At 36.4% G+C, this 57421-nt stretch carries 62 protein-coding genes and 2 pseudogenes (1 of these 64 cut by a window edge); 22 read left to right on the top strand and 42 right to left on the bottom strand.

What is annotated here, in order from left to right; all coding sequences use genetic code 11:
• The 4 genes from DNJ77_RS06830 to DNJ77_RS06810 form a co-directional block, all read right to left on the bottom strand.
• A protein-coding gene (locus tag DNJ77_RS06830) for a hypothetical protein (RefSeq protein ID WP_116964253.1) crosses the window boundary here: on the bottom strand, positions 1 to 86 show its start. The gene continues 178 nt to the left of window position 1, outside the view; 86 of the gene's 264 nt are visible here — the first part of the coding sequence; the start codon lies at positions 84 to 86; its stop codon lies beyond the left edge, outside the window.
• Positions 87 to 297: 211 nt separating this feature from the next.
• Positions 298 to 1779, bottom strand: a complete 1482-nt coding sequence (locus tag DNJ77_RS06825) for a YfjI family protein (protein ID WP_116964252.1) — start codon at positions 1777 to 1779, stop codon at positions 298 to 300.
• A gap of 298 nt (positions 1780 to 2077) precedes the next feature.
• Entirely contained in the window at positions 2078 to 2380 is a 303-nt protein-coding gene (locus DNJ77_RS06815; RefSeq protein ID WP_116964250.1) for a helix-turn-helix domain-containing protein, read from the bottom strand.
• Positions 2381 to 2388: 8 nt separating this feature from the next.
• Positions 2389 to 2604 (bottom strand): DUF378 domain-containing protein, encoded by a 216-nt coding sequence (locus DNJ77_RS06810; RefSeq protein ID WP_116964249.1) that lies wholly within the window; start codon positions 2602 to 2604, stop codon positions 2389 to 2391.
• Positions 2605 to 2889: 285 nt separating this feature from the next.
• Here DNJ77_RS06810 and DNJ77_RS09945 point away from each other — a divergent pair, with 285 nt between their 5' ends.
• The 3 genes from DNJ77_RS09945 to DNJ77_RS06800 are packed head-to-tail and all read left to right on the top strand — an operon-like array spanning position 2890 to position 4070.
• Positions 2890 to 3054, top strand: a complete 165-nt coding sequence (locus tag DNJ77_RS09945; protein ID WP_157966631.1) for a hypothetical protein — start codon at positions 2890 to 2892, stop codon at positions 3052 to 3054.
• A gap of 16 nt (positions 3055 to 3070) precedes the next feature.
• Positions 3071 to 3721, top strand: a complete 651-nt coding sequence (locus DNJ77_RS06805; RefSeq protein WP_157966630.1) for an AlbA family DNA-binding domain-containing protein — start codon at positions 3071 to 3073, stop codon at positions 3719 to 3721.
• Between the two features lie 13 nt (positions 3722 to 3734).
• Positions 3735 to 4070: a RecX family transcriptional regulator gene (locus tag DNJ77_RS06800; RefSeq protein ID WP_116964247.1), complete on the top strand. Its 336-nt coding sequence runs from the start codon at positions 3735 to 3737 to the stop codon at positions 4068 to 4070.
• A 58-nt stretch (positions 4071 to 4128) separates the two neighbouring features.
• Here DNJ77_RS06800 and DNJ77_RS06795 read toward each other — a convergent pair whose 3' ends face one another.
• Positions 4129 to 4371 (bottom strand): hypothetical protein, encoded by a 243-nt coding sequence (locus DNJ77_RS06795; protein ID WP_116964246.1) that lies wholly within the window; start codon positions 4369 to 4371, stop codon positions 4129 to 4131.
• A 293-nt stretch (positions 4372 to 4664) separates the two neighbouring features.
• On the opposite strand from DNJ77_RS06795, the gene DNJ77_RS06790 reads away from it, so the two are divergent.
• Positions 4665 to 5018, top strand: coding sequence for a hypothetical protein (locus DNJ77_RS06790; RefSeq protein WP_116964245.1), 354 nt, complete (start codon positions 4665 to 4667; stop codon positions 5016 to 5018).
• Positions 5019 to 5036: 18 nt separating this feature from the next.
• Here the strand turns inward: DNJ77_RS06790 and DNJ77_RS06785 are convergent, their stop codons facing one another.
• Complete coding sequence (locus tag DNJ77_RS06785; protein ID WP_116964244.1) at positions 5037 to 5282, bottom strand: hypothetical protein; 246 nt, start codon at positions 5280 to 5282, stop codon at positions 5037 to 5039.
• Between the two features lie 116 nt (positions 5283 to 5398).
• Between DNJ77_RS06785 and DNJ77_RS06780 the strand changes: the two genes are divergently transcribed.
• The 5 genes from DNJ77_RS06780 (at position 5399) to DNJ77_RS06760 (ending at position 8618) form a co-directional block, all read left to right on the top strand.
• Complete coding sequence (locus tag DNJ77_RS06780; RefSeq protein ID WP_157966629.1) at positions 5399 to 5770, top strand: type II toxin-antitoxin system RelE/ParE family toxin; 372 nt, start codon at positions 5399 to 5401, stop codon at positions 5768 to 5770.
• Positions 5767 to 6072: a helix-turn-helix domain-containing protein gene (locus DNJ77_RS06775; protein ID WP_116964242.1), complete on the top strand. Its 306-nt coding sequence runs from the start codon at positions 5767 to 5769 to the stop codon at positions 6070 to 6072. The genes DNJ77_RS06780 and DNJ77_RS06775 overlap by 4 nt, the downstream gene beginning before the upstream one ends.
• A gap of 225 nt (positions 6073 to 6297) precedes the next feature.
• Positions 6298 to 7251 (top strand): ArdC family protein, encoded by a 954-nt coding sequence (locus DNJ77_RS06770; RefSeq protein WP_116964241.1) that lies wholly within the window; start codon positions 6298 to 6300, stop codon positions 7249 to 7251.
• Between the two features lie 582 nt (positions 7252 to 7833).
• A complete protein-coding gene (locus DNJ77_RS06765; RefSeq protein ID WP_116964240.1) occupies positions 7834 to 8298 on the top strand; it encodes a hypothetical protein in 465 nt (154 codons plus the stop codon).
• The gene (locus tag DNJ77_RS06760; protein WP_116964239.1) at positions 8289 to 8618 is read left to right on the top strand and encodes a hypothetical protein; all 330 of its coding nucleotides are present in this window, start codon (positions 8289 to 8291) and stop codon (positions 8616 to 8618) included. Before DNJ77_RS06765 ends, DNJ77_RS06760 begins: the two co-directional genes overlap by 10 nt.
• A gap of 82 nt (positions 8619 to 8700) precedes the next feature.
• Here DNJ77_RS06760 and mobF read toward each other — a convergent pair whose 3' ends face one another.
• The 7 genes from mobF to DNJ77_RS06725 form a co-directional block, all read right to left on the bottom strand.
• Positions 8701 to 15234, bottom strand: coding sequence for a MobF family relaxase (mobF, locus tag DNJ77_RS06755; RefSeq protein WP_116964238.1), 6534 nt, complete (start codon positions 15232 to 15234; stop codon positions 8701 to 8703).
• A 412-nt stretch (positions 15235 to 15646) separates the two neighbouring features.
• Positions 15647 to 15910 (bottom strand): hypothetical protein, encoded by a 264-nt coding sequence (locus DNJ77_RS06750; protein WP_116964237.1) that lies wholly within the window; start codon positions 15908 to 15910, stop codon positions 15647 to 15649.
• 921 nt (positions 15911 to 16831) lie between these two features.
• The gene (locus DNJ77_RS06745) at positions 16832 to 17761 is read right to left on the bottom strand and encodes an Rpn family recombination-promoting nuclease/putative transposase (RefSeq protein ID WP_116964236.1); all 930 of its coding nucleotides are present in this window, start codon (positions 17759 to 17761) and stop codon (positions 16832 to 16834) included.
• A 4-nt stretch (positions 17762 to 17765) separates the two neighbouring features.
• Entirely contained in the window at positions 17766 to 18602 is an 837-nt protein-coding gene (locus DNJ77_RS06740) for a DUF7986 domain-containing protein (RefSeq protein WP_116964235.1), read from the bottom strand.
• Between the two features lie 110 nt (positions 18603 to 18712).
• Positions 18713 to 18913 (bottom strand): HU family DNA-binding protein, encoded by a 201-nt coding sequence (locus tag DNJ77_RS06735; protein WP_116964234.1) that lies wholly within the window; start codon positions 18911 to 18913, stop codon positions 18713 to 18715.
• Between the two features lie 132 nt (positions 18914 to 19045).
• The gene (gene traD / locus DNJ77_RS06730; protein WP_116964233.1) at positions 19046 to 21052 is read right to left on the bottom strand and encodes a type IV conjugative transfer system coupling protein TraD; all 2007 of its coding nucleotides are present in this window, start codon (positions 21050 to 21052) and stop codon (positions 19046 to 19048) included.
• 6 nt (positions 21053 to 21058) lie between these two features.
• On the bottom strand, positions 21059 to 21817 hold the full coding sequence (locus DNJ77_RS06725) for a complement resistance protein TraT (RefSeq protein WP_116964232.1): 759 nt from the start codon (positions 21815 to 21817) through the stop codon (positions 21059 to 21061).
• 140 nt (positions 21818 to 21957) lie between these two features.
• On the opposite strand from DNJ77_RS06725, the gene DNJ77_RS06720 reads away from it, so the two are divergent.
• A complete protein-coding gene (locus DNJ77_RS06720) occupies positions 21958 to 22371 on the top strand; it encodes a hypothetical protein (protein WP_116964231.1) in 414 nt (137 codons plus the stop codon).
• Positions 22372 to 22373: 2 nt separating this feature from the next.
• Here the strand turns inward: DNJ77_RS06720 and DNJ77_RS06715 are convergent, their stop codons facing one another.
• The 9 genes from DNJ77_RS06715 to traW form a co-directional block, all read right to left on the bottom strand.
• The gene (locus DNJ77_RS06715) at positions 22374 to 25274 is read right to left on the bottom strand and encodes a conjugal transfer protein TraG N-terminal domain-containing protein (RefSeq protein WP_116964230.1); all 2901 of its coding nucleotides are present in this window, start codon (positions 25272 to 25274) and stop codon (positions 22374 to 22376) included.
• Between the two features lie 27 nt (positions 25275 to 25301).
• Entirely contained in the window at positions 25302 to 26798 is a 1497-nt protein-coding gene (locus DNJ77_RS06710; protein WP_157966628.1) for a conjugal transfer protein TraH, read from the bottom strand.
• A complete protein-coding gene (traF, locus tag DNJ77_RS06705) occupies positions 26782 to 27519 on the bottom strand; it encodes a conjugal transfer protein TraF (RefSeq protein WP_116964228.1) in 738 nt (245 codons plus the stop codon). Before traF (DNJ77_RS06705) ends, DNJ77_RS06710 begins: the two co-directional genes overlap by 17 nt.
• Entirely contained in the window at positions 27519 to 28379 is an 861-nt protein-coding gene (gene traF / locus DNJ77_RS06700; protein WP_157966627.1) for a type-F conjugative transfer system pilin assembly protein TraF, read from the bottom strand. Before traF (DNJ77_RS06700) ends, traF (DNJ77_RS06705) begins: the two co-directional genes overlap by 1 nt.
• 1 nt (position 28380) lies before the next feature.
• Positions 28381 to 30276, bottom strand: a complete 1896-nt coding sequence (locus DNJ77_RS06695) for a conjugal transfer protein TraN (protein ID WP_116964226.1) — start codon at positions 30274 to 30276, stop codon at positions 28381 to 28383.
• Positions 30277 to 30368: 92 nt separating this feature from the next.
• Positions 30369 to 31172: a type-F conjugative transfer system pilin assembly protein TrbC gene (gene trbC / locus DNJ77_RS06690; protein WP_157966626.1), complete on the bottom strand. Its 804-nt coding sequence runs from the start codon at positions 31170 to 31172 to the stop codon at positions 30369 to 30371.
• A gap of 2 nt (positions 31173 to 31174) precedes the next feature.
• Complete coding sequence (locus DNJ77_RS06685) at positions 31175 to 31426, bottom strand: hypothetical protein (RefSeq protein WP_116964224.1); 252 nt, start codon at positions 31424 to 31426, stop codon at positions 31175 to 31177.
• A 22-nt stretch (positions 31427 to 31448) separates the two neighbouring features.
• Positions 31449 to 32513, bottom strand: coding sequence for a conjugal transfer pilus assembly protein TraU (gene traU, locus DNJ77_RS06680; protein WP_239986769.1), 1065 nt, complete (start codon positions 32511 to 32513; stop codon positions 31449 to 31451).
• A gap of 56 nt (positions 32514 to 32569) precedes the next feature.
• Entirely contained in the window at positions 32570 to 33370 is an 801-nt protein-coding gene (traW, locus tag DNJ77_RS06675) for a type-F conjugative transfer system protein TraW (protein ID WP_116964223.1), read from the bottom strand.
• Positions 33371 to 33390: 20 nt separating this feature from the next.
• Between traW and DNJ77_RS09940 the strand changes: the two genes are divergently transcribed.
• Positions 33391 to 33621 carry a hypothetical protein gene (locus DNJ77_RS09940; RefSeq protein WP_157966625.1) on the top strand — a complete coding sequence of 77 codons (231 nt, stop codon included), beginning with the start codon at positions 33391 to 33393 and terminating at the stop codon, positions 33619 to 33621.
• Here DNJ77_RS09940 and DNJ77_RS06670 read toward each other — a convergent pair.
• The 14 genes from DNJ77_RS06670 to DNJ77_RS06605 all read right to left on the bottom strand — a co-directional run bounded on the left by DNJ77_RS06670 (position 33572) and on the right by DNJ77_RS06605 (position 44510).
• Positions 33572 to 34087 carry a hypothetical protein gene (locus tag DNJ77_RS06670; protein WP_157966624.1) on the bottom strand — a complete coding sequence of 172 codons (516 nt, stop codon included), beginning with the start codon at positions 34085 to 34087 and terminating at the stop codon, positions 33572 to 33574. The two genes, DNJ77_RS09940 and DNJ77_RS06670, sit on opposite strands and share 50 nt — an antisense overlap.
• Positions 34088 to 34095: 8 nt before the next feature.
• Positions 34096 to 34452 carry a TrbI F-type domain-containing protein gene (locus DNJ77_RS06665; protein ID WP_116964221.1) on the bottom strand — a complete coding sequence of 119 codons (357 nt, stop codon included), beginning with the start codon at positions 34450 to 34452 and terminating at the stop codon, positions 34096 to 34098.
• Positions 34453 to 34558: 106 nt separating this feature from the next.
• The gene (locus DNJ77_RS06660) at positions 34559 to 37321 is read right to left on the bottom strand and encodes a TraC family protein (protein ID WP_116964220.1); all 2763 of its coding nucleotides are present in this window, start codon (positions 37319 to 37321) and stop codon (positions 34559 to 34561) included.
• 2 nt (positions 37322 to 37323) lie between these two features.
• Positions 37324 to 37818, bottom strand: coding sequence for a type IV conjugative transfer system lipoprotein TraV (gene traV, locus DNJ77_RS06655; protein ID WP_116964219.1), 495 nt, complete (start codon positions 37816 to 37818; stop codon positions 37324 to 37326).
• A 1-nt stretch (position 37819) separates the two neighbouring features.
• Entirely contained in the window at positions 37820 to 39544 is a 1725-nt protein-coding gene (locus DNJ77_RS06650; RefSeq protein WP_116964218.1) for a TrbI/VirB10 family protein, read from the bottom strand.
• Between the two features lie 83 nt (positions 39545 to 39627).
• The gene (gene traK / locus DNJ77_RS06645) at positions 39628 to 40413 is read right to left on the bottom strand and encodes a type-F conjugative transfer system secretin TraK (protein ID WP_116964217.1); all 786 of its coding nucleotides are present in this window, start codon (positions 40411 to 40413) and stop codon (positions 39628 to 39630) included.
• A 22-nt stretch (positions 40414 to 40435) separates the two neighbouring features.
• Positions 40436 to 41017: a type IV conjugative transfer system protein TraE gene (gene traE, locus DNJ77_RS06640; RefSeq protein WP_116964216.1), complete on the bottom strand. Its 582-nt coding sequence runs from the start codon at positions 41015 to 41017 to the stop codon at positions 40436 to 40438.
• Between the two features lie 95 nt (positions 41018 to 41112).
• On the bottom strand, positions 41113 to 41421 hold the full coding sequence (gene traL / locus DNJ77_RS06635) for a type IV conjugative transfer system protein TraL (RefSeq protein ID WP_116964215.1): 309 nt from the start codon (positions 41419 to 41421) through the stop codon (positions 41113 to 41115).
• Positions 41422 to 41446: 25 nt separating this feature from the next.
• Entirely contained in the window at positions 41447 to 41821 is a 375-nt protein-coding gene (locus DNJ77_RS06630) for a hypothetical protein (RefSeq protein WP_116964214.1), read from the bottom strand.
• Between the two features lie 98 nt (positions 41822 to 41919).
• Positions 41920 to 42228: a hypothetical protein gene (locus DNJ77_RS06625; protein ID WP_116964213.1), complete on the bottom strand. Its 309-nt coding sequence runs from the start codon at positions 42226 to 42228 to the stop codon at positions 41920 to 41922.
• Positions 42218 to 42934, bottom strand: coding sequence for a porin family protein (locus tag DNJ77_RS06620; RefSeq protein ID WP_116964212.1), 717 nt, complete (start codon positions 42932 to 42934; stop codon positions 42218 to 42220). The genes DNJ77_RS06625 and DNJ77_RS06620 overlap by 11 nt, the downstream gene beginning before the upstream one ends.
• A gap of 105 nt (positions 42935 to 43039) precedes the next feature.
• Positions 43040 to 43288, bottom strand: a complete 249-nt coding sequence (locus DNJ77_RS06615; RefSeq protein WP_116964211.1) for a hypothetical protein — start codon at positions 43286 to 43288, stop codon at positions 43040 to 43042.
• A gap of 399 nt (positions 43289 to 43687) precedes the next feature.
• Positions 43688 to 44071 (bottom strand): hypothetical protein, encoded by a 384-nt coding sequence (locus tag DNJ77_RS06610; protein WP_275667773.1) that lies wholly within the window; start codon positions 44069 to 44071, stop codon positions 43688 to 43690.
• A gap of 256 nt (positions 44072 to 44327) precedes the next feature.
• Positions 44328 to 44510 carry a hypothetical protein gene (locus DNJ77_RS06605; protein WP_116964209.1) on the bottom strand — a complete coding sequence of 61 codons (183 nt, stop codon included), beginning with the start codon at positions 44508 to 44510 and terminating at the stop codon, positions 44328 to 44330.
• Positions 44511 to 44986: 476 nt separating this feature from the next.
• Here DNJ77_RS06605 and DNJ77_RS06600 point away from each other — a divergent pair, with 476 nt between their 5' ends.
• Complete coding sequence (locus DNJ77_RS06600; protein WP_116964208.1) at positions 44987 to 45490, top strand: helix-turn-helix domain-containing protein; 504 nt, start codon at positions 44987 to 44989, stop codon at positions 45488 to 45490.
• A gap of 32 nt (positions 45491 to 45522) precedes the next feature.
• Here DNJ77_RS06600 and DNJ77_RS06595 read toward each other — a convergent pair whose 3' ends face one another.
• The 5 genes and pseudogenes from DNJ77_RS06595 to DNJ77_RS06575 all read right to left on the bottom strand — a co-directional run bounded on the left by DNJ77_RS06595 (position 45523) and on the right by DNJ77_RS06575 (position 51146).
• Positions 45523 to 47889 carry an NB-ARC domain-containing protein gene (locus tag DNJ77_RS06595; protein WP_116964207.1) on the bottom strand — a complete coding sequence of 789 codons (2367 nt, stop codon included), beginning with the start codon at positions 47887 to 47889 and terminating at the stop codon, positions 45523 to 45525.
• Positions 47886 to 49169, bottom strand: coding sequence for a hypothetical protein (locus DNJ77_RS06590; RefSeq protein WP_116964206.1), 1284 nt, complete (start codon positions 49167 to 49169; stop codon positions 47886 to 47888). The genes DNJ77_RS06595 and DNJ77_RS06590 overlap by 4 nt, the downstream gene beginning before the upstream one ends.
• A 231-nt stretch (positions 49170 to 49400) precedes the next feature.
• Positions 49401 to 49913, bottom strand: a pseudogene (locus tag DNJ77_RS06585) (GNAT family N-acetyltransferase); the annotation flags it as partial.
• Between the two features lie 31 nt (positions 49914 to 49944).
• Positions 49945 to 50745 carry a hypothetical protein gene (locus tag DNJ77_RS06580; RefSeq protein WP_116964204.1) on the bottom strand — a complete coding sequence of 267 codons (801 nt, stop codon included), beginning with the start codon at positions 50743 to 50745 and terminating at the stop codon, positions 49945 to 49947.
• A 5-nt stretch (positions 50746 to 50750) separates the two neighbouring features.
• The gene (locus DNJ77_RS06575) at positions 50751 to 51146 is read right to left on the bottom strand and encodes a hypothetical protein (RefSeq protein ID WP_116964203.1); all 396 of its coding nucleotides are present in this window, start codon (positions 51144 to 51146) and stop codon (positions 50751 to 50753) included.
• A 551-nt stretch (positions 51147 to 51697) separates the two neighbouring features.
• Here DNJ77_RS06575 and DNJ77_RS06570 point away from each other — a divergent pair.
• From DNJ77_RS06570 to DNJ77_RS10185, 10 genes are all read left to right on the top strand, one after another.
• The gene (locus DNJ77_RS06570) at positions 51698 to 53233 is read left to right on the top strand and encodes a replication initiation protein (RefSeq protein ID WP_116964202.1); all 1536 of its coding nucleotides are present in this window, start codon (positions 51698 to 51700) and stop codon (positions 53231 to 53233) included.
• Between the two features lie 95 nt (positions 53234 to 53328).
• A complete protein-coding gene (locus DNJ77_RS06565) occupies positions 53329 to 53958 on the top strand; it encodes a ParA family protein (protein WP_116964201.1) in 630 nt (209 codons plus the stop codon).
• 33 nt (positions 53959 to 53991) lie between these two features.
• A complete protein-coding gene (locus tag DNJ77_RS06560) occupies positions 53992 to 54888 on the top strand; it encodes a ParB/RepB/Spo0J family partition protein (RefSeq protein ID WP_116964200.1) in 897 nt (298 codons plus the stop codon).
• Positions 54889 to 54892: 4 nt separating this feature from the next.
• The gene (locus DNJ77_RS06555; protein WP_116964199.1) at positions 54893 to 55105 is read left to right on the top strand and encodes a hypothetical protein; all 213 of its coding nucleotides are present in this window, start codon (positions 54893 to 54895) and stop codon (positions 55103 to 55105) included.
• 137 nt (positions 55106 to 55242) lie between these two features.
• Positions 55243 to 55446 (top strand): DUF2281 domain-containing protein, encoded by a 204-nt coding sequence (locus DNJ77_RS06550; protein ID WP_116964198.1) that lies wholly within the window; start codon positions 55243 to 55245, stop codon positions 55444 to 55446.
• Complete coding sequence (locus tag DNJ77_RS06545; protein ID WP_204723372.1) at positions 55415 to 55789, top strand: type II toxin-antitoxin system PemK/MazF family toxin; 375 nt, start codon at positions 55415 to 55417, stop codon at positions 55787 to 55789. The genes DNJ77_RS06550 and DNJ77_RS06545 overlap by 32 nt, the downstream gene beginning before the upstream one ends.
• The gene (locus DNJ77_RS06540; protein WP_116964196.1) at positions 55786 to 56388 is read left to right on the top strand and encodes a recombinase family protein; all 603 of its coding nucleotides are present in this window, start codon (positions 55786 to 55788) and stop codon (positions 56386 to 56388) included. The genes DNJ77_RS06545 and DNJ77_RS06540 overlap by 4 nt, the downstream gene beginning before the upstream one ends.
• A gap of 193 nt (positions 56389 to 56581) precedes the next feature.
• Positions 56582 to 56815, top strand: a complete 234-nt coding sequence (locus DNJ77_RS06535) for a DUF4160 domain-containing protein (protein ID WP_116964195.1) — start codon at positions 56582 to 56584, stop codon at positions 56813 to 56815.
• A gap of 10 nt (positions 56816 to 56825) precedes the next feature.
• The gene (locus DNJ77_RS06530) at positions 56826 to 57125 is read left to right on the top strand and encodes a DUF2442 domain-containing protein (protein WP_116964194.1); all 300 of its coding nucleotides are present in this window, start codon (positions 56826 to 56828) and stop codon (positions 57123 to 57125) included.
• On the top strand, positions 57126 to 57314 hold the full coding sequence (locus tag DNJ77_RS10185; protein WP_116964193.1) for a recombinase family protein: 189 nt from the start codon (positions 57126 to 57128) through the stop codon (positions 57312 to 57314).
• Here the strand turns inward: DNJ77_RS10185 and DNJ77_RS10000 are convergent.
• Positions 57301 to 57421: pseudogene (locus tag DNJ77_RS10000) on the bottom strand (IS481 family transposase); the annotation flags it as partial. The gene DNJ77_RS10185 and the pseudogene DNJ77_RS10000 sit on opposite strands and share 14 nt — an antisense overlap.

Genomic DNA, 57421 nt, shown 5'->3' with positions numbered 1-57421 from the left:
TATTCGATATAGCCATAACCAATCCACCCTATGTGGCGTTTAGGTGTATATTTCTTATTACGCTTTTTCTTTTGCTTTGCTGCCATGCTTAACGGCTATTCATTATGATTGTTGCATTTCTACTATTAAGAAGTGGGTAAGTCAAACTAAAATCACGAATCAATTTAAGATGGTTGCATAATGACCTTGATTGTGGCATTGTCAAAGTGATTTGAACTATTGTCATGATCTTATTTGATAATTATAGGATTATAAAACTATAGAATTATAAGGTTTATATTGTTATTGTCACAATTGTCAAACTGTCACAGAGGTTTTGAATAGCGTTGGGTGAAAGATGATCTTTGTGCGCTTAGCATCTGGCGTTGAAATAAGGTAATTCGACTTCTCAAGTAGCTTAATTGCTTGATCTCGTCTGCTTTTGTCACGGACGGGTGTGACACGTAAAATCTCGCGTGAAGTGGTTTCAACAATATTCTTTGAGATGATGGCGTCAATTATTAACTTGGCATCGTGCTCAACCTGTGTCAGTTTGGTTTCTCCAAAGATGCGTTTAGCTTCATTTAAATGCCATTCGATAATCTGATAAGCAGACTCGATGTGTTCAGCAGATATTTCAGTGCCTTGTTTACCTGTAAATAAATGGAATAGGGCAGCTAGCCTTGCAATATTCTCACTGGCTTTAGATGCCAAGTCATGGATTGATTGCCAGTGGTATTCGTTGGCGATAGCGGTTTCAATATAATTAAAGTATTTCACCCATGCTTCTTTAGCTGTTTTGCTAAAGATAAGCGTTGGAATGTATCCAAAACCGTATTTATCAACTGGCTGAGTGTTGCTCAGACAGGTTTTAATGCGCCTGTGAAATTTATCAAGATGTTCAGTGACGTTCTTGAATGGCTCTTTGTAATATCGATTGCCCATTGTTGAAGTAGGGTAAGCTAATAAGGTTCGTGCAAGAAAACCACTGTTTCTATTAATGCCATCACCTTTTTTGAGCATTTGTTCTAACAATAGTGGTTGCATCATTAGGTTCAGTGTAAACCGCCGATCTTTGATGAATAGATCACCGGTTGTTTTACGATGTACGGCTATGGGTTGCGCATCCCATAGCCGGTTTAGTAAGGCAACAAACTTTGTGTTGTCTTTTTGCATACTTGGGCTTGATAAGGAAATGCCTGCCTCGTCTGACCAAATACTTGTGCTTGGATATTCCTTTGCTAAGTTTTCGCTTAAAGCTTCTGCGGTGATGTCCTCATATTTAAGTTTAGGCAATAAAGGTATTTCTGGTTCTTCAAGCATTACTTGATCATAGTAACCATCATATTGATCTGTTTCATAACCTTGAGTAGCTAAACGTCTAATCATCATTAGCAATCCTTTGCGCTTGATTGACCAAGTAGTGTATTCATTTTTGATGCGCGTATATTCTGGCATCATGGTTTTCGTTGTCTTATTTTGCCAATCCTCAACACCTTTGCTAAAGACTTTATCAGCCGCCGTTTTACGCTCACCACTGGATGCAACCGTAATAAAGTACATGGAGACAGGGCTGGTCAGCACATCATCACGTGCAACATTGGCTAGCCCTTGGCAGCTTAGTGAGACATTAGACAGGGCGCTATTAGCTAATAATGGAATGGGTTGCTGCCCGTACTCGGCATAAGACTGGATAGCATCTTTGATAATATCAGGTAAAGCATCAAGCGGATAATCAGCTTGCTTTGCTGATATATGCGATAATGGGATGGGTGTTTTCCAATTATTTTTTCTAGTCATTGAAAATTAGCGGTATTATTTTGGCTTAAAACATCATAGCACAAAGCTGTATCGCCTGCATTTTAAAAGTCTTGCGGTGAATGATGGATAAACCAATACCCATGTTTCAATCGGGTAGTGATAATTTTTTTATACGCTTTACAGTATTGTAAAAACGAATCTAACTTGATCGTTTTTGACTGATGGCGATGGCTGTTTTTTCCGCCAAAATAGCAAATTAAAACTATGTCGCCTAATAAATCCTGATTAACGATTATCTCATAAAACTTGGTTTCTGTTTCCAAGCGCTGCATGATTTTCACCAAGCTTTATACAGTACATTTGAGCAGCTAAGGGATTTGATTTTGATGTCATCAAGTAATTGCTCAATGGCTGCTTTTTTAACGGGTGAGTTTAGCGCTTTAAGACTGCTTTCATTGTATAGCGAGACATTGCATCGTCTGCACCATTTTCTAACCGTATTCTGCTTGTAACCAAAAAGCTCACCAACTTCTGTGTAGGTCAAGCCTTGATTGGCGCATTGTGTTAAAAAATCCGCAATTGTCTGCCCTGTTGTGTTTTCAACTGCGGCGCAAAAGTTATCAGTAAATTGATTTCCCACAATGTTGATTAGTCCTTGTTGCAAGATGATTTTGGGCAGCATTTCTTGAGCATGGGAATGCAAATTAAAGCCGCAATACCTACGATAATGTAGATGATGTTTTCAACAAAGCCCAGTTTGCCAAAAATGGCATGGACGAGATTGAAATTGAACAAACCAACGAGCAGCCAGTTTAAGCCACCGATGATAATTAATATAAGTGCGATAGGGCTTAGGTATTTCATATAATGTTACTCCTTTGGTTATATATGTTTTACCAATGACTAAAGTAGTGTAATACCTCAAAATAAGCAAGTTTATCAGTGCGCAGTGAAAATTTATTGATGTCACAAGGAGTGAGCGTTTGATAAGCTTGTAATTATCTGTAGAATTTGAGCAAAGCATATCAGCCGTAGAAAAACAGTGATGCTAAGCAATAAATTCACAGAACAAACCAGAGAATTTTTATTATTGGTCGCTTGTATGCATATCTATATCGGAAGCTGGAACATAAAAGGTTAATGGTATTTATGGATAGTTTTATTTTAGTTGTAAATGATGATTTTGATAGTGATATTGAAGCGAGTTTTATCGAATTAAAATACATGGAAAATAGAATTCAAAATGACACTGTTTTGAACAGCTCAAAAATTTGTCTTTGTGTTCCGGAGCTTCAACTTGATACTAAGTCTTAAAGGCTATATTGGAATTGTGCAGAGCCACTATAGCGATAGGAAGGGTGAGATAGTTGTCAAAATAAGCATATTTCATAAAATTGACAATCTCCTTGAGGATGATTTTTCCAAGGCTGGAGAGTCTGATATATTAAACAACCTTAGCTTTGAATTTAGTAAAGATAAAAAATACTGCTTATCCTTAAATACCCATCATATTTTAGAAATAAAAGGGACTGCTTTACTAAACGTATTAATAAAACATTCTAAACTAGAGCTAAAACCAGAAGATGCAGACAAGATAGAGTTGCAAGCAACACCTAAATATATTGAAGTACGTAAAGATATAATCCCGTTAATTGAATCTAAAAGAGAAAGTGAACGCCATGATTTTAAGCGTGAATGGTATTCTAAGGATTCAAAAAAACAGGGTGACTTGTTTAAGGATATTATATCATTAGCCAACACGCTCAATGAAAGTGAACGCCGCTACATAATCATTGGGATTGATAACAATGGGGAATTTTGCAAGTCTGAAGATATAAAAGTTAATCGAATAGATACGGCTAACCTAACTAATATATTAAGTAATGCGCAGGTGAAATTTGCATTTAATCAGATACCAGAAGCCGAGGTAATTAAGGAAGAGAGAAGGCAGAACAGGATAAAAAGAATAATAAAGATGTAAAAGGGATGCCACAATGACTCTAGACAACGCCAATATAACCAACGATATGCTATTAGAAAACAAAGCAAGGCGTATCATTGAAAGTAACCAAGATATATCAACAGGTGCATTGATTGATAAGCTCAAAAAGAAAGCGATACCACAAAGCATGATTGACAAGTTAGTTGTCGTTGACGAAGTACAGCAGTTTAACAATGTTCTACGCAGAATCAGTGCTAAGTATCCTTTGATTAAAGGCAAAACCGATTATGGCAAGAAGCAAAAGCTTTTAAAATATTTGCTGAATAAAGGGTTTGAATATCAGCTAGTACAGAAAGGCATTGATGCGTATTTTAGTGATGGGCAATAGATTTAAATTTCTGATTTTCCGTTTTTTAACCACGATCGTGGTCGTAAAACAGGAAATTTTAGGCTTTAGCGCTGGCGAGTTTGTCTGCAAGATTGTCCAGTAGTTTTGCAAAGTAGAAAAAGTTGGTATATTTCTGACAGTAGGCATTTAGTTGCTCTGGTTTAGTATTTTTCATAGTTTCTCTAAAAATTAGCATCTCATCAATCATTTCGGTTAAAAGTATCATGTCATCGGTGTTTTTAGCACGGAGGGCTTTAACTTTGGCGTCAATAGCCATGATTTTCTTTTCGTCATTACGCATGGTAATTGTGTTACTCAATATTGTTTTGCACGAATATTAGCTTTTAATGCGGTTATGGTCAATTGGGCAGTTTATGTGTTTTATAAAGGTTATACACCTGAGCAAGAGAATACCAAATAAAATTAATAAAAACGCCTCGTTTCAACCGCTCAAGCGCATAGATTAATCATAGTCAATGTTTGTTAATTTGCACAATATGGAATAAATGGGTTATCAAAAACTTTCTCGACCACAAAGCGAAAAAATAAAAATAATAAAAACAACCAAAAGCAAGCTACAAAAGGAGCACAACCATGAATGATAAAAACTATTACGTAAACACAATCATACAGCAATTATTTACAGGCGGAAGAACCTTGGTTTGGAGTTGGGGTGCGCATGACTTTAAGCGCCTAGATGAAACGACACTGATGTTTAAAGTCAATGCAAGGCATTTAGATGGTTATGTATATATCCGTTACTGTTTTGGCAGTGACACCTATGAAGTGTTGTTTAGTGAATACCCGCCGAAGTTTACGACATCTAATGAATGCCGGTATGAGATACTGGAGCATGCAACGATTAAGAAGCTAGAAAATGTTTACTGTGATGATATGACGTATCGCATTGATAACGAAATCGAACGCATCCCTGAGTATCGCTATTAAGTGAGTTATTAGACTGCATTATGCAGTCGCTTCTTCCTTAACCGCTGCTGTTTTCTTCACTTTATTTCTACGCTTAAAATCTTTATCAGATTCGAGTGCAATTTTAATGGATTCCTCAATTAAAAAATCAATATCGTTTTCGCCATCAAGCGATTGATTCCAATCCAGATACTCTAGCATTTTAAAGTAAGTTTCCTCGGTGATTCTAACTTTTTTAGGTAGCGTCATATAACTGGGTGCAGATGGTTTTGTAATGCTTGGCATGTTATTTACTTCCTTATGTTTATATCATTATTTTTAATTTTTTGCTTTATTGTTTTATTGACATGGTAAGCCAGTGTATTATAATACTATGTAACATACAGCCAACTATTTTAAGCATGAAAAATTATAAAATAAAAAAGTTTGCAAGTGAATCAAAACATATTAGCGATGCAGATTTAAAAGAAACATTAAATTACTTTGCTTCACTAGATGACTTGGGTAAGCAAAGATATGCATTAGGTGGCAGCTTATATAAGCTTAGAGTAGCGACAGACAATAAAGGCAAAAGCGGCAGCAGTCGAACCATTATTGTTTTTAGTGATGGCGTTGTATGTTACTGGGTGCATTGCTTTAAAAAGAATGAAAAAGAAAACTTCACAAAGCGCGAGCTTGTGGACTTTAAAAAGTTGTCTAGCATATTACTGTCATTAAGTGATAGTGATGTGCAAACGTTAATCGCAGATAAAAAACTATTTAAGGTGATATGATGAGCAGCATAAGAGAAACCATAAACGACTTGTCAAATGATCTATACACCAGTGGTATTATTGACAAAACAACCCTGCGCGAATTAACCGAAGTTGAAACGCCAACAGTATACGAATATACAGGCGATGATATAAAAGCAATTAGAGAACGTCAAAACGTCAGCCAAGCGGTATTTGCTAAATTTCTTAATATCAGTCCAGCAATGGTTAAAAGTCTTGAGCAGGGCACGCGACAAGCTAAGGGTGCTATCTTAAAACTAATTAATCTCGTTGATGAGAATGGCTTAAAATATTTATCATAATTTTTTTATCTCAATCCCTTTAAAGTTCTTTCCTGAAATCTCAAAAAATAAACAACGCCGACAAAAAGGAATCACGCTTACAGCGTGATAGCCTAGTAATATTTTCTTTTTTAACAAGCCAAAATTCAAATGCAAGGGCTACGCAAGTGCCTGCGGCACCCTTGCATTTAATTTTTTAAGGCTTGTTGCAAAAGGTGTTATCAACACAACAATGGAGATAATACGATGACTACAACAAAAGTAAAAAAATATAGCACTTTAAAAACTTCAAAAACAGTAAAAACAACATATCAGGATTATGTTTTGTCTATTGCTCAAAAGATTAAAGAAAATATCAAAAAAGGCGCAGACGTTTGGGTAGATAATTTTGATCGCTCAGGAAGTCAGTTATTGCCTGTTAATAGTCAATCAAAACTATATAACGGCGTTAACGTTTTGCAATTATTATTTTCGCAACTTGAAAATAAATACAAGTCTAATCAATGGTTTACTTTCAAACAAATAAATGAACTTGGTGGGAGTGTGCGTAAAGGTGAAAAATCGGAAGAAGTCTTTTTCTTTACAACTTACAAAAAGGAAGGTGACGCGAAAACTGATTATGAATATAAAAACAATGGTCATTTAGTTAAAGTTAAAGCGGGTGATAAATACAAATATACTGCTATATGCCCTAAAATGTACCGCGTTTTTAATTTAACGCAAACAACCTTAAAAGATGTTGATCAGGAAATAAAAACTGATAGTGGTATCGAAAGCTTGATTAATGCACACAATCCAAAAATTGTTCATCATGACATTGGTCAAGCTTATTACTCACCAGAGTTAGACGAAATAAGGCTGCCAAGCCCAAAATATTTTAGAACTGAGGCAGACTATCAGGCAACGCTTTTGCATGAGTTAGCGCATTGGACATTGCATCCAAGCAGATTAAATCGAGAAATAAATTTTTCATGCAAAAAGTCTTATGCAAAAGAAGAGTTAATTGCTGAGATCAGCAGCACCATTTTATTAAAGCATTTTGGTATTAATGGCGAGATAAAAAATCATGAAAAATATATTGAAAGTTGGCTTTCACTTTTAACAGATGATGATTATATGGAAGCTGTTAAATGTTGCGTAAAAGTTTTTAGTTTTCTTTTGAATATTAATGTAAATGATCAATATGAAAAAGTTACATAGAAAAATAATATTTTTTTAAAAAATCAAACCGATTTTATCTTGTTTTTATTGTCCTTTAATTTTATTCCATCTTTTTAAAAGGTATAGGCTTAAAATGTCAATTTCCATTCAAACGGCATAGGATTGTCTGCTCAATTTTCATACGCACACTGTACGATAACGATTATCATAATCATTACATTAAATCCAAGGTATCCTCGACACGACCTCCCTGACCCTGCCACACACCACGCAATCGAGTGTTGCCTAAAAAGGCTTATTCAAAGTCTTGTAAATAAAGGCTTTTGGCTTTTTTTAGCGAATATAAAATCATTAAAAATACTCCTGATTATCTTGTAGCAAAAAATAATACATAGAGAAGCCTTTATTTATAAGCATCTCTTGGCATCAGAGTAAAGTATTTATATGTAAAAACTACATTGTAGTACAAGGGATATACTCATTAGCCTGATTGTAGCACAATTTAATACAGAGACTAGCCTTATAAAACCGTTATAAGTAGTAAAATGTGATACAAATAGCTAGCAAGTCCACTTTATATGCGCTACAATGCACTACATAAAAATCAAGCAAAAACGCCTTATGGAATCAAAACAATACCCAACCTCATTAAGGTTATCTGAAACCGAAGAAAAGTATCTAACCAAATTGGCATATGACAACGCATTATTAAAAAGTAACAATGAGCCATCATTGGGTTTGGCAATTAAGCATTTAATTCGCGAAAAAATATTGGAAAAAAAGGAAGAAAAACAAGGTAAAAACGTTGTTATTTCTGATGACATTAATCATTTAGTAAAGTTAACAGAGCAAATAAATATTATGATACCTCACCTTGTTCATGCAGCACAAATAAGCACGAAATGTCTTTTAGGCAAGATAAATGATACCGAGATTGCCAAGAAAATATTCGCCATTTCTCTAGATGAAACAGTGAAAAAATGTGGACAGATTCAAGGTGAAGAATATAAAAATATTTATGTTTCAAATGATAGAAATAACATGAAAACTATTCCAATTGAAGAGGATAAAAACCAATGGAAATGAAATTAGATATAGGCGCTAATGTCTATGAAGAATTAGAAAAACATGCCAAAAGCAGTAGTAAATCAACGGCTAACTTTGCGCTTGATATGCTTGATTTAGGATTAAGAGTGCATAAATCATCGCTAGATAAGTCATCAGATGATCTTGCAGTAGATGATAGTGTGAAATATGCCATTGAAACCAACGAAGTGGTTAAAGAGATTATACGCTGTGTCTTTGATAAAACTAAAACAACAGGTAAATTCTTTGATGCCGATACATTGATAACGATGATTGAAAACAAAACATCAGCTTATTTGAAAGGGAAAAGTGGGAAATAAAGGGAGATTAAAGTAAAGACAAATATTATTACTTTGGATTTTTATAGTGAAATATAGTAAAATATAGAAAATGTAGTGATAGCTATCGCTCAATTTCCTTATTAACTGATTGTGATTTTAGCGTTTCCTGATGTTTTGCATTAGGTGTTTTATCTATCTTATTTATTTTATCTACTTTATCTATTTTGCCAACGATATTTTCAATCTGGTCATGTCGAATTTGATTTTGTAATTGACTATCAAGACGTTTCTTTGCATCCATTATTCGTTGATCTGATAGCAGTGTATCTTTATAAATATTCGATTTATTAATAGTCTCATTTATTAATAAGCCCTTATCGTGACATGAGTTTAAATGATTTAAACTAGGATGTTGCATAATTGATTTTTCATATTCATTTTTTATTGACTTAATGTGCTTACTCATCTCGTCATTGATGTGATTTAATTTTATTTCAATATACTTATTCGTTATTTTACTAAAGTCTTTTTCTGTTATTAGCTGATTTACTTGTCTGCTAAGTTCAGCATATCCTTGTTGATTTAATACATCATTAAAGTCAAATTTATCTCTATCTGGTAATATAAAACGTACCTCTTTTCCGTAACTTTTGAAGTGGTTAGCTAACGCATTTATTTGTTCACAGTTTCTTTTTATAGATTTAATATGATCTGATAATTTCTGCTCATTATTAAATGTATCTTTCCCTTTAAAATCATTATCAAGGCAAATAACTATCTTATCAGCAAGCTTATCTGTATTTATATTTGCAAAATTTGACTTCCCTAAAACGGCTAAAACGTGTGCATTTTTATGAATATTAAGAATGGATAATCCTGTTTCAACACCCTCGGCAAGATAGGTGACAGACTTATCGGCTTTGGTGTTTAAATCCACAGCAAAGCCATCCATTTTACCATAAGTTTGTTTGGTGATTTTAACGTCTTTATTTTTGCTGCCATCTTGATTTAATCGAATTACTTGCACATGGTGAAGCGCATCTTTATCATCTTTAGCAACTGATAAAATAGCAGGGGTATAGATTCTATTACCAGTTGTTTTGTCGATGCCAGAGATCGAATTTACAAAACGAATATCTGCATTTTCATAGCATGATAATCCTCTACATTCTGCTAGATACTTTTCACCAAGTGTGCCTTTAATGGGTACAGACTGCTGATATAACCTATCACCTAATGCTTTCATTTGCTCTTGTTTCTCTTTTCTCTCTTGTCGTTTTTCATCTTCAAGATTGATTTGCTCAGTAGGCTTAGGTTTAACTTCAATATACTGCATATCTGGCGTGTAATTGACAAACTTTTTGGCATAGTCCAAGACATCCTTGAAGTCACTAAAATTCAGCTCATGTTTGATGAGATCAAAGGGATTGCCACCCTTGCCAGTTTCATGTGAGAACCATTGTGCCTTTTCTAAATTCACCGTTAAACTGCCATTTTTACCAAACCGTAACTGGGTTTGATTTGAGAGTGCTTTGTTAGGTTCACCCAATAAGCTTATCGCTAACTCCTCCATTCTCTGGCGTAAAAGTGGCTTAATATCATCAGCTAAAACTGGTTTTTCTATTTTTTCTTTAGCAGTATACCCTGTTTTATCTCGTGTTTTAGCAATAGGTATGCCCTTTCCATCGACACTTACATTAGTATTGCTGATTTGATGTTGCTTATTGTAGGCACCTTTTGTTATTTTAATTGTTTTAATTGTTTCATTTTTTTCAATTTCTTTTTGTTGATGGCTTTGATGCAGCATCTCATAAGCGGATAGTTTATCAGCTTGCAGTTGCCGTCTAGCATCTTCTAAGCCATTGAGGAGCTTTACTTTGTTCGCTGTGTATATCGTTGCTTGCATGCTTGCGCGTGTTAGCTGAATATACATCGAACGATAATTTTCATCGGCTAACCCAATAAAATATTTGGACGTAGCGCCTTGGGCACTATAGGTTGTATTGGTATAAGCGTAATCCCAAAGCTGATCTTTTTTATCCGTAAGATGAATGGTGAGGTTATGAGTATGCGTGTTATTTTCATTATGCTTATTATTCTGTGCATTCGTGTGATGTAAATAAGTTAAATAAGCCTTACCATCTTCAATGGCACTGACTTTATACTCAGCACCACCGACCCAACCACGCTTAGGGTCACTTTGGCGTAGTCGGATGCGATCACCAACACCAAGTTGTACTTCTAGTTCTTTATAAACACTCATATCGGCTTTTAAGGCAATACTGGCAGGATTGATACTGTAGTTATTGCCATCACCGATGTTTATCACATTGAGTTTATTTTGGCTTTCATCAATACCAATCACTTGCATGTAATCCCCTTTTTTGGCAACTGAGTAACCTCTTTCAAAGCGTAGTATGTCACCAACCTCATAGTTTTTAGCATGTAACATATCTGCTTGATCAATGTTTTTTGACATTAAACGAGTTGCATTGACTTCATTTTTAATGTGATCATCATTAATGAGTCCTTGGCGAATACGTTGATCTATCTCATGGCGATCTTTATGCGTTGAAGCAACCACAATGGTATTTTCGCGCTGTTCTGGTATGCGTGTTAATACATCCTTAGCAATTACATCATATAGATTAGTTAACGAGGGTTTGCCATTGTCATCTAGTAATACTTTGCCTTGACCATCCTTTGCGGCACCAACTTCAATAAAAGAAATTGGCTCGCTACTGTAAAAATCCTTACGCTGAATATGATCAAAAGGATTAATACTTTCAAGATTGATTAATGCTTTAGCCGGTTGTTTATCTGCTGCTAATACAGCCGACATTTTTAATTGTGGGTTAGGGTTTTGGCGCACAATTTCATTCATTGAGGCATATTTTAAGCCGTTATTCATGCTTAACTCTTGCGGTTTCCCGCTTTCAATCGCCACCTGTTGCTTAATATCGCCTGAGAAGATGCCTCTGGCATTGAGACTAACAATTTTCTTTTGAATATCATGATAAATCCGATTACCCAACATCGATGATTCATCAATAATAAACAGGGTTTTGCTGTTATCTATCTTGTTCGTATCGTGTCCATCATGTGTTGTATTTGTTTTATTAATAAAACTATGTGCAGTAATCACCGGAATCCCCGCTTTTTCAAAGCGACTACCAGTCACTTCTTTATTGATAGACTCATCAAGCATTTGCACTGCCTTATGTGTTGGCGCAATACCAATGATATTGAATCCTGCCTTTTCAGCATGTTGTTTCAACTCTTTCATCATCGTGGTTTTTCCTGTACCGGCAAGCCCTTGCACCCCAATAAAACGATCATTGGTGGTTAAGGCTAAGCTCACCGCATCTTTTTGTCCTTGGGTGAAACTTATCTCCTGGCTCAAAGTAGGTACTTTGTCGTAAATAGGTGCAACACTGGCGTGATTGTCTTTAACCGTTTGAATAATATTTTTCTCTAACTGATAGGCATAAGCTGTTGTGACTGTTTGTCCTGTAACCAACAAATCACCTTGCTTGGATTTATCAGCAATGATTTTTTCAATATCCTCAAGCGATACCGAGCCAAGGGCATATTTCATCGACTCTTTGAGTAAGTCATTCAGTTGAAAGCCTGCCTCACGCTCAGCCAGTTTCGCAATACCATAAGAAACGGCCGTATCTGCTTTGGTTTTGTCATCACCAGATAAGGCTTTAGCCACCACCTCTAAGTCTTTTCTGATGGCTTCTTCTGTTCGTACAATCGGGTTGTAGCTTTGTGCTTTGCCACTGGCGACATCTAATGCCAACCATGAAACTTGCTGTGCGTTTAAAGCTTGGGTGCTTTTTTCTGGATTATCGGTAAAAAGGGTGACTTTTTTCGCAAACTCAGCAATCTCACCAATGTTATTTTGATTGACCTGATAACTTGAAAGCGCAGTTAAAACACTATCAGTATCCTTGCTTAACTGATGTGGTTTAATGACATAGCCATGCTCAATGAAACTTCTTTGCAGCTTTTCATTGGCTACAAAAATGGTTTTATTGTCGTGCTGAATATGGATACCATTTTCAGCAATGGACTGCACTTTAAAGGTGCTGTTTTTATCAATTTTAACTGTTTTGACGGTTTCAACTTTGCTATCCTTATTACTTTCACCGCTTTGACCACTTTTATCACTTTTACTACTGTTATCTATTGAATCCGCCTGATAATCCAGATAAAGATTACGGGTGGCTCGTAGGGTTTCACCGACAGCAATTGCCATTGTTTTGCTTTTATTGGCTTCAAAATTAACTTTAAAGCTGCCATCAGCATGAAATAAATCTTCTTTTTTCAGTGACAATTGTATTGACTCACCGTGACGATTCGTTAAGTGTAAAGCTTGATTGTCGCGATCTATACCCGTCACAAGATAACTTTGCTGTTTGTGCTTTTCGCCATTTTTTTCACCTTTTTCACTTCTTTTACTTTTTCCATTTTCTTCAGCTTGGGCAAACGGATTCAGTGTCACGCTATCACCAAGTTGATAGCATTGCGTTTTGGTTTTTTCAATGTCACTTAAGCGACTGGTTGATAGTGTTTGGTAGTGATTTTCCTGTAAGGAAAGCTCGCCATTTTCTTTCAAGTGATCACGAATCTCACCAGTGATTTCTGCTTGTGCTTTATTGGTAAAAGCCACAATCGGCGTATTTTTTTTAGCTTCATTATCTAAACCAACATAATGATATGCTAAAGCTTTGTGTGCTTCACTGAAGCTTGCCACTTCTACTAGCGTGTTCTTGGAAATGCTTTGTGATCTTAACTGATTAACACCAGACTCTTTTAATAGCTTCATTGGATTGCCCGCACTAAAGCCAAGGGTTGATTCGGTATTATTTAAAAAGGCAATCTTAGCTTTCCCTTTTTCGGCTAATGTATTTAAGCGTTCAACGTCTTTAATGCCAAGTTTTTGGCTATCCGCGACAATAATTAAGTCCTGCTTATGGCTTAATTGAGCAAAAGAAAAAAAAGGATTATTAAGCTTTTGCGTATAATCATGCTCAAACTTACCAACGGTTTGCAGTAAGTCATGCTTAAAATGGTTTTTAAAGGCTTTCCATAAGCTTGATCCATCACGTTTAACATCTTCTTTAAGCCTATTTAAGCGTGAATAGTTTTGATGCAATACATAGACATTTAAACCGTTGTTCTCAGCCGTTTTAACCAGTCCGTCAATCAGTTTTGCTTCATTGCGCAAGCCTTTAACATCAATCAATTGCAAGCGGTCTTTATGGTTAAATAATGAGGCTTCTAACCCAGAACGATTAAGGTTAACCGACCATGCACTTACCATTGATGCTTTAGCAAACTGCATGAAATCTTTTTCGACTTTTACTAATTGATCTGTCGTATAGTATTGATGCTCACGCCCAATAAGCTCACCTGTTTTAAGCTTATCCGACAATACCGCTTCTAAATGATCATGCTCAACCAGTCCGGCTGAAAAAACAAAGGCTTGGCGAATAATATCCCCATGCTTTATCTGCACGCCATATTGAGATAAATGAGCAACCGCATCACTAATGGCTTCTTTGGCGTTATGTGAGTGTGTTTGTAGGTCACTGGTGACATAAGCTTTTGACGGTAGTTGGTCATTCGGCGTATTATTTTTAGTGCTATTGGTTTCTTTTGCCTTTTCTGCTTCCTTTTCTTCTTTTGCATCTTGCTCAAGGTTGTTTATAGATTCCATAAACACTTTACCAAGGCTGACCCCTTGTGCTTTGGCATCTTCAATCCATGCAGCTTTTAATTCATCAGGTGAAATATCACTTTTAGCAATACGGCTGTCTAAGCAAGCATTTTGTGCAGCTTTAGCACCGTTAAGTCCTTTTTCTTCAAGCTTATTGAGAATCTGTGTTCTGCGTTTAGATTGGCTTTCAAGATAGTCTTGTGACAATCCAACAATATCAAAGTTGCCATATTGATCTTTGACTTTGATTTCATAACCGCATTCAACGGTGCCTTTAGCAATTTCACTATTATAAATCATGCCCAAGTAATGCTGATTGGCATAAAGCATTTCTCTAAAGCCATTTTCAAGATGCTGTACATCATTTTTTTGACGGGAAGATAGCGCACGCCATTGCCCATCTTCTCTTTGCGTAAAATTCATCGTAACGCCATGCGTATGCAGTTGCGGGTCTTTTTCACGAGATGAGGTGTGACGAAAGGCGGCAATGGTTAAGTTCCCAGTTTTTTCATAGCTTGTGATGCCATTTTCAGTAATACGTGCTTCAGCATACAAAGCTTCAATCTTGCCTAATGCTTTTTCAACAGCTTTGTTATGGACTTCAATCAAGCGTGTATCACCTGCAACCAAACCCATAATAGATAACGATTTAGGTGCTGAAAACGTAATGTCCGTTGCAGGGCGATGTTTGAAAGAACCATCACGCATAATGCCAACTTGCTCACCGTTAGGTAATCTGCCGTGAAGTAAATCTAAAAATAACTTTTCATCGACTTGCTCACCTTTAATGCCCAGTAATTCAGCGCCTTTGCCATACCAAGTTGCCGCTTCTTTTAACTCAGACTTATCGGTTAAATAGTAATTATCTTTGTCGATGAAATACTTGTGTACATTGCTGCCTGAACTGACAACGCCAATTGACATCATAGTTTCTTCTCCTGTGTTATTGCGTTATTCGTCTATTTTTTGCTTTTTTGCGATCAATGAATGTAATGTGAAAAAATAATAAAAAAGGTAAAAATACTTGCTAATTAAGTTGCTTTAATATTTGCTAGACTATACTTAGCCACAGTTAGTCAAGGTCGCTTTCTCATCATCTCACCTCCCACTCGATAAAAGCACCTTGACGAAACTTATTTTAGAGAAACATTGATTTTCACTACAAGCGTTACTGTATATGGCATTGAGTGATTTTATTTTTTCAAAACAGGGAAAATTGGAGGGCTTTGCAGGGAACCTATAGTTCAGTCGGAATACGTCAGTAAACTGGTTATAGTAATTTGAAAATTGCTTTCTAGCCTATACCTCATAAGCGATACCTGAGGTGCTATTTAAAACATTACCTTGTATTTTTGTCACTTGCTCCATACCGCCATACCAGTCTGGCATAACTGCCATCGTCAAAGTAAAAATACACGGCTGCATATAAATCATCATCCACATGATAATGGATAGTGACAATCTGCTTGCTATCGTCTGGCTCAAATAAGGGTACATCTTTATAAACCTCGACAACATCAAAGTGCATTGGTAGTATAAGTTTACTGCCTTGAAGCTTTATTTTATCGTGAATATCACGTTGTATGTTAAGTTTTAGCTTCATGGACTGGCTCCCTTATGGTGAACAGGAATATGCAATTTTTTTTAAAAAAATTAACGTTTTCAGCTTATAGCGCAGGCGTATTTCTCCTTAAATTTTCAAAATCAGTCTAAAAATTCATTTTTTTAGCAATTCTGGTTAAAAATTCAGCTTTCATATTTAAGCGCTGTTCAATTATCTGTAATACGATAATGCAATCGTTCAAAATCAATAAAAAATACGGTTAAATCTAATTTATGCGCGTTTTTATGTGTCTGCGTTGTTATTTGACTATTATTCAATCTAAAAAAGTTCAATGTTACTGTTTTCTTCAAGTTTTAAAATTACGGCGCACTGAACAAAAAACGATCCCCATTTCTGGGGGTTCTTCCAGGCAAGGTATTTTTAGTGATAACTTTCGTATATTGTATTATTAACAGCCAGACTAGCTATAGCATAAATTTTGAAGTATACATATACATTGTTTAATTACTTCACATTACTTGGGGAGAGCAATAGATCATTTTTCTGATTGCTTTTTACACGAATGGACTAAAATCCTCCCAGAGCAATAGAAAACCATCAGAAAGTTTCTTAGCGTACATTTTCGTTCCATTGGACTTCAAAGTCTACTTATACATATCGCTTGCTTTGCTATCTTACTCATGGTTTTGTAAGTATTTTACGGATGCTTTTAAATAAGGATTTTCAATAAATTTAAATCAAAAAATTGACACATTACCCCTTATCACACGAGAGTTGTTTTTAATCTCCGTGGGGTTTAATTCCCCGCAGCTCTGCTGCGAATGGAGAAGGTCACTTTGAGCGGTTCCGTAGGAAAATTGCCGAAATACCCCGTAGCTTGCTGCGGGGATAGGCAATTTAGCTCAAAGAATTTATTTGAATATCAATCCAAAGCGAGATTTTTGTACCAAATATTTAAATCTAGTGTTTTGTCTTAGTGCTAATTTCTTTTTTGAGTTTAAGGACAGTATCAAGGTCAAGTCCAGTATATTTGATAACGACACTATCATCTAAACCATCAATAAGCATAGTTTTCGCAGTATCTTGTGCCTTTAAAATCGCACCTTGTTGTTCTGCCTTTTGTTCTCGCCTTTGTAAGTAATTCATAAACTCACCACCTGTATTATCATTAATGACACCGATTAATTTGTCTATCGCTTCACTGTCAACATCATCGCGACTTTCTATATATGAGAATACTTGATTTAACAGATTATTGCCAGATTTTATGAAATAAATCGCTTGATGTGGGTACTGTAACAGCCATTTTATCAACTTATCTGTTAGGTTATCCCGACTGTGTTTAAGCATATATTCAAAGACTAAATTAGCATCAAATTTGCCTAAGTCATCATCACTCATGATCGTTAAGTCAAGCAAATTAAATGACTTGAACATATATTCTTGGGCTATTTCCTTATCCGCAAAGCAGTCCATCAAGTCAGTCGAATAAGGATAAGGTGACTCTTTGCCGTGGTATATAACGGCAGGCAAAATAATAGGTAACTTATCATGCCCCTGTTGCAAATGCTGTTGCATGATCTGCACCACATACAACAACAGCCTAAATGCCATTAATTCATCACTGCTTGACTGATGTTCAAAAAGGACGTAAACATAAGCATCTTTGCCGTTCAGCTTAGTCATATACAGCACATCACCGACCACTTTACGCAAGTTGTGTTGTATAAACTCAGTCGGAACGTGCTTTAAATGTTTTAAATCAAGCTTGCTTACCAACTCCTTTGAGTAGATTTGTTTCAGTAATGCTTTTGCCTTACTTTTTTCGGCAAGGTTGGCTTTAAAAAAGACATCATGCGCTGTCGGTAGTGGTTTCGTTTGCTCAGTCATCGACTTAATGAACCGTAATATGACTTAAGGCACCACCACGCAAACAAAGTCCATATATCTTACGGACACATTGCAGCACATTTTCATCAATAACTGATTGCGCATTACGTAATTGTGCCAAATAAGGTTGAGACAGACTTAGCGCAGATTTACCCGCAGCGGCTTTGGGGTCAACAGGAACACCGCCACCACTTGTCATCACATATTTACCCATTGTTAATAATGAGCAAATAAAAAACATACCCTCTTTACGTGAACGATTGAGTGCTTTATCAATTAATAAGCTTTCTTTCTGGGTAATCATATCTGTAACTCTAATACCGCCATGTGCTAAATTCTCATCTAATCGCAATATGGCAAACCGCGCCTGTTCAAGTGCTGTAACAACCTGCCTATTGTTCTGATTAACTGCATCAGGGTGAGCTTCTCTCCAGTCAATAATCACACGTTTATTTTTTACTGTTCGATACAAGGTAATATAGTCATAGAAAAAATTCATTTCAGCTTGATTACGAATGACCACTTTATCAATGTAGGGGTCAAAATTACCCAACTCTTTAGCAGCTTCGGTGTCATAATCGATCATAATATCAACGACTTCATCATGATAAGCAGATAAAACCTCTCGCTGTTTCGTATATTCATTAGACAAACGCTGCAACTCAACATCCGTTGGAATGGTAAGACATTCCTTAGCTTGACAGTGAATTAAGCGTTCAATATAAGCTTGGTCGTAAGTATTTAAGTCATCTGGGTTTAAATGACCAATGTCAGCATTTAACGTGTCACGCTTACGCATAATAAAATCTGAGCCAATCACCTGATCATGTCCCGCTAACATCAAATCAAGTGCGCTTGAAAACTCGAAAAGATCATTCCTTTTATTCCTTTTGTTGCGATTGCTTCCACTGCTTTTATGGCTCGTATGGCTTTTACTTCGTTTCTTTGTCTTCACGCTGCACGTTCACCCACACTAAACTTGCCAAAGCCAATGAAATTAACCGAATCACCGTTTTTGACAATATCTGTGACCGCTTCAATAAAGGCATCAACTGATCTATTAGCCGTGTCTTTGGTTGTATTCATTTTTTCTGCAACTAAACTCACAAATTCATCTTTTTTATAACTTTTAATGTCTTTTTTCTTAGCCATTTGATCACTCCTTTTGAGTTTGTATTGATAAAATATACTGCAATGCCTTTAAATACAAGCCTTACATTGCTGTTTCTAATACAAGATAATGCCTGTTGAACAATAATAATCATTTGCTCTACAATCGCCATATCATAACTGATGAAATATGTATGTGCTTTCCTGTTTTTTAACTTGATGTGCTTGATGATCTTCTGTTTCCATTCCATCTACAACGTTGGCATTACGCCCAACCTTATCATTGACTTGATTAACTTTCTGCTCGACCTTAACTGCCTCATCACGCTCAGGATTGCTTTCCGCTTTCAAGGCTTCCATTGCGACCTTTTCAATCGCATCATAATCAATGGCGCGTTCTATCAGCGGTTGTTCCAATAATGGTTTACGCTCCTTATAATCAATAGTCAATCTGGTAATCGGATGATTCCCAGCTAATCGCACATAACAGTTTAAATTTTCAAGGTTCATAATAGTGCCAGTATCGACCGTTCTTCTGGTGACACGTTGTCTGGCTATGGTATTCCCATCACGTATCGTATTGGGACCATAGGACTGACTTTCCCTGATTTCTTCTAAAACATGCTCACCCAAGTCTTGCGATACCCATTCAGCCACTTGCTTTTTCGGTGATCTAAAATAAACACTGGTGTTCATATTATCAGTAATTGCAGTTGCCTCATCACGCCCATAGATAAAATTGACTTGCGAATGACTTTGCAATCCTAATACCACACAGCCGCCAAACTTTCGAATATCCGCAGCAATATCAGAAAAGCCCTCCAGTCGATTTAAACTCGCTTTTTCATCCATAATCACCCAGACGCGTCTGCTTGAATTTGGTTGTAACGATTGAATCGATTTGAGTGCCATGCCTAACCATGCAGAAATGAGTGGTTTAATCTCTGCATGAAAATTAGCACGTGAGGTTACAAACAGCCAGCCTTTTTGCTGAGTCTGATTGGTAGCCTGCTCTTGTATCCAGTCACAAATCGCAAACGGTTCTTTTGATTTTTTTGCTTTTCTTACTTTGTTTGATTTTTTTAATTCATCTTTATTTAAGCCCTCTAAAAATCGTAATGATTTGGTATAGGTAGCCATCACCGCACGGATCGAAATAGCTGTTTTTTCAATATCTTTGGACACTAAGTTTTCTGCTTCTGTACCCTTTAATATGCCACGCAACTCATCTAATGAGGTGGTTAATAAAACTTGAAGCAACTTGATGACATTTCTATCGGGCTGATGACGCATCTTCCATGCCACGCTGGCAAAAATAGTACGTGCTGCATCGACCCAAAAGGGGTCGCTACCTTGGACTGCTTTTGGCATTAAATAGGTGGCTAAAGCCCCCATTTCAATCGGTGTTTTACACTCTTTCCAAATATCCCAATTTTCACACAATACCGATAAGGGGTTTAACTCTTTATCGGTCGCTTCATTAAAAAAATAGGGCTTGAGAGTACATTCTTTATCGTAAACAATAGCCACATCACCAGCACGTCTAATCTCATCCAATAAATACATAATCACTTGCGTTTTACCTGTACCAATTGAACCATGAATCAAAATGCCCTGTCGCTCTGAGAGTCTAGGCAATGGCAGTTTATTTGCAATCATAATATCACCTGCCCCCTCTTTAGACTGGTTGACTGACTTAATCGTTTGCTTCTCCTGCTTAGCTAAAAATGTACCTGATACAAACTGATCAAGACTGTTTTTATCGCCCTTTTTAACAAACGCACGGATAAAAAATGCCATTGCAAGCAAATATAAAAAACCACCAATCAACGCCGAAATAATGGCATGTGTGATAAATCGTTGTAAGGCGCGTGTAAAATAGACCTGATCAATGGGATCATGAGCAATTCTTGCCGCAGTATACGAGCTGCCATTAACGGCATCATTAGCAACAACAACTTCACCAAACCCAATAGCATTAAGCATATTTGACCATATTTGCATCGCTAAGGTTTTAACATCTGCCTTGGTCGTCAATATAAACATTAAAACAATAAATAGGCAGATATAGACGACAATTGCCCATAGCCCAATACGCTTCATGCTCTGAAAAAACATCGCTAAATTATAAAAAAATATCTGCGTGCCGCGGATAAACGACTTTATTTTTTTAGGGATCATTGTTTCTTACCCCCATATACCACTGACTTGTTTTGCTACTTGTGCCTGTAGCTCAGGCTTAGCTTCTTCAAACTTTAAATTGACTTGATTTGCTACTGACACAATCCGTGTGCGATACCTGATCCAATCAGATGATTGCTGATAGGTTTGTGATACCTTACTTTGCGTGCCTTGTGATAGACTTGATTGCGTTGTTTGTGTGACCTGTCCGTCTTTAGCTCTAACCGATACCTGAATATCACTGATCATTGAGAAATATACATTTTCAATAAGTGAATTTGTCAAAAATGACACGCCAGATGCTATTGCACCGACACCAATACCTGCGCCCACTGAACCTGTCGCATAGCCCGTGGCTAATCCCATTAAACCACCTGTTAAAATATCTCCACCAAAGCCACTGTTAAGCGCACCCCAAGCGGAGGCTTGATTTTTCGCTTGCCACATTTGTAACACATTAATCTGTACCATATCATGTGCTTTGGCAAGATCATTAACTACTGTCCAGCCATTTTGTTGAAAATCTTGGATTAGTTTTTCTTTTAAGCCATCAAAGTTTTCACTTAATGTGCTTTTGACTTGCACATAAATGGTTTTTTCATTATCCGCTACTGGCTCCAAAAATATGCTATCAGACATTTTTGATTCGACTTTTAAATGTCTGTTTTTAATCGCTGTTGAAATTGCAGCACAGCCACTGAGCGTTAGAAGAGTCACTGCCAGAGTTAAGCTTGTGGTTGTTTTAATGATGTGTGATTTTTTCACTTTTTATCGTCCTTTTGTGGTTGGTTGAAACAAATGATTAGCTATTTGACTATTTGACTTGTCATTGATTGTTGTTGAAATAATCCTATAAATATGCTAAGTTGCTGCAAGCAAAACTGATATTTAAAGGGAGTTTGACAATGAATGACAATCAAAAAGAAAGATTATTAAAAATAGCTGAAACAAATCCTGAATTGGCAAAAGAAATGATGGATTTTATGAAAGAAGAAAGACAATCCTCCCAAGAACCAGTTGCAGTCAAAGTGGTTAAAGCTGAAGAAGATAAGCTGACTTTTACGGAAGAACAGAAAAAATGGGCATTTGGATATATTGCTTTTATATTACTTGCCATGCTCACTGTTGTTTTAGCAATTATTCTAGCTAACATCTTTTTGACAGATGTAAGAACTGCTGTACAAACCGCTTACGCATTTGCTCCAATATTCTTTATATTTCTTATTTCCTGTATTATTGCATCATACTATTGTGCTTATAAAGCAGGTATGCCTGCCATAAAACAATTTATGTCTAAGCATTTTAAGCTTCAATCCTGACACTATTGCAGCCAAATGGGCATCATTGGATTATTTTTTATATTCGGATCACGTTTTGCGCGTTCTAAGTTAGTCATTTTGTTATTCATCACCTCCGACTTCAAAGCATCCGCCCTTGAACGTAAATCCTGACCTTGCGCATCCACGGATATATTCATCTTCGGTGGAATAACCATTTGCCGATTAAAGCTTGATGGATTGTCAGCGCTAAAGGTATTGCCTTTCAACCCATATTGCCCCAAAGTTTCTCTAACCGCTTTGTTGGCAACATTCTGATCCATATCATTAACGCAATTTTCAAAACCAGATTTGCTTTGACCGTACTGATTAGCCACCTTATTGTTATTGGTTTGGTAGGCGCTATTAATATCACTTAAACCAGCAACTTTTACATCAGAATTATGTTGAATTTGTGCACCTGTCGATGACTCAATTTGCGCTTTGTTAGCAAGAAACTCTTGTTTAAACTGATCTGCTGAATCTTGCTGATAGTTATGCACGAGATTTTTAAACTCAGCACTGCCTTGCTGTTGTGGGCTATTGAGATAATAGCTTGCTTGATCAGAACCTACCTTTTTATTTAACCATGACTCAAACTGAGGTATATCATTGTAATTCACCGATGAGCCATTCGTTTCAGCATAGTTAGCTGCTTTTTGATAATCCATTGCCAAACGATACTCATTGGCTGCATTTTGACTATGCGTTTCGGTTTCAGTAAGACTTGATTGTATCGAATTGCTTTTATCAACACCGAAATGCGATTCTACGCTGGCAATTTCAGATTGTGAAGCTTGAATTAATTTGTTGTAAGACTTTCTAAAAGTTTCTTGGTCGGCTGCACTCATCGACGATGTGTTATTGGTTGCATTGCTCCATGACTGATTAAAGTTTAAGCTTGCATGCCCCTCTGCACCAATTTTAGTAAATGGTATTTTGCCACCAAATGAAACGCTCCCACCCTCTTGCAAAGCTATTCCATTTATAAATGATTTAATCTCATCCTTTCCAAACCTATGCGCATAATCAACCATATTCGCATACGCCTGATCAGTCGACATATTCTCAGTATTTCCTTGACTGGCTTGCCTTGACTGTCGCATTACCTCATTATCATTAACACTTGCCAGTCTGCTTAAAGTAGTATTCCAAGACTGTTGTGCCTGCTGACTTTCTGAATAGGCATTGGATAGGTGGCTGTTAAAGCCCTCATTTAGTCCTGCTGTGATTGCTTCGTTTTTGGAAATCTGCGTGGCTAAATTAGATACACGGTTATCGCGATATCGATTGCCCATCGCATCAACACTTTCAATCCCGCCTTGCAAGTTGGATCGTGATTCATTGCCAAAGCGATCCTCACGATCAAAGTTATGTTTGTTGAAACTGGCATTATTAGCACTGTGATTGGCAACATTCGTGCTAAACAAATTATAGTCACCTGTGGCAACCCCTCTGGCTGATGCTTGTGCATTCGAGGTAATGCCTGATGAGATTGACGTTACCAAGCCACTTATCGTGTTGGCAGCCCCCAATACGACCAATCGTGCTAAGTAAGGCGTAAAAATAAGGAATGACCCTGTTAACGTCACATAACGACTGGTTAAACTTGCCACGGCATCAATGTTCGACATCGTAATACCGCCATAAATATCGGTAAAGGCATTTAGCCGATACTTCATAAATGCTGTCATGATAAAGTTGATAAACACATAGAACACACCCCAACTGGTTATCCATAGCAAACTTCCTATATATTTACTCAAGACGCTATAGGTAAAGGTCGGAAACATTGCGATGTAAATCATCGGAATAAACGCACAGCACATTAGCATTAACAGAATGGTTTGCACCATAGGGGTATATTCCTGCGCCATCATGCCTATCGTTGCCCATGTACTGGTTGAGTTCATTTCATTTTGCGTTTGCGCATAGTTTAATCCCGCAGCCATCTGATTTTTTTGTGCAGCAATATTGCTTAATCCGTTTTTAGTCGCATTAATCATGAGATTCTGCATCATCATTTCCTGTGATGTACCTGATAGTTTATAAAAATACCCATACACCCCTTGGATATCTTTTTCAATGGCCGTGGCATCTTTAACCTTATCTAATGGGTCAAGTGCGCCCATCGTTTTAAAGTTCCATGCCATAGAATGCTTATAAGCTTCCTCTAAACGTGTCAGCGCTGTTTTACATCCAACCCAGTCATCTTTGGGATTAGTAGATGATGTTTCATCCTTTGGCGCAAAAATGTCATTGGGACTCGTTGTAGACGTTGCTTTTTTAACTTTCGGTACGTAAATATGATTCGAGCCATCCTTGGTGTTACTTTTCAAAAAGCTCATCATATCAGGTGCATCAAATAACTGTTTATACGTATAGCGATGACGCACACGAACATTAGGGTCAATACACATATAGATAAACTGTGACCATTGGCTCATTAAATCAGGGTCAGGCTGAACACTCTTCATCTCTTTAAAGAGCTTTGACGCATAAATCATCCCTGTGGTGGCATAGGCAATATCCGTAGGAACATGCATTGCATCTTCAAGCGTTTTGGTCACACTATACATCACACTGGTGATAATCGATAACGGATAGGCTAAGCCTAAAGGCACATTGTCAACTGCATGCTGTTCTAACGTGCTTGTTGTATCATGAATGGTGACTTTTTCACGAGGATTAATTAAAGTGACAGGAATAACAGCCACAATAATAAACCACGTTAAGGCTTGTTTGACATCGGGCTTTTCAAGGTATTTTAACAATACCACCAAAAAGCCAACGGCTGTCACCAAGTATAATAATAGCTCACCACCATTTTGATTAAAAAAGGCAGCAATACCATCAAGTACCGTTTTCATCACACCCGATTGTGATGTAACCCAAATATCTAACATTGTATCCCTCCAAACAGAGTAAAAGTGCTAAAAAGTAGTAAAAGCGTAATTTTGTTTTGTCTGTGCCGAGAGATCACCGACCACAGAATGTTGAACCTGTATGCCACGCATCACCATTTCTGATTTCTGTTGCAAAGCACGATATGCTTGTGTTTGATATTGCCCCACGATTAAGCGTTGTGCATTCTGTAGATTCTCACGAATCCATTTAAAGTCTTCATCCGAGGATGCTGATGGATTATGAATAATCGCAGCCATCGCTTGATGGATAATTTGCCCAATATAACTTGATAGCACAATACGACTGACAATATCGGCATAGAGGTTATACTCAGGCACCCATCCTGCGCGAATTTCTGCGTGAATAATGGCAAGTAACGGAAAGTTAACCGCATTGATTAAGTTTTCTTCCTCGGAGGATAACTTGGTATCATTGATAAACTTCTGCCCCATGCTTTCTAATATCGTGGTGATTTTAGGTACTAATGCCTTATTTTTAGGAATATTGAGTTTTACAGTGCTTGGATTTCGGCATTTTTCTTGGTTACGATCATCACATCGATACACGTCTATTTTGCTATTGGTGCTGGTGCCAAATAACAACTCGTTAAAGCCTGCGGTTTTACTGTCAATCATCAAAGGCGATCGACGATCAGGTTTCATCTGTCCACTGCTATCTATAGGTGGATAAATAATGGTGCCTGTCATCGACATTAAGTATTCAGCCACCTCAGGATTTTTTTGTAAAAAGTCATTTTTCATCAGTTGATACCACACAATATTACGGTCTTGCTTAATCAAATGATCAAGGTTAGGATCATTTTTAGCTGCCTGATTCGCTGCTGCGGCATCGGCCGTGTTACTACAGCCTTGCTGACTGGCAAGCCAACCCGATGCACGACTATTTTGCGCCTTATAGGATTGGCACAGATATTCCTTACCCTTACCCTCCATAAATGACCCTGACACTGCACCAACAGCCAGTTGGGCTGCCTGACAGGAACTAATGTTTAAATTATTAATTGCATTGGCAATCGCTTCAAACTTACCTTTAAGCGCTGCGATTTGTGGTGCCCATGTTTGCAAGGCTAAATCAATCGAAAAAGGTACTGCACTTTGTACAATGGCTTGCCCAAACTGTGTTAATTTTTCAGAGTTGATAAAACTCATGCCACCGACTGTCCAATCAATCCCTGAACAACTGGCACTGATATTAGGCATTTGCACATGAGCAAGCTGAATTTGTTTAACAGGTGTGGCAATGTAACCACTGCCTGCTGAAAAATGCCCACCTGATTGCGTCATTGCCGCAGTGGCACCTGTGACATTGGCATAACCAATTTCATTGGCGTAGGTATTTAAACTTTCAGCAAAGCTAGCATAAGCCAAATGGCTCATCGTGAAAGATAATATACTCCAACGCATCAAAGCAATCAAAACAATAACAAAATGATTTGAGCGTTTACGCTTTATTTGTTTATAAAATGTATAAAAACGATAAAATAATTTAGAGAGAATGATCACGTAACAACTCCTTAGCATATTGATTCAGATGTTGCTCTAATAACCTCTCTGGAATGTTCCCTTGTGCCACCACATAAAATTCCATCGTGTTGACGTTTTGTAAAATCAGCACAGGATAAAATGGCTTAGCATTGCCGTAATAGGCGCGGTAAATTGCTTGGGTCACTGTTGCAGGGGTGGGGAAACTTGGCAATCCTTGGTTGTCAAAACTAAAGTCAAACACATAAAACCCATACTTAGTAGATACCGACTTTACGATCGGTGCAAACTGATGACAATGCCCACAGCTAGAGTGAAAGAAAAATATCAAGGCATAGCCTGACTGTGCCAATTGCCCAATCAATGTCTTTGCTTTAGCCTCTTTACTTTCTTTTACCTCTTTTACCTCGTTTACTCCATCTACTTGTAATGCTTTATCTATCTGTCGTGGTTGCTGCTTAGCAATCATCACGTCAGAAGATGTTTGCTGCATATTCTGGCTATTCACAGATTGAGTATGGCGTGCTGACTGGGTTTTTAAAAAGACACTATCAGTGGATAAATTTGCCCAACTAATTGAGACTAATCCCAATAGTGCAGACATACCTATCAGGCGTTTTAAAACACCGACAACAGAACGGTTTACGCTTTTTAATTGTCTGAACTGGCTAGATAGTGTCGTTAATAAAAAGAATAAAAAGAATAGAAACAAAAAAAATAATGAAAATAATAAAAATAACATTATATTTCCTCCCGCCCAAAGTTTGTGGCAATATCAACGTAATGCTTTTTCACATCATCTTGAGCAATAAAACCATACGCTAGGGGATGTGATTTTTTATGAATAGGGTCAACCAAAAACAATGCTGGCAAGGCTTTAACTCCTACAGTCTGCATCTGGTTAGTGTGAGCATGATTATTTTTAATGACGGCTAACGCTTGTCCATCAACAGGAAAACCAATTAATGAAATCTTATATTGATTCGCTAAATCCTGAACAGACTCAGCCATCGCTTGATCATACGCATTGCCACCACGATAAAAATAGAATAAACCATACTGTTTGGATAAGGTTTCAATTGCCCGACTTTGTTCTTTCTTCTCTTCCTGATAAGCCACTTGACGCGCCACTTGTGCCGTTGGGAATTTCAACTCATGCGATAATTCAGGGTATTTTAATAACGCTTCTTTGTATGCACGTCCATAGCCTTTAGATTGCTCGATCATCCATTGATTGAGCCGAGCAGCATAAGCGACATCTTCAACGTTTTGTGTAATCAATGCTTTGTCATAAACCTCTTGATAATACGCCTGAAAATCCGCCAACTGCTGGGAATACGACATTGGCAATTGTGTCGTCACAGTTACTTCTTTTGGTTGTTTTTCTTTTTTTGGTTGCTCATCATCGTCCGTATAATCGACAATAGCAGCGTTATACCAGCTCCATCCTTGGGCGCGATAAGCAGCATGTGATGCGGTACTAAAGAAAAAAACCATAAACGAAATGCTTACTAAAAACAGGCTTTTTACTTTTGCCAGTTTTTTTATTTTTTTTATTTTTTTGATCTCTTTAATGTCTTTGACGTTTTTAACTTTCTGCATGCTATACACCTTGGTATTTAATGTCCTCATCTTTCAATGGCTGATCTTGTGCTTCTTCAGTCTTCTTTTTCATATACTGCGGTGTTTCCTTATTCGTTTTGAACTTATTGCTCATTGCCTCTTCAATCGATTGATCACTGGGGCTATGCACCGACAAATCAGCATAAATCTCACTAAAATCAATTTGCTCAAAATTAATCTGTTGCAACTGTTCAGGGGTTAACCCTGAGCAATTGGGATTCTCACCGTCACCAAATGATAGGCGAAGCTGTCCTGCTCGCCCCTGTTCTTGAATAATCCGTGTCAGTTTCGATTCAAACATACACCATGATTGATGATAGACAAGACAAACGCCTAACGCTTTTTTAGCACAATAACGCCCCACATAAGTCGCTAAGTTTTTATCACGAGCTTCTTTTAATGCTTTTTCAGTTTCTGAACAGCGGTGTAGCATATTGCCACCGCCATCACAGCAATCATAAAGCCCCAATCCTGCTTCACCACAGTCATTGGGTTTCCCTTTAAATATTTGCAACTGATCTTGGGTTTTATTTAAATCATTCCCTGCGGCAGAAACACCCGCAAACCCTGCAACGGCTTTGCCAAAACCATTTGCCGTGCCATGCGCTATTTTTTGCGTGAAGAGAATGGAATTTGGATCGCCACAACGCAATTCTTTGTGAGCGCAATCCTCTTGGATACAATGATAGGTTTTCTCATAGGTTAAACAAAACCCACTGTCTTGTTCGATACAACGTTGAGAAACATAATTGCACTTATCCGCAAAAGGTTTGCATGAATCGACTTTGTTATAACCACAGGAATAGGTTAAGTCATAACGCCAGCAATCTAACGTCACATCAATACCACTGATATGGCGCGTTCCCCCACCTTCTGTGCAGACTTCTGAAGTTTTAACGCAAGCACTGGTTTGTAAGTTGGTACAGGTATCTTGCCATGTGACATGCGCTTCTTTCTTATATCGCGTCACATTCATGACGATTGTCCATTGTCGCCATGCTGAACCAACCGTTCCACAATGGCGAATACCCAAACGACCAGGGTCACACTTAAGCTCAAAAGGAACACTTTGCTGAGACGCTACGGGAATACTAATATGACCGACACTAAAGCCCGCACCAAATCCATCGGTTCCGCCACCACAGTCAGGCCAAAATGTATTGGTTCTATCGCCTGAGACTAATCCCCAATAATTACGTTTACATGTCCAAATATTATGTCCATAATTATTTAACTGTATATGCGCAGATATAATGGTGCCCTTTTCAGGTACAACGATATAGCCTACAGCCCCTGCAATGTTCGCTAGTTGTCCAGTAAAAGTATCTTGCGTTAGATAGGGCACGTCAATCACTTCAATTTTTGGCAAAAGATAACAGGATAAATTCTGATGATTCGATTGCTGACAGGTTTTAACCGTTGTTTCTGTAGTGCAACCCATTGACACTTCTGTGCATTGATAACCTGAACCGATTGTTTCATGTAAGATTTTATCGGCATTCGCTTGGGTTTCAGCCGCTTTTTTGTATGCAGGATTATTTGGGTCAATCTTTTGTTTGCCATTGATCTGCAAATCACTTAATGCTTGGGTGTTTGTATTTTCTCTATACGCTTTTTTACTATCTTCTGTCATGGCATCAGGATTATCGTAATAACCCTTGACAGCAATAGCATTGATATCATCTTTGGTATAATCCTGTGCATTGATCTTGCTATTAAGCTGACCTGATGTAATCATGTTTTTTGCAACATCCTGATAGTCAGTCGAATAATTATCAAAGTGTTGTTGCATCTCATTTGCTGTGACAACAGCGATGGTCGTAATACAAAAAAGCCATGTTACCGCACACCACATCGTATAATGAATACCCCTCATGCTGAGCAACCCCCATAAAAAAATAAAACGGCAAAATCCAATGATGAAAATTAGACCATAATCAACGTAAAAAAAGATAAAAAAGGTAAAAACTACCTGTGATCAGCTTGATCCGTCAAAGATAAAAACTGCTCAACCACGGCTTGAAACTGCCGCTGCCCTTTACGCTTAAAGACAGTTAATGCATCTTGAGCCGATATATTGCCCGTCAATATATCATAATCTGCCACCTTGCAATCTTTGCCACCTAAGCAGGCATTAAACTGATGGGTGATGACAAAGGCAGGCACCTTAGTAATCCCATACATTTTGAACCAATTCGGATCAATCACAATGCCACCTTGATATTTGCCACCCTCTTTTTCAGCTTTTTCGGGCTTCACCAGATCAAATATTTTATCGGCAGTCAGTTGAAAACTGTTTTTATATAAGCCTTGAATAATAATGGGTGCCCCGACTTGATCGGCTTGCTTAACGAGTGCTTTTAATGAGGCTTCTGGCATCCATAATGACGCAAAAATCAATAAACCATGATACTGCTTTTGCATCGCCGCTAATTGTTTATCATCAATGTACTGGTTTTTAAGCTTTGCCATCGCTTCAAGCCACTTTTCTTTGCCCATTTCAGCCGTTTGACGTGCGGCATCTTCATGTTGCTTGCTTGTTGCTAATGCCTGCTCATTAAGTTGTAATGCTTGAGTTTGATAGCTTTGCGCTTTTTGTTGTGCAGATTGGTTTAACGCTTCAATATCTTGTTGTGAGTACGTTGGTTGGCTTACATTTTCAGTGGCATAAGAATGCTGAGATACACCAAGCAAACTAAACTGACAAATCAAGAAACACAAAAGTGACGTTATTTTTTCTACTCTCTTTACTCTTATACTATTTGCATACATTATCAACCTCCCCATCTACCGCGATCACGCCTGATTTGTTCAAATTGCTTATCAAATTCAGCTCGCGTTTTGGCAAAGTGATCATCAATACTTGCCCTAAGCGCTGCTTCACGCACGCTTTTCTTTTCAGCTTCCTTGATCGACAGGCTGACAATCACAGTCATGACGACAATCATAATCGCCATATAGCCAATCACAATGGCATAGGGTAAATTGCTTGTGTTAGAAACAGTTATCTTGTTGGTTAATGCCATGTCTATCTCCTTAAATCATGTACTATAAAAACACACAATTGCGTTTTTTGAAGTTTAAAAACCCAAAATTGTCACCCGTCACAATATTGTTTTTACCCGCTTCTGAAATCATTGTTGTCGTTGTATAAGGGTGTGAAATATACGGCTCTGGCACGACATTGGTGTATTGATAACGATAACGTGATTTGGGTAATATCGGCGCATAATACTGATAACAGATCGCAGGCCATTCAGGCACGGTTTCTAACACCAATCCCTCACGGTGCAATTTATAATTCATGCGCTCAGTTAATAGTACCGCATTGGACGCATCTGAAAACGCACTGGATACAGTGCCGGTTAACGGATACATTGAGCCTTGTGAGCCCGCGCACCAAAATAGCACATCCAAAGGCAATGCCACATTAGCCGAGGTTAATACCGATTCGGCAATACAGGCTAATTGTATCACTGGATTGCCAAATAAAATCGCTTCTGGGTTTAAATAAAAGGCTAATAAGTCATCATCCCATAATGGATCAAGTTCACTCATGTATAAAATATCATAGTTGTCCGTTGCCATACACGCCGCCGATTGGATCAGTTGCAACCAGTAAATAATAGGGTATTTATACCAATGTACATGAAAAAACTGCGCATTCGTGTCTTGTCTGCCCCCTGCTGATGCCACTTCCGTACCCCCAGTCGCTGCCCCGCCTATTTGCTGCATATTTAATCCCAATGGCATTTCAAAGCCCATATTGACCATGCAATAGGGAATACGTGTCACATCCGTTAGCGCATAAGGCTCCCAATAACCAATCGTGATCCCAATACGATAAAATAATGGAGGGGGTAAATTACACCCCACAACAGGAGAGGTCGGATTGGGCGTATCAGGTAAACCTAAAGCACTGGCAATAACAGGCACTTTACCAATCGTCATCGGGAAAATACTTGCCCATGATATATCGGTAATTGGGTTAACAAAACGCCCTGTGCAAGTGCCTGTTGCACTATAGCTTTGCTGCACCAACAATGCCAAGCAACAACCCAATCCTATTTTGATTATTGTTGTTTTGATCAACTGCATCCATTTGCCTAACATATCTCACCATCTTTTTATTTTTTTTCCATTTACTTATTTTTTATCTCTGAGTGTTTTTAACTGTTTTTGTCTACTTGATCTACTTGATCCGCTTGCTCATTTCGTTCGTCTACTTTGTGATTAACCGCTAATTTCAATGACTCATGAGCCACATTAAACGATTGAATTTTGAACTGGTTATTTTCCTGAGATACCATGCTTGGCACATGCTTAATGCCAAATTGATCACTTAATTTGCCATATTGATCAAAGTAAACGCGTGTGTTTACTGCGGCTATCGTGTCTTTTAAATTTCCACCGGTCATCACCAGTTTATAACTTTGCTTTTTGGCATTCATCTCAACAAGGGTTTTATTGAGCCAATTAACCTGTTGCATGTCATCACCATTAAAAAAGATGAAATGCCCTTGCCATTTCGGTAGTACAAAATGATATTGACGCAAAGGCTCAGGATACGTGCTACTATCCATCGAGTTAAAGCGTGTGCCTTTATGATAAAGGATATTGCCTTTGCCATCGTAAACATCCTGTGGCAAGGTATACATTGGCGTATAGTAAAATACTTTCGGATCAGTTGTCGTCCCCAGACGCACCGGTTTGGGTCGCAAAATAGAGGCTTTAACACGTGCCTTTGCCTCACTTTCTAGTTTGGCAAGCTCACCTGTTTCCTGTAAATACAGTAATCGATCATGAATAAAGTCCAGCATATTCTGCTCAAGTATTTCGTATACATGACCATATTGTCCTAAGTTCTTGCCAAAGCTTATGCCGCTGATTAATAACAAGACCGTAAGGCTAGTAATAACCAGCTTGTATAGTCTGAGCAGCAACGATATAATTTTATCTAATTTAATCATTTCTATCTCTTTATTGTGCTATGAAAACATTATTAACATTGATATTGCTTACTAACATTTCTAATGCAATTGCATTTAGCAATATGCAAGAAGCCATTGCCTATCACAAAGAACAATGTGATAACGCAAAAAAAGTAAATGATGATAAAAAACAACAGTTAGAATGCGGAAAGTTTAAAACACTCTCCGCAGCTTACAGTCTTATGTTGACGAATGATTACACTTCTGCGCAATCTCAAACATCGCTATAGCATTCTCTTGTATTGCTTCTTTCGAGGTTAAAGTGAAAAAATCACTCACTTCTTCTGAATTAAATATACTTGGAAAGAAAAATAGAAACATTGGTTTTAAAACTCTTTTATCTTTTGCCATCATGGATAGCCAGCACTGATCTTCATTTTTAATCACATCTGAGCGCACGTTATGTCTAACCAAAAGCCCTTGGCACTGTGCATAATAATCAACTAACGCACTAATGCTTAATTCGTATTTTTCTTTACCATATTTTTGAATGAGCGCATTGGCATTCATCTGGCTATCTTCAGACTCAGGCTGAATAAGTGATTGTATTAACCTGCTGTCTTTGGAATATTTATCTAAAAAACACGCATAGGTTTTGGCAAATTGCTCTTCCCCGCTTTCATTTATTTTATTTGCAAATGCCATAGGATTAAGACACCAAAGACCTATGAACAAAATACTTATTTTCTTTAACATAACAATCCTCACTCTATCTTAAAATCAATTTGATTAAAAACCTGCGCCTGAATCTCAGACGTCACATCCTCGACACCCGCAACCACCGCCCCACTGACTAACACAATCGCATGATGTTTTTTACCATACGCCTGATTGACGCGGGTTAATGCATCGGCAAAATCACGTGATAAATCCTTTTGTTGATGCTCAGTTAAGTTTAATTTGCTACTTTCTTTGGCAAAGGTTTTGATCATGCTGGACACATCAACACTCACCATCTTTATCGGTGGCGGTGTTGTCAGCTTGATAAATGTTACACTCAACATAATCGATAACATCAGCAACAAAACTACTTGTAATCCCCGATAGATCAGGTCAAACATACGTTACCCCTCTTTTTTTTATTTTACTTTTTTTACTTTTTTTGCTTTTTTACTTTTATTGACGCAACACGGCGCGGCTGTCATAAGACCATCCCAATCCACAGGATCAATCAATAGCCTGAATCTTAAGCGCAGCATTCGCTTGATGTTGACGATAATCCATTAACGCTTGGGCTTCCTCACCATAGTAATCCCACATCACCTGCTCCACAGCCTCGCCTATGCTATAGCCTTGCTTACGATACGCTTTAATCGCTGCCATATCTTCTGGTTTGGTTGAGGTTAACACCTTGGAATACGGATCAAGATAGAAATGATGGATTGACGTGGCATTGCCATTTTTAAGCAAAAATGTCGAAAACATCGCTTCCGAGGATTTCTTAAAGCGCTTAATCTGTTCAATATCAGCGGTATCGAACAATTCTTTTTCTTTGGCAAACGCCGCAAAACTATCTCCTTGACGCATAATCATTTTAAGCTCCGATTTGTTATAGATCACCTGCAATAACGGTGAATGAAAAAACTCTTCAACTTCCTGTGTGATCGTGATTAACGTTGCCCCTTTCTTGCGATAGGTGGCAGCGCCCTCCTCAATCTTTTGGCGCAAAGCGTCTGAATTAAGATTCTTAAGGATTGCCCCAACTTCTTCAATCACAAATCCTTTAGGACGTGCGCTTTCCGATAAGATAATCCGATGATCAATATCAATCGTTAATGCCATCGTCACAGGGTTTTTTAAATGCGCGGGCACTCCCTCTGTTTCGATACAGATAAAATTCGCTTTCGGATCAAGCATAGAGGGTTTATTAAATACCTCAGGTGATGACCCTTGGCTAGTATATTTGTATAAATAATCAATCCAGTCAGCTTTTCTGCGATCAAAGGGTAACCCTTTCTCCTGTTCAGCGTGTAATTCGGATGCAATCTCTGCGACCACATCATCAACTAAGGTGTTCGTTTGCTTTTTGGCATAGGCACGTGTCACACAACCATTTAAAAAGTTTTTCTCAAAGTCAGTCACGATCTCATTCGGTCGCCCAATCATCGCGTACAATTCGGTAATCATCGATAACGAGTTTAAGAAGATTGCTTCAATCGAGATATCAGGATCATTAACTAAATCAGGATCACGCTGCATCGCTTCATAGTCCAAATGCGAAAAAGGGTTTAAATGTAAACTCGCCGCATGAATCATCTGCCCACCAATCGCCCGACACATATCCCGATAAGAACCGCCTTTATCTAAGGCAAAAACCAACCCATTATTTGACAACAAGTCTAAAATAATCGATTGCCCCAAGACCGATTTACCCGATCCCATTGATCCCGCAATCACAATATTGTAAGAGTCCGTGCCCATAATAAAGGGACTAAAATACGCAATCTGATTGGTACGTGTCGGCGTTAACAACCCGTACGATAAGCCTCGATAAGGACTTGACTTACTCTGATCATAAGCGCCTTTATAATCACCAATCATCGGTGCCATATTGGCAATGTTCGATGATTTGGCACGATGTCTGGTTGCCGATACTTTACGATCATCAGAAAGACGTGTATACATAAAGGGTAAACACGATAAAAATACCTGATTCTGCATCCTGATCGGATGAAAAAGTTCTAACCCATCACGAAATAGATTCATCGCGCGCGATACATCTGCCCGCCAGTTTTGATAATTGGTGTACAAAATCAAATCGACTGAGAAATTACACAACCGATAAATATCCCCGGCCAACCCGCGTTGTGCTTCCATATTCTCTTCCAATTCATCCTCTAAAAAAGGCATAAAGCGCCCCAGCCCTGATTGTTTTGCCCGATTTAAACTGGTAATCTTACCATTAACCTCTTTTTCAGAGGTGGCTTTACTCTCAATCTGGAAATTCAGTGACCACATAAAAGGACAAGCAAGCGCAGCACCCATCGCTTTAAAAGACGATAAATATTTCGGTAAATGCCAATGATAAATTTCACTGGGTAATTTCTTCAAGGTCAAACAAACCACACGTGTTTTTATCGGTTGATTGATGTCATGCGTTGTTGCATCATGAAAAGTAATATCGATAAAACGTGGATTGGACGCATTGATTTGCGTGGTGCGATCATAGACTTGCTGGCTTAATTCTTCATACGGATTATAGTTAATCCGTGGCAGGGTCGTTTCAGTCGTGTTGTGATTGACCATCCCCTCAACATAGGCAATCAAATCCTCAGCATCCATATCACGAAAGCTGGTACCAATCGCTGATAAATCATTCTCAGTTTCTTCTTTGACTTCCAGTAGCTTTTTTAAGTTATCTTCAACCGTATTCACAAAAAAATACGAACGATAGTTTTTTAAGTCAAATCGCGCCCCTTTACCAAATCCATGATTAAAGCCATCAGTTAACGCTTTATTCGCCATATCTGCTTGATACTGTGCCAGCTTCTCATACATCCCACCATTTTTAGCATGTATCTCACGATTGGTTTCAATCATTTCAGAGACTTTACGATCAGCCGTTAGCACAAACTGATACGCCCACTTTTTACCTGTTGGTAATTTCTTGCAAATCATTTCATTTAAACTTTCTGCAACCGAAGGAGAGCTGCCTGATAAAGGCGATATTTCGTGCGCAAAACCAAACCCAACTTTATTGCCCATATTGCCTTTGAGTTTATCCATAAGATCGCCTTGATGCTCATTGATAAAAATCTTATGCTCTCTATCAAAATAACGGTAAGGTAATTCATGGTGAAACATCGGCATGTTAGGCGATTGCTGTTGCATCATCTGTTTGATCACATCTTTATTTTTATTGTTGTTATCTCTTTTATTTACTTTATTTGATTTATTTGATTTAGAAGTAATTGATGACAGAAACCCCATGATTACACCTCACTATCATCGGTTTGAATTTGCGACACCGGATAATCAATCCAGTGTGATTTTTTCAGTACCGTATACACGATACTGGCTTCATGATAATTTCCTGCACTATCCTGATAAGGGAAAATCGTCACTTGCTGAATCTTATCGCCAAAACGCACAGGTTGCCCAATATTAGGAATTGCGTTGCTATAACCACTTAACGCGCTCTGACTAGGTGCTGAGAACCTACTTCCTGCCGCATTAACAGACCCACCGTGGTTAAGTGATGATGTATTGATCTGATTTGTTTGATTTGTTTGATTTATTTGATCAGGCAACTGACCTTGGTTGCTCATCTGATACACCTGATCCAATGAAGCACAACCGTGAATACCACCTACTTTGGTACAATCAAAATCATTACTCATCACCGCACAACCTGATAACAATACGCTCGATAATCCTAGCAGTATCAGTGCACTTGTTTTCAATTTTCTAAACATTGTTGTGACCATGTTAGTATGCCCCTAATTTATCTTGCATCGTTTTATTAAAGCGTTGGTTATAGGACAAGCTAGGCGCTCCCCCTGTTAACATCGAATGACCGTGCGACTGACTATAAGGTTTCGGCACATTCTGCATCAGCGGATTTGTCGGTGCCTGAAGCATTTGCTGCAAAGGTTGTCCATTTTGCCCATTTTGCTTTTGCTCACGTGCGCTATTGACCGCTGCCTCATAACGCTGCATCATTTTCTCATCTTCAATCGGGAAGCCCTTTAAAAAAACAATATCAACAATTGATCCCGCATTTAACTGAATAATCGGGGAATACTGCTCAGCTAATTTCAGGTAATAATCAGCAACCTTAGCTAATGCCGTCTGACCACCTTGCCCTAAGCCCGCTTGCAGCACTTTACTCGGATCAATACTCTGTGTAGCACCCAACGGTGAGACACTGGTGGTAGTTGATGACTGATTGATTGCCCCACCAACGCCTGATAAGAATCCTGATAGACCCGACATTTGAATAATCTTGCCATTTTTAAGCACAGGGATCCCACGGATACCATTCTTTCCACCCACATCAAAGGCTGTTCCCTCAACAGGGATATCCAAAATACTGCCGTCTTTACGTACCAACGAAATATTATCCAAACGCACAATGCCACGTTCAGATGAAATCCGACCATAAACCGAAGCCGTAATAAATGCGCCCTTAAGCTGAGAATGCTTGCCATTAGGTAAGATACAATTGTTATCTACCTTAAAAATAATCGGGGAGCTATCCCCTTGTGAATCAACGCCAGCATTCGCATCAGCACCACCTAATAAAGTCGCCCGACAAAACGTCCCTGTTGGCACAAAGTTCTTCCACGTGCGTTTGTAGTGATTGTCTGCCGCGGCTTGGGCTTTGTTTGCACGTTCAGCCTCAATAAACGGATTGTTAAAGTGCTGCATCACTGGAATCTCTCCTGCGGTCACCGAAGGGTAATAAGGTTGTGGTAAACCTAACGCTTGCGCATTTTTTTGATTGTTTTGATTGTTTTGATTGTTTTGATTGTTTTGATTGTTTTGATTCTTTTGTTCACTCTCTTTACTTGATTGACTGTGTGTACCATCTAGTCGCTGTCCTTTCGGTTGAGATGGGGTGTTGGTAAGCTCCGAGCTTATATGGGATGGTGCCACTGTCTGATAGTCTGCCACCTTTTTAAGGGCATCGTTTAATTGCGCTTGCAACTCAATCCTTTGCTTATCCCATTGCGCTTGCTGTTTTATCTGTGATTGACCCAACTCGTCACTTTTGATTGAGATGATACGTAATTGCTTTTGTAATTCATCAATAGTCGCCTGCTGAGCAGATAAGGCAGAGGTGTTATCCTCTTCGGTAAAGGTGCGATCTTTTACTTTAATAAAGTGATCTTTTGCTTTAGCCTTACTCACCTGATGAGCGCGCTCTGGTGTTGAAAACAAAAAAGAATACGCCGCATAAAATACGAATCCAACAACAATGCTCACAACCACCAGAATAATCACCTTTCGGCGATCTTGGTTGGGGTTGTCTGCCGAATCGACTGCATCAATATCGTCACCGTAACTGCCGCTATCATCGTGCTTAGATTGTATCGTCTGACGGCTCTCTTGCTTTTCTTCGTTTTCTTCCTTTCCTTTATTTGATCGTTTTATTTTTTGTGTTTCTTGTGTTTTTTGTAATAGTCTTAACTGTTTTAATTTACTTAGCATGGCTTACCTCATAGATTACTGGCGCACTTTTCCTTTTTTCGCTTTTTTCGCTTTTGAATAGTTAGACGTTTAACACACTGGTGTTATGGATTATCTTGCTCTGATTGAATCACGCCATAAAAATACCCAACCTCACCTTGCTTTAGTACCTTATGTGACAAGGCACCTGCGACCATGCTGCGCTGATAAAACGCTTTAGTGCTTAAGTTGGCTGGTGTATTTGCCGTGTTCTTTACCGCATAAACAATCCCCTGAAATATGCCACCACTAAAAATCTGTACAGGTTGAATCAGTAAGCCTTGTTGATCGGGTTCAACCTTTTGCTTGTTTTTATTGTTTTTATCCTTTTGATCATTAGGAAGATCAACCACGCTCCAACCATCGGTTAGCGGCTCACCATCACGATAATTAATCATCATGGTAATAATCTGTACTAACATTTCCTGATAAGGCGTTTTCTTCTCAAATTCACGCGCTTTAACACTGCTACCACCTGAAATACTAAACTCAACGGTTTTCCCGACTGCACGCTCTGGCATCCCAATCACCGTAAAATGCCGCCCGGATTCGGTCGATAAGAAAATACTAAACCCAGAAGAATAGCGTGCTGCTTCTCCTAACGTTAAATACACACTACCTGAAGGGTCGTAACTCACCCCACAAAAACCCTGTAAACAATTGGCATTGTTGATTTTGTCATTCTCTACAAACAAACGATTGGGGTCACTATTGGATAACTGCACTACCACCGTTTGATTGTTTTTAAGGGGGATAACCATTGCATCGGTTTTATCGATGATATTTGCATACATAATACTAATGCCACTTACCGTCACCAATAAGCCTAATACAATCTTGTTAATCGCCATGAGACATCCTCTTTTTATAGCTTTATTTTTTTGTTGCCTTATCTTGATTACTCTCTAAACGATAATAATCAATGATAGATAGATGACCTTGGTTGTAATCAAAAGTTAAAAGATACGTTTGATCTTTACTGGATATCTGTCGATTACCGACATATTTATCCAAGCGCCCCGTGATTTTGACCGATAAGTCATGCGGATTAATTAATTGTTCTCGTGGGTAAAACGCTGAGGTAATCCGTCCACGCTGTACCGCCTTGATTTCCTCATCTAATTCAACTGACACTTGTCCATAGATGCTTGAATTAACATGCGTTAAAAAGGTTTTAAAATGATTGTCAATATTGCTTGGGGTGATGTTTAAACGCAAACTCACCAAAAACAACCCCATTTGCTGCAAGTAAGCCGCATCAGGCATGACATCTGAAATGGTCATCTGCTGGGTTAAAACAGGTGGCATCAATACCACTGATTTGTGTCCAATCGCACGATAGACTGCAATGCTCATCCCAACTAAAGCCACTGCCATTGCCAAAAGCACAATGGTTAAATAACGGTTCATTTTTTTAAAATGTGCTAATGAACCTTGATACTGTTGATATTCCATGCCTTATCCTCGTTATACCCAAGAAAATTATTGTTCAATATGTCTGTTGTTATGCGCTAATTAAAAAATAAAAAAGATGAGCGTAATCAAACAAACTAACTCAACCAATACTTATAGTCAGAGGGTGGCGTTTTCGGGAAAAAGTTGCGTGAAATGGTCGCGCTCGTGTACCAATAAATCCCTACCATTAAAAAGGAAGCGCCATATTTGCTTTTGAGATATTTAATGGTAAACACCCACGTGCCTGCAAAAATAAGTGAGCTTAATAACCACGATAAAAACAAGCCCACCAAAATAGCTGTAAATGCAGGAATAAACTCATCCATCGTACAGCCTAAAATACGCCGTGGTTGATTCAGAAATTTAGATACGCGATAAAAATCGCCTTGTTCTGAGCGATCCATCCTCAATACCTCTTGTTAAGATCAGTTAAAATAAACCAGCGTTATAAACGGCTAAAGCACCCCACACCGAACCAATAATACCAATACCTAACACAATATGCTTTTGCACAAACATGACAATCAAGCCAGAAACTAATGCCCCTACAGCAAACATCTTCTGAATCCAGGAAGCAGGACCTGTCACCGTATCAATTTGTACTATAATTTCCTTATTACCAGCATAACTGAATCCAGTCATCAGCATCATCACCACCATGACAAAACACAGTGCTACCAACCATAATTTACTCTGTTCAATAAAGTGCTGAGAAAACACACGCCATTGGCTGTTTTTTGTTCCTGCCTCTGCTTTTGTTTTTACGTCTATTTCGGTTGTAAGATTAAAAATTTGATGATTCATAATGGTTTATCCTCTTTGTTTGATTTTTTAATTTTGGTTTATTTTTTTCTACCTAATTCATTACCTTTAATGTCTGAATGAATAATCGATGCTTCTGATTAAAATTGTATTTGCATCTTCATATCCCCTCTTTTTTCACTCATTGATTCACTTAACGACTTAAAACGTGCCGAATGATCTGCACGATACACATAATTTTGTACATGATTGACTTTCTCCTGATAGGCTTTAACCGTTGGCACTTCAACTTGTTTATAAATCGGTAACGGCTTGGTTTGACTGGCACAGCCTGTCATCAACATTAAAAAAACTAAAACCATAATCGCTATTGCAATACCAATAAACGATGAGATCCACCGCCAACGTAAGTTGCTATCGCCTAATATCGAATGCTTTTTAGAATACATAACTCACCCCGATACTGATGCGATCGATTGATGGTGAAGCCTGACGCGACTGATAAGCTCGATCACTAGCAACACCAAAGTAATGCAAGTAGCTTGCATTCAACGCAACCTGATTTGTGATTGACCACGCCATTTGCGCCCCAACAATCGGTTCAAATCGACCAAAGTAGCCTATGGCTGGATTGTTTTCAACCCAACCGTAGACGTACCCAGCCCCCACCGATATTCCCACTAAAAATGTGTTACTAACCGCAAAATGATATTGTCCAAGCAGGTAAAGATCATACAATGACACGTTGACCTGTCTGTTTAACGTCCCAAATTGTGCAAAACTCGATTTGGCATTGGCATTTAAGCCAATTTGATACCCCAATAGATTCTTTTGATTCAAATAAAATGCCTGTCCGCCAAACACACCAAAACCATAATGACCGCTACTTTTGCTTGAATGAGCTAATGATGCCTGTGGTATTGAGTAATTAAAGGTGCCACCTAAAAACGATTTATCATTTTTACCATGAGGATCATCACCATAATAATCTTGATGATCGTTTGCTTGATAATAACTGCTTAAATCATTAATTGGCTCCAGCCGATAGCTTGCCGCATACAACGGATGAATCGTTACACTGCCAAAAGCAAAAAGCGAGATCACTGCTACCCTATGCATAGCACGACAAAAGCCAATAGGTTTAAATATTCTCATGATGATTCCTTAGATTGAATGAATATTGAATTAACTAAAAACTAAAAAAATAAAATATATTTAAAAATAAAGAAAATAAGCGCAGTAAATACTGTACCTTAGCTGCTACTTATCCTTGCGATTATATTGATTTTTCTTTTTTACCCATACGCCAATACATGAGGATATCACCACGACAACCAGTACAACAAACGCAATAAAATAGCTTTTATCACTTGCGCTAGGGGTCACATAAAATAAAACAGATACAATCAACACAAGCTTAAAAAACAGAAAAATCGGTACCGATGCTTTATTTTCGTACTTGCGGTAGGTTTTCCAACCTTTTTTCACTTTATCTAATGATTTGGACATAATTACCTCACTTTATTACCTCACTGTAGAGTGTTTAAATTTTTAGAGTATAGCCTTACTCAAACAGCTGTTGAGCTGCTTTAAACTCAATTTCAATTTTTTCTGCTTCTTCACTTTCAGTAACGTCTTCACCGTCCATAATTATTGACCTCTTGATTTAAAACAAAAACCCCACATTAAGAACAGCTACCGCTATCAAATGGTTTTTTGTAAAAAACAATAACTGTGCTTAATTGAATGGCTTTAATGACCTTATTGACTTGATTAACTTCCCTAATATTATAATTTTACAAACACAAATAGCTTAAAGTGCCTGATTGTTGTCAGCCCCCACTAAATACGATTTATAAGGACAATTAGTTAAGGATATTTGTGTTTGCTAAAAGTTGTTTAGAATTATCAATTTATTGCTAGCTGCCTACATGCCTGACGATAAGCTTGTCGATTTGACATCCCCTTAGTCCTCTTATAGGCAAGTGCTAAGCTGCGCACTGTTTCGTCATGAATAGCAAGCTTAATCTTTTTACCTATATTTTTGCCTTTGTTGCAAATTTGTCTGGCTTTATCATAAGCGCTTTGTCTTGTGATGTTGGGATTGGTATTCATTAGCTCTTTTGCTTTGCAATTGATCTTATCACTATTATATTCTTCACTTGCTCCAGTATAGGTTTTATGTGACTGAATTAACTTGAGTTTTGATTTATTGAATTTTAAAATCATCCTGTCTCTCTCCTTTTCATTAAATACACTAATGAACACTGAGCCTATATAATCAATGCACATTGATATATTTAATGATAAAAAAATCCCCCACTCCATTTGGGCAACTTGCTAGATGAGCCTCGACTTTAGTCACGCGTTTAACGCTTTAGGCTGATTTGACGGTACTTGTTACTTTCCCAACATCATATCACAGCGGTTGTTCTATTTTTTGCATTATTGTTAGTGCTAATAATTGCAAGCTCACTTTTACCTGACCGCTATAGAGTGATCAGGTTGACGGTGTGATAAACCGACCAGTTCAAAACTGGATATAAACTTATTTGCTCTGTTTAAAATCACCGCTTAACTTTCTTGGATCAGCCAGCGTATAACCCTTGCTAATCAAATACTTGCCAACAATCTCACTGATAGCATCCGTAATCGTTGTATCGTGATCCAGGCAATATTGACGCAATGGTCGATGTACCTTTGCACGAAGCTGGATGTTTTTTGTTAGCACAAAACACTCCTTTATTCTCGTTGTTAAACAGGTTCATTTGACTGAAATAAAGAAAAGCGAATCGGATAGACCTATTTACGAATAAGCAAATCTCGTCTAATATTGACCTGCTGATCTTTGATCAGTTCTTTCTTAGGGCTTCACTCTCTAGTCGCCAAACTTTCGGTGAAGTCCTTCTTGTAAATTTTTAGTCATTTAATTAAATCTTAACTTTAACAATGCTGGCTAAACGATATGCTTTTCAATTACTGCCTAGATAACATAAGTCTTTTTCCGCTAAAATTTTATCAGCAAAGTTGAAACCCATCTTCTAAGTTTAAACATCAATAGTTAAACAAATTATAAAATAACATTAATTTATTGTATTAACAATTAATTTGTATGTAAACAACTTTTTTGCATAATTCTTTTTAATTTGTTTTTAAACACATTTTTTGCTATTTTATAGCTCATGATAAAATATAGATATTCAAATAATGTCTGCACAAAAAGAACCTGAAATAAAACCTCTTGAAGTCAACACTCTCACCAAAAAGTTTGCCGTCATTTTAAAAAGACTCATTATCGAAAGAGGTATTACTATCAGCGAATTAGCTGATGCAACAGGTATTTTACCAAATACTCTGCATCAACTTACCATGGCTAGAGGTATTCCCAAAGTTCAAACGTTAATTCCATTAGCCAGATTTTTTCATGTTTCTATTGAAGAAATTATAGGAGAAGAAAAATTAAACTACCAAGTTTTCCCATCTTTACGTGATACCTCAAGCAAAATTGACCTGAAATTAGAATGGCATAAAAAGTATTTTTTACAATGTGTCGAAGTTTATGACAAAATAGTTAAAGAAAAAAATATTCCTTTTATAGATACCAAAACTTCTGTAAAAGCCATCAGCGAAATTTATGAATTTTCTCTCTCAAAAAAACTAAATTCACCTGATCAGGTTTTTGCAGAATGGATTATTAAGCAATATTTCTAAATAGTATAAAAAAACCTGCTAAATAATCACTATTACTGTCCATCTGAGCTTTTTTCCTTTAAATACAAAGTAATTTTATAATAACCCGAATGCTGCTTTCCAAAAAGCTTATCATGCTTGCGTTTATACGCTAACGCGCCATGAATATCATATCTATCTAATTTGTTGATAACCATGCTGATATATAAATCACTAATATCCTGTACTGCTTTATAGGTGAAATATTTATTTGATAATCTTTCTGCGTACAGATAATAAGACTCTGCTTCAACATAATTGCCTAAGCTTCTCAGTATATCGCCTTTTAGCTTAATTGCCTGTATCACAATAATAGGGTTAATTTTAGCATTCGATATATCATCACCTTGAATATGTGGTAATACTTTGTCTATATAAATATTGGCTTCAGTAAACTCACCCAGTGCAAAAAGACAATCTGCTTTAGCAAAATACAGCTTATTCAGAAAATAATTATGCTCTCCATAAAATGAGATAATATCGTGTTCCATTTCAGTTAATTTCGTTAAACTCTCGTTTAGCGATTCTTTTGCCTTAATCATCATACGATATTTATCAAGTAATAAAGGAATGGCAAACACATTCCCTTTTTGATATACCATGTTATTACTGTCATTAGAAGATGCCGACTCGGTAGCTGTTTTTTCAATATCTGCCGCTTTTTTAAAATCTCCCTGATGGTAATAACCTATTGATTTTGAAGCCATTAAAATGGTTAAAAAAGCTATATTTGCTGACTTATCTTTAGCAATAATATCTTCACCTTTAGCAACATAGATTAATGCTTTATTATAATCACCCTGATATGCATACACCTGAGACAGTCTTGTTGCCAACATTAATTTTTCTCTATTAATCGACTGCGAATGAATTTGTTCAATTAAATACTCAGCTTCTTTTGCTTGCTGTGTTGAAAGCTTATAATCTGCTAACATCCAGTCTGTATAGGTACTCTGCATTAATAAAAATCTTGCCTTAACCAAACTATCTACCTTACTTTTCTGATCTTCAAGTTTCGCTATTAACTGAGTTATTTCATTTATCACCTTATTTGCTGCTTGCTTATCTCGCTGATTAGTCAGTACAAATTCCAATTGTTTAGTCTTTAATCGAATTAACTCATTATTAACAAAGCCAAACCGTTGCGCATGCTGATACAATTTCTCAATGTGCTTAATAAAACTTCGCTGCTTCGCTATAAACACATTTAGATAGAAAATATCTTCTGAAAGTAATGAATTAATACTAGCAATAATCTTAGGCAATAAATACTTTAACTCATTCTCATCAAAGTAAAAATTAAACGCTCTATGAAGCTCATCATGACATCTAAAAGATGCTTTACTATCAGAATACTCAATTAAACCATATGCCATCAAAATATGTATTGCCTCGCTATATTTTACCTTATCAATAGATAAATAGTTCAGAAGTAAATCTTCAGGAATGCTTTTATTATCAACCAGTGTCATCAATTTTAATATCTCGATCGCCAAAGGATAATCTTGACTTATTTTTTCTAATGAAATGTTAACGGTTGTCTGTAATGTCATCCCATACCGATCAACATAGTTTTTACCAAGACGTGAAACGACATCTCCCTCTATTTTCTTAATATCACCAACACAACTCTTATATAATCCTATATAATCTTTCACCGTGATGGGCAACGTTTCTATGTAGGCAAAAGCAGACGCTATTGACAAAGGATAATCACTAAGTAATTCCGCCAACATCTGATGACTGATTAGATCATCCCTATTCTCTGGATTAGAAAATTGCTTTAAATACTCCAACGATTCCTTTCGAGTAAATTGCTTAATATTCATTTTATGATCACCTAAAATTACGGTTCCGTCACGATTGGTCAAAATTAGCTTAACTTGAGCCATTTTAGCAATCTGTGCAACAAATTTTTCTAATACAATTAAATTTTTATCATAATCATCTAAAATAATCAGCCAATGATATTGAGATGATTGAATAACTTCCTGAAGATGTTTTAGATCAACCTCAATTTGCTTGCTGAGGATGATCTTATTTTCAACAGAAGCAGATTCATTCCATTTTTCTATCATCAACTGAATCTGTTTCGTCAAATCTTCGTTTGATTTAATCCACCACACAATCTCATAATCATTGTGATATCTATAAGTATACTGCTTTGCAATTTGTGTTTTACCAATACCACCAGAGCCATACAGTGTGATTATGTTGTGCTTTAATAAATAAGTGTGCATATTTGTTAAATAATCATCTCTACCAACAAACAGATTGTTAGCCATCGGGACATTTACCATTAAAGCAATATCCGCAAAACAAATCGAAAAAGTTTTAAATATTAAAAATAGCACTATTGGTACTTTTTGCAGCATCTTCATAATTCTTCCTTATCAAACATAGCTACAACATTATATTCTTTGGTCGTTTGATTCAAAGGTAACTTTATCAGTATCTGCTTTCCCTGATACTTTGATACTTCTGTAACAATTTCAATATAATGCTTTTCTATAAAGCAAATGATCTGTTGATTAGTGAGTTTAAAGTAATGAAAATAATCTGATTGCGTCACTTCTTTGCCACTAAATCGGTTTTCTTCAGCAAAAACATAACAATTATCAGAATAAACACAATGAATATAATTATCATTTTCCACATCAAGCTTAATACTAATTTCACCCTTTTTCTGTATATTAGAAATTGCTTCTCCTATAAAATGCAACAGCAAAGTTTGCAATGCAAAAATATTAAATTGATGTTGGTAGACCGCTTCATCAATAGAAGTAACAACGTTTAAATTCAAAGAACGTATCTCTTGATCAAAAGCGTTAACCAATGAATCAATCCTATATCGGTCAATAAAATCACAATAATTGGCACCATGGTGATACTGCAATAATTGACAATACAATCCTTTTTCATCCGCAAACGCTTTGACAACTCGTTGATGCTTTTTGTGTTGACGCATTAATTGACGTTTATGTCTTCTAATTATCAGCACCACAATACTACTGCCGATAAAGAAATAAACATACTTTGCGATATTAAATTGCGAAAATATTGGTTTATCAGGCACTAATACCCACGTTGTTTTATTTAAAAATTGGATTGTAAAAACTTTCTTATCATAATGCCTTTCTACCGCATAGTGGTCTTCAAACAATAATACATCCTCAGACAATAACGCTGAAAGGTAATTTTCTAATGCGTTGAAACTAACTTCAATACAGACTCTGCCATTAATAGTATTATCTAAGTAAATTAGAGGTTTGCAGTAACTAAAAAGGTTATTAACCTTGCTTTTATTGCGATAATTAGCAATTCCAAGTTGATTAATAAACATTGAATCATTTCCGTCATACCAGACAATATTGACCCATTCAGCACTTATTTTTTCTAAAGTCGCGTAATACTTTCTGATGGTTTGTAATATCACTTCCTCAGAAGGATTTTTCTGCTTTTTATTCTGTACAATCGCTTCGGTCAATTGATCAATTAGATGAACATAACCACTTTGAAGATACTGTAAATTTTCATCTATTGTAGCTTGTTGTTGGAAAAATTCATATTTTTTATCCTTATACAAGGATGACAGGTCTATGTAAAGTGCAATGGCTAAAAAAATAGTACAGAAATACAGCACCAATTTGTTATCAGTCATATATTTTTTATTGCAAAAAAAGGCACTATCTTTCAATATAAGTCACTACTTTACGCATCATTCAACCGATTTTTAGTGTCGATTTTCATACATACTAAATTCTCTAACCGCAAAACTACAAAACTATCCTTTGAAAATCAAGCTTACATTACACATTCAGCCATTTTGTTGTTTATTTATTTGCTTTAGCTGTGTCTGGTTAATCATTTTAAGTTTGCTTAATATCTCTATTTATTTTTTCAAATCTCGCAAATACTCTTCGCGGGTTATTCTATACAAAATATGTTTTGATAGCGGGCTATTTTTATCCCACAACGTATGATTGAAGTATTCTTGATAAAACTTCATACCTATTTTCTGCATTACCCTTATTGATCCTGTGTTTATAACTGGCGAATAAGAAACAATCTCATCGATACATAATTCGATCAATCCATAATTTAGGACACCCTTAGCTGCTTCGGTAGCATACCCTTCGTTCCAATATTGTTTATCAAGCCTCCAACCGACCTCATAACATGGCGTAAAAAAAGATTTAAAATTATGATATGTAATCCCAACAGAACCAATAAAAGTATTGTTTGATTTAGATACACAAGCATATACCGCTAAGTCATTATTTTCATACTTTTTTATCACATTTTTAACAAAGTTTAATGTATCCTCAAATGTGTATATCTTCGGAAAAAATCTCATAACTTCTTCGCATGAGTTTATTTCCGACATTCGTTGAACATCTGATAATGCAAAGCGCCTTTTGTTTCTAACTCTTTAATCATGGCTCTAAGTTAAAGTTTACTTGATATAATGGCTTACCATATAAATTGCCAACTTCATCTATTTGATAAATAGATATTGCTTTTGCTATGAATGATAGTGATTGTGGTTGAATAATTTCATTTAGGTTCCTCAGTAAACTTGGATCATTCTTACCGTACACAACTGTAATATGAGGATTATTATTATATGGCAAATTAAAATCTCTCCATGCTCCACCAACATGCATCTCTTTTAAATCTGCAACTCCAGCTTCAATATCGTCAAGTGTTTGCTTCATTGGTGCATCTGGTTGAACTTTATTCGTCATATAGGTTGTTAATCTGTCAAAAAAATATTTGCCATCAGATACATTGAGAAATGTATTTCCACCGCCACCTTTAGTGAAGCTGTTTTGCATCGTAACTACATATGGAAACGTATGTTCAGCAATTGATTTAACTGCTTTTTGTAACTGAATAAATTTATCGCCTTTGTACACCCCTTGAACTATAGTAATATGAGGAGTTGTTGTTGGACGAAATTTAGGGTTTTGGTATGCTAAGTCATTAGCTTTATGTAATATTTTAATTAAGCTTTGGTTGGAGACAATAACAACAACACCATACTCATTTTGATATACATTACGTTTGCTTTGTTTATTATCGATTCCTTTTATTTTTAATTTAGGGTGATATACACCATCTTCCTTACTTAATCGTATTATTTGATCTGCTTGAGTTTTTTGCGACAAATCATAGGCTAAAATAATTGTTGGTAAAATTAAAGTATAGATAGTGATGATTTTTATTATTCTCATTCTACTTAGACCTTTTCATTGAAGGTTTGACGTTGTTTATTTTTGGCTATTGACTCTTTTGGCGATAAAAACAAGGTTGCATTTAACACTTCAATATTTTTATATTCATTATCGTACTTATTTGAAATCAATATATCATTATTAAAAATGTATACTGATGTTTGCCCTGAGTTTATTACTGCTAAATATCCGTTATCTTTTAGATACTTAACACACTTAGCTAAATATGGTCTTGTCTTTTTTAAAGCAGTTTCTAAGACAGAGCTTAAGGCAACAACTACATTATCGTCATTACTATATTTTGATAGAAATAGGAATATTCTCGCCGCTGTAGGTTTTTCTTCAATTAATCTTTCAATACCACCTACTTTATCGAAAGAAAAGTAAATTCCCTTTTTCATATATACACGCTTATCAAATATTCAAGATACAGAGTGTAATAAAGAAAAAATCAATCTATCTTAGATAGATTGATCTATTATATTATTTATCCATTAGATAGATTGCAAAACGCTGAATATAAAACAATCTAACTTAAAAGCTTAATTAATTAGCTTTAGCTATTATTTGCTGTACACCTTATTATATAAGGAGATTATAGAGGTTTGATTATATTTATAAAAGTAACTAAATGGTAAGATAAACTAAAAGAATGGTGAGATAAACTAAAAGAATGGTGAGATAAACTAAAAGAATGGTGAGATAAACTAAAAGAATGGTGAGATAAACTAAAAGAATGGTGAGATAAACTAAAAGAATGGTGAGATAAACTAAAAGAATGGTGAGATAAACTAAAAGAATGGTGAGATAAACTAAAAGAATGGTGAGATAAACTAAAAGAATGGTGAGATAAACTAAAAATAAAATATATATATTTACATTTAGTTAAATAAAAATTATAGTTAAGAGTATGAGAAATTATAGTTAAGAGTAGTTGTGGATTTATAAATTTATGAGAATGATGATTAATAATCAGGAAATTGATCTAGATAAAATGCAGGCTTACATCCCATCTTTACTATCTGAGATAAGAGGTCATAGTACATGGAATGTCAATCAAATAAAGGTGTTTGTATATATACTATCACACTATTATCGAGAGAAAATAAAGATAACATCAAAAGAATTGACTAATGAAGATATTGAGAGTGTTGATCTTGGGCATTTATCTAGGAATCTTAAGCTCTCTAAAGATGACATTATTTCGTTAACTGGAATCACAAAAGCACATTTTGCTAGAGATATTAGAAAAATAACCGAGGGATTAAAATCTTCCATAGCAACTTTACCGAATCTTGATGATATTTTAAATAAAAAATCATATATACAGCGAAGTTGGTTTGAAGAATTTAAATATAATGATACTGTTGGATGTATAGAAGTTGAGATAGACAAAAAAGTTTTTCCTTACTTATTAGTTTTTTGTCATTACACACGAATTAAAATATCAGATGTACTTAAGTTTAAAAATAATTATACTTTTGATACATACATCATTCTAAAGTTGAGGCTTAATCAATACAAAAAAAAAGATGAATTAAAATTAGCGGTTGAGGATTATAAAACTAGAGTTGGTCTACATAATGTCTACAGTACAAATTATTCAATGTTTAAAAAAGCTGTGCTACATAAAATAATAGGTGAAATAAATGAGACTGATATATATGTTAACTTAGAGGAGATTAAAACAGGAAGAAAAGTTACTACAATTGTATTTGAGTTTGGTGAAAAATCTATTTTTAGTGAAAAACTAGAATCATTATATACTGATAAAGTAGATAAAAATTCAATAGTATCAGAAAAAGCAATTATAAAACTTGATGGTCAAACACTAATTGTATCAGCGCAACTTCATGCCTACGGTATACCTAAAAAGAAAGTTTTAGAGTATATTTCTAACTATGGTGTGGACGCTTGTAAGTTAGGAATTGAAAAGCTATTAGGCGAAATACAAAAAGGCAGAGAAATCAATAATATTAGTGGTTACCTTGTTTCTTGTATTGAAAATGCAAGCAATAATTCTGGTTCTCAAGAAATAAAAGCAACAATGGATGCAGTAGAGGAATCAACACAAGCTCGAAAAGCTCAAAAAATGGAAAGGTTTAATAGTTTTGATTCATATATAAATAAAAATGAACAGCAAATACTTGTTTTACTATCAAGACATGAAGTTAAAGAAAAAATTACTGATGAACTAGAGATTGATATGCTTAGATGCTTGAAAGATGTTGTAGCTCAGTATGAAGATTTAGAAAGTATGTCGCCATATTACTTAACACTTAGATTTAAGGGCGATATTTTAAACTACAGTAAGATTAAGTCTTTTGTTGATGAACTAGAAGTTGCTAGCAAGGAAGAAAGGATTGCAAAGCTTAAAGCAGAGTTAGAAGCGAAAAAATCAGAATTGATGGAAGCGAGCGAGCAAACTAAAGGACTGGTAGAAAAAGAAATCATGATGCTTAGAGTGGCTATTGCGGATTTGGTTTAGTAAAAAGTTACGCGCGTAACTTTATATTTAAATAGTTGACTAGTAATTATAAAGATAATATAATATTTTTGTGTTTCATTAATGGAGTATTAATTATGTCTAAAGTTATAGCTGTTATTTCAGGAAAAGGTGGAGCAGGGAAAACAGCAACAAGTGTAAACTTAGCGTGGTCGCTAGCTAAAGATTTTAACTATAAAGTTGTAATTGTAGATATTGATAAAGATAAGCCTGATGCATTAGGTTGGAAAGAGCAGGGTATGGCTACTGGAATATCTAACTTTGATGTTGATACATTATTGTGTGAAGACTCTCCAAAAGAAATGATTAATCAGTTAAGAAATGAGTATGATTTTATTATTATTGATACGCCACCAAATTTTCAAGGAGAAGCTTTTAAAGCAACTTTGGCAAGTGACTTTGTTATTATTCCATCTTCACCTAGTCTAAGTGACCAAAAAGCCTTAATTAAATCTATGGAAATTGCAGATGAATGCAGGAAACCTTATAGATTATTAGCAGTAAGAACACAAAAACGGCATAATTTATCTCAAGAATTAATAAGCTCGATTTCAGAGCTTAATGGATTTAAAACTAATATAACTTTAAAGTCTTGTGTTATGGAAGCACAATTTCATGGTTTATGGGTTGGAGAATACCAGCCAGATAGTGATTCACACAGAGAATTCAAAAGTTTGGCAAAAGAAGTTATAGAATATATAAATTAAAAGTTACGCGCGTAACTTTCTGGAGATTTTAATATGAGTAAAAAAAATAATGGATTTAGTTTAAAGTCCGAAACTGAAAATAAAGTTATAGTGGAAAGGTTAGCAGATGCTAAAAGCGCTATGGGCTATGCTGGTTCTGTTGAAGTTATTGAGACAAGTCAAATTGATAACTGGGAATATAGAGACAGAAAAGAATTTGAGCTAGGGAATATAGAAGAACTCGCCTACAGTATAAAAAATAATGGACAAGCTCAGCCAATAGTAATAACTAATCAAAATGATGTATTTAAAGCCCAATCTAACAAAGAAGCAAAATACGTTGTAATCGCTGGTTATCGTAGATGGCTTGCTTGTAAAAGCATAAATATAAAAGTTGAAGCTATTGTTAAAGAATTTTCATTCCGTGATGCAATTGCTTGTGTTGTAGATGAAAATAGAAAAGAAAGTGTATCTGACTATTCAAAAGGTATTTTCTATTCAAATATTTTAAATTCAGAAAAAATAACACAGGATGATTTAGCACACAAAGTAGGTTTAACACTCTCGTCTATTAAGAATTTTATATCCTTTTCAAGGATACCAAGTGATATAGTTAATGCTATTAATGATATGAGTAAAGTATCATCACGGACATCAATTGAAATTGTTTCGCTAGCAAACAAAGGCGACAAATACCACAAAGCATTAATAGCTATAGCTGATAAGATTAAATTTGGATATGGTGAAAAAAGAATTAAGCAAGAAGTCGATAAAATTTTAAATAAAAAAGAGAGTGTGGAAAATAAAGAAAAAACGATAAAAAGCAATGATAAAATTTTAGCTCGTATTTCAGGAAGAAGAATTAATTTAGACAACAATATTATAGCTAAAGATAACTATGATGTGTTTATAAATGATCTTGAAAAATTAATGATTCAATATTTTGGGTAAAGCAATGTCTGATAGATTAGAAACACTTAAAAAAAGTCAAAGAAAAATCAGGGAAGCTTTAAAAGAATCTGGAAAAGTTCAATTTTCCGATTGGCTGAATGGAGACACTTTAGAGAAAATTGGGGAGTTGAAGAAAGCTTTAAATTTTCGAAGAAAGGGTGAAGTGATAGATAAAATTGTATCCCATTACTATGAAGAGCATACAAACAAAAAATAGTTACGCGCGTAACTGAAATTATAATCCTTTCAAATTTCCCAAAAAGTATACCTTACGTAACTATTTACAAACCTTTATTTGACGTTTCTCAAAATGTAGTCCATAATTAAATGTATCAAAACTTTAAGGGGTTTGTTATGCAACCAAAGCAAATTCATTTGATTAACCAAAAACTTAATCATTTGCCAGCTAAATATTTTTCAGAAGTTGAAAACTTTATAGATTTTCTTCAACAAAAAGATACTAATCAAAAATTACGTAAAGACTTTTCTGCAATGTCTGAATCTAGTTTTAAAGGTGTATGGGATAATGACGAAGATGAAATCTATAACAATTTATAATGTTGGCGATGTTATATTGGTGCCATTTCCATTTACCAATCTACGAGCTTCTAAAAGGCGACCTGCGGTGGTTGTAAGCAAACAATCTTATCAGAATGAAAGGCGAGATATAATTTTAATGGCAATTACAAGTCAAATAAAAATGCCACTGGGCTATGGTGAGTGTGTGCTATGTCAATGGAAACAAGCTGGTTTACCCAAGCCATCAATGCTTAAACCTTTGATTGCTACGATAGAGCAAGATAATATCTTAAAAAAACTTGGAACCCTAACAAGTGTAGATATTGATAAGCTTAGCAATGTGATGTCGGATTTATTTGAAAGATTGGAATCTCAGGCATGACAGCAGATAAATTATTGGCATCACATAAAAGCCAGTTTATAGGTTACGCTCGAGTATCTTCAGCGGGGCAAAATTTAGATGTGCAGTTATCTAAGTTAAAGGCTTATGGGTGCGACAAAATATACAAAGAAAAACTGTCAGGATTAGATCAGAACAGACCAGAATTAGCAAAATGCTTAGACTATGTTAGAGAGTGTGACACTTTAGTCGTAACAAGATTGGATAGGGTGGCTCGTTCTGCATTGCATCTTGGTCAAATAGTCGAGTTATTGGAAGTAAAAGAAGTTAATTTTGTTGTCATTGATCAAAATATTGATACAAAAACACCTCAAGGCAAACTAATGTTCCAGATGCTCGCTTCATTTGCTGAGTTTGAGCAATCATTAAGGAAAGAAAGGCAAATGGATGGAATTAAGCAAGCAAAGAAAAATGGTGTAAAGTTTGGCAGACCATCAACGCTATCAATGGAAAAAGCAGCAGCAGTATTAGAAGATATAGGTACAGATTTAAGTGTCCAAGCTATTATGGATAAACATGATATATCTAGGCGTTCTTACTATTCAATAAAAACAGGAAAATACAAAGAAAAACTTTGCTAATTTGTATAAGTTTAGACTTGACCTGACAGTTGCCTATTTTTCAAACGCAGTTTTTGTCAGATATGTGTTAGGGCTCGCTTTTATAATCACTCGGACCCGCTTTTATCGCTCAAAGTGGGACCACATTAATTGACTAGTCTGAAAATGATAGTCTAAAATAAAAATCTAGAATAATTTAAAAGGTTTTAGGATTATGCCAACCATTGCCGAAATATTTGGTTATTATATAAGAATGTTTTTTGATGACCATAACCCACCACACATTCATGTCTACAAAAAGCATGATTGTGTTGCGATATTAGAAATAAGTACTGGCAATATTCTTCAAGGTAATCTTAAAGTTAAAGATAAGGCCTTATTGAAAGGCTGGGTACTAGATAATAAAAGTTATTTAATCGACACGTGGAATAACTATCAATTAGATTAGAGGTGCAATTATGCTTAGGATTGATTCAGCGGATTATATAAAAGACTATTTAATGTGGTTAGAGTTTGATAATGGTGTGAAAGGTGTTGCTGATTTTTCGCCCATAGTAAACAAGCCAAAATTCTCCTTTTTAAAGGAAGAGGATAATTTTATCAGATATGGTTTACTCGATACCGTATATTGGCGAGTTAGAGATAGTGAGCAACACGTTCAAGAAGAACTTGATTTAGCGCCTGAGTATATCTTAGAAAAATTAATGATTCTTAAAAACACTAATAACCATGAGCATTATAATTTTGGAGCTAAGTAAATGTCATTGATTGGTTATGCGCGAGTATCTACTAAAGAACAATCATTAGATATACAAATAGAAAAGCTCCAAGCTTATGGCTGTCAAAAAATATATCAAGAAAAAGTCAGTGGTGTTGATGTGTATAAGTTTAGACTTGACCTGACAGTTGCCTGTTTTTCAAACGCGGTTTTTGTCAGATATGGTTGAGCAATTCAACCTTCTCTTGCCAGTGCGTTTTCCCATCAGTAAAAGTTGCTATTGGTGTTCTGCCACAACACATTTTGCCTTGATGAGTCCTTTGATGATTATACTGA

This window comes from Fastidiosibacter lacustris (genome assembly GCF_003428155.1).
Classification (GTDB): Bacteria; Pseudomonadota; Gammaproteobacteria; order Francisellales; family Francisellaceae; genus Caedibacter; species Caedibacter lacustris.
This window is presented reverse-complemented; position numbering and strand designations above follow the sequence as displayed.

What these genes read in the sequence shown, in the direction of transcription:
- DNJ77_RS06740 (WP_116964235.1), bottom strand. Translation starts at nt 18,602, where the DNA reads ATGTTAGCGGGACATGATCAGGTGATTGGCTCAGATTTTATTATGCGT.
- DNJ77_RS06610 (WP_275667773.1), bottom strand. Translation starts at nt 44,071, where the DNA reads ATGTGCATTGATTATATAGGCTCAGTGTTCATTAGTGTATTTAATGAA.
- DNJ77_RS06785 (WP_116964244.1), bottom strand. Translation starts at nt 5,282, where the DNA reads ATGCCAAGCATTACAAAACCATCTGCACCCAGTTATATGACGCTACCT.
- DNJ77_RS06580 (WP_116964204.1), bottom strand. Translation starts at nt 50,745, where the DNA reads ATGAGAATAATAAAAATCATCACTATCTATACTTTAATTTTACCAACA.
- DNJ77_RS06600 (WP_116964208.1), top strand. Translation starts at nt 44,987, where the DNA reads ATGTCTGCACAAAAAGAACCTGAAATAAAACCTCTTGAAGTCAACACT.
- DNJ77_RS06650 (WP_116964218.1), bottom strand. Translation starts at nt 39,544, where the DNA reads ATGCTAAGTAAATTAAAACAGTTAAGACTATTACAAAAAACACAAGAA.
- DNJ77_RS06775 (WP_116964242.1), top strand. Translation starts at nt 5,767, where the DNA reads ATGATGAGCAGCATAAGAGAAACCATAAACGACTTGTCAAATGATCTA.
- DNJ77_RS06595 (WP_116964207.1), bottom strand. Translation starts at nt 47,889, where the DNA reads ATGAAGATGCTGCAAAAAGTACCAATAGTGCTATTTTTAATATTTAAA.
- DNJ77_RS06750 (WP_116964237.1), bottom strand. Translation starts at nt 15,910, where the DNA reads ATGAAGCTAAAACTTAACATACAACGTGATATTCACGATAAAATAAAG.
- traU (WP_239986769.1), bottom strand. Translation starts at nt 32,513, where the DNA reads ATGTTAGGCAAATGGATGCAGTTGATCAAAACAACAATAATCAAAATA.
- DNJ77_RS06760 (WP_116964239.1), top strand. Translation starts at nt 8,289, where the DNA reads ATGGAAATGAAATTAGATATAGGCGCTAATGTCTATGAAGAATTAGAA.
- DNJ77_RS06715 (WP_116964230.1), bottom strand. Translation starts at nt 25,274, where the DNA reads ATGTTAGATATTTGGGTTACATCACAATCGGGTGTGATGAAAACGGTA.
- DNJ77_RS06530 (WP_116964194.1), top strand. Translation starts at nt 56,826, where the DNA reads ATGCTTAGGATTGATTCAGCGGATTATATAAAAGACTATTTAATGTGG.
- traW (WP_116964223.1), bottom strand. Translation starts at nt 33,370, where the DNA reads ATGATTAAATTAGATAAAATTATATCGTTGCTGCTCAGACTATACAAG.
- DNJ77_RS06790 (WP_116964245.1), top strand. Translation starts at nt 4,665, where the DNA reads ATGAATGATAAAAACTATTACGTAAACACAATCATACAGCAATTATTT.
- traF (WP_116964228.1), bottom strand. Translation starts at nt 27,519, where the DNA reads ATGTTATTTTTATTATTTTCATTATTTTTTTTGTTTCTATTCTTTTTA.
- traD (WP_116964233.1), bottom strand. Translation starts at nt 21,052, where the DNA reads ATGATCCCTAAAAAAATAAAGTCGTTTATCCGCGGCACGCAGATATTT.
- DNJ77_RS09940 (WP_157966625.1), top strand. Translation starts at nt 33,391, where the DNA reads ATGAAAACATTATTAACATTGATATTGCTTACTAACATTTCTAATGCA.
- DNJ77_RS09945 (WP_157966631.1), top strand. Translation starts at nt 2,890, where the DNA reads ATGGATAGTTTTATTTTAGTTGTAAATGATGATTTTGATAGTGATATT.
- DNJ77_RS06630 (WP_116964214.1), bottom strand. Translation starts at nt 41,821, where the DNA reads ATGAATCATCAAATTTTTAATCTTACAACCGAAATAGACGTAAAAACA.
- DNJ77_RS06825 (WP_116964252.1), bottom strand. Translation starts at nt 1,779, where the DNA reads ATGACTAGAAAAAATAATTGGAAAACACCCATCCCATTATCGCATATA.
- traE (WP_116964216.1), bottom strand. Translation starts at nt 41,017, where the DNA reads ATGGAATATCAACAGTATCAAGGTTCATTAGCACATTTTAAAAAAATG.
- DNJ77_RS06735 (WP_116964234.1), bottom strand. Translation starts at nt 18,913, where the DNA reads ATGGCTAAGAAAAAAGACATTAAAAGTTATAAAAAAGATGAATTTGTG.
- DNJ77_RS06745 (WP_116964236.1), bottom strand. Translation starts at nt 17,761, where the DNA reads ATGACTGAGCAAACGAAACCACTACCGACAGCGCATGATGTCTTTTTT.
- DNJ77_RS06695 (WP_116964226.1), bottom strand. Translation starts at nt 30,276, where the DNA reads ATGAGGGGTATTCATTATACGATGTGGTGTGCGGTAACATGGCTTTTT.
- DNJ77_RS06545 (WP_204723372.1), top strand. Translation starts at nt 55,415, where the DNA reads ATGACGAAGATGAAATCTATAACAATTTATAATGTTGGCGATGTTATA.
- DNJ77_RS06550 (WP_116964198.1), top strand. Translation starts at nt 55,243, where the DNA reads ATGCAACCAAAGCAAATTCATTTGATTAACCAAAAACTTAATCATTTG.
- DNJ77_RS06590 (WP_116964206.1), bottom strand. Translation starts at nt 49,169, where the DNA reads ATGACTGATAACAAATTGGTGCTGTATTTCTGTACTATTTTTTTAGCC.
- DNJ77_RS06800 (WP_116964247.1), top strand. Translation starts at nt 3,735, where the DNA reads ATGACTCTAGACAACGCCAATATAACCAACGATATGCTATTAGAAAAC.
- traF (WP_157966627.1), bottom strand. Translation starts at nt 28,379, where the DNA reads ATGCAGAAAGTTAAAAACGTCAAAGACATTAAAGAGATCAAAAAAATA.
- DNJ77_RS06780 (WP_157966629.1), top strand. Translation starts at nt 5,399, where the DNA reads ATGAAAAATTATAAAATAAAAAAGTTTGCAAGTGAATCAAAACATATT.
- DNJ77_RS06570 (WP_116964202.1), top strand. Translation starts at nt 51,698, where the DNA reads ATGAGAATGATGATTAATAATCAGGAAATTGATCTAGATAAAATGCAG.
- DNJ77_RS06565 (WP_116964201.1), top strand. Translation starts at nt 53,329, where the DNA reads ATGTCTAAAGTTATAGCTGTTATTTCAGGAAAAGGTGGAGCAGGGAAA.
- DNJ77_RS06535 (WP_116964195.1), top strand. Translation starts at nt 56,582, where the DNA reads ATGCCAACCATTGCCGAAATATTTGGTTATTATATAAGAATGTTTTTT.
- DNJ77_RS10185 (WP_116964193.1), top strand. Translation starts at nt 57,126, where the DNA reads ATGTCATTGATTGGTTATGCGCGAGTATCTACTAAAGAACAATCATTA.
- DNJ77_RS06620 (WP_116964212.1), bottom strand. Translation starts at nt 42,934, where the DNA reads ATGAGAATATTTAAACCTATTGGCTTTTGTCGTGCTATGCATAGGGTA.
- mobF (WP_116964238.1), bottom strand. Translation starts at nt 15,234, where the DNA reads ATGATGTCAATTGGCGTTGTCAGTTCAGGCAGCAATGTACACAAGTAT.
- DNJ77_RS06560 (WP_116964200.1), top strand. Translation starts at nt 53,992, where the DNA reads ATGAGTAAAAAAAATAATGGATTTAGTTTAAAGTCCGAAACTGAAAAT.
- DNJ77_RS06810 (WP_116964249.1), bottom strand. Translation starts at nt 2,604, where the DNA reads ATGAAATACCTAAGCCCTATCGCACTTATATTAATTATCATCGGTGGC.
- DNJ77_RS06660 (WP_116964220.1), bottom strand. Translation starts at nt 37,321, where the DNA reads ATGGGGTTTCTGTCATCAATTACTTCTAAATCAAATAAATCAAATAAA.
- DNJ77_RS06685 (WP_116964224.1), bottom strand. Translation starts at nt 31,426, where the DNA reads ATGGCATTAACCAACAAGATAACTGTTTCTAACACAAGCAATTTACCC.
- DNJ77_RS06665 (WP_116964221.1), bottom strand. Translation starts at nt 34,452, where the DNA reads ATGTTTGACCTGATCTATCGGGGATTACAAGTAGTTTTGTTGCTGATG.
- DNJ77_RS06540 (WP_116964196.1), top strand. Translation starts at nt 55,786, where the DNA reads ATGACAGCAGATAAATTATTGGCATCACATAAAAGCCAGTTTATAGGT.
- traV (WP_116964219.1), bottom strand. Translation starts at nt 37,818, where the DNA reads ATGGTCACAACAATGTTTAGAAAATTGAAAACAAGTGCACTGATACTG.
- DNJ77_RS06765 (WP_116964240.1), top strand. Translation starts at nt 7,834, where the DNA reads ATGGAATCAAAACAATACCCAACCTCATTAAGGTTATCTGAAACCGAA.
- DNJ77_RS06575 (WP_116964203.1), bottom strand. Translation starts at nt 51,146, where the DNA reads ATGAAAAAGGGAATTTACTTTTCTTTCGATAAAGTAGGTGGTATTGAA.
- traL (WP_116964215.1), bottom strand. Translation starts at nt 41,421, where the DNA reads ATGGATCGCTCAGAACAAGGCGATTTTTATCGCGTATCTAAATTTCTG.
- traK (WP_116964217.1), bottom strand. Translation starts at nt 40,413, where the DNA reads ATGGCGATTAACAAGATTGTATTAGGCTTATTGGTGACGGTAAGTGGC.
- DNJ77_RS06670 (WP_157966624.1), bottom strand. Translation starts at nt 34,087, where the DNA reads ATGTTAAAGAAAATAAGTATTTTGTTCATAGGTCTTTGGTGTCTTAAT.
- DNJ77_RS06720 (WP_116964231.1), top strand. Translation starts at nt 21,958, where the DNA reads ATGAATGACAATCAAAAAGAAAGATTATTAAAAATAGCTGAAACAAAT.
- DNJ77_RS06555 (WP_116964199.1), top strand. Translation starts at nt 54,893, where the DNA reads ATGTCTGATAGATTAGAAACACTTAAAAAAAGTCAAAGAAAAATCAGG.
- DNJ77_RS06770 (WP_116964241.1), top strand. Translation starts at nt 6,298, where the DNA reads ATGACTACAACAAAAGTAAAAAAATATAGCACTTTAAAAACTTCAAAA.
- DNJ77_RS06625 (WP_116964213.1), bottom strand. Translation starts at nt 42,228, where the DNA reads ATGTATTCTAAAAAGCATTCGATATTAGGCGATAGCAACTTACGTTGG.
- DNJ77_RS06795 (WP_116964246.1), bottom strand. Translation starts at nt 4,371, where the DNA reads ATGCGTAATGACGAAAAGAAAATCATGGCTATTGACGCCAAAGTTAAA.
- trbC (WP_157966626.1), bottom strand. Translation starts at nt 31,172, where the DNA reads ATGTATGCAAATAGTATAAGAGTAAAGAGAGTAGAAAAAATAACGTCA.
- DNJ77_RS06615 (WP_116964211.1), bottom strand. Translation starts at nt 43,288, where the DNA reads ATGTCCAAATCATTAGATAAAGTGAAAAAAGGTTGGAAAACCTACCGC.